The organism is Streptomyces longisporus, assembly GCF_039532765.1.
In the GTDB taxonomy this organism is placed as follows: Bacteria; Actinomycetota; Actinomycetes; order Streptomycetales; family Streptomycetaceae; genus Streptomyces; species Streptomyces longisporus.
In genome coordinates this window covers 227,967-277,409 of sequence record NZ_BAAASG010000015.1, presented here as the reverse complement: position 1 = coordinate 277,409, position 49,443 = coordinate 227,967, and the positions used below count along the sequence as shown (strand labels likewise).

39 protein-coding genes, 1 tRNA gene and 2 pseudogenes (1 of these 42 cut by a window edge) are annotated in these 49,443 nt (G+C 70.2%); 23 read left to right on the top strand and 19 right to left on the bottom strand.

The annotated features are described in order from the left end of the window. Positions 1-71 precede the first annotated feature (71 nt). On the top strand, positions 72-743 hold the full coding sequence (locus tag ABD355_RS31980) for a response regulator (RefSeq protein ID WP_099927643.1): 672 nt from the start codon (positions 72-74) through the stop codon (positions 741-743). A gap of 69 nt (positions 744-812) precedes the next feature. Here the strand turns inward: ABD355_RS31980 and ABD355_RS31975 are convergent, their stop codons facing one another. The 4 genes from ABD355_RS31975 to metH form a co-directional block, all read right to left on the bottom strand. Continuing rightward, positions 813-2,393 (bottom strand): ABC transporter substrate-binding protein, encoded by a 1,581-nt coding sequence (locus ABD355_RS31975; protein WP_344404334.1) that lies wholly within the window; start codon positions 2,391-2,393, stop codon positions 813-815. A gap of 68 nt (positions 2,394-2,461) precedes the next feature. Further along, a complete protein-coding gene (locus ABD355_RS31970; protein WP_344404333.1) occupies positions 2,462-4,066 on the bottom strand; it encodes an ABC transporter substrate-binding protein in 1,605 nt (534 codons plus the stop codon). Between the two features lie 463 nt (positions 4,067-4,529). Then, positions 4,530-5,225, bottom strand: a complete 696-nt coding sequence (locus tag ABD355_RS31965; protein ID WP_344404332.1) for an HAD family hydrolase — start codon at positions 5,223-5,225, stop codon at positions 4,530-4,532. A gap of 207 nt (positions 5,226-5,432) precedes the next feature. Continuing rightward, positions 5,433-8,948 (bottom strand): methionine synthase, encoded by a 3,516-nt coding sequence (metH, locus tag ABD355_RS31960; protein WP_344404331.1) that lies wholly within the window; start codon positions 8,946-8,948, stop codon positions 5,433-5,435. A gap of 294 nt (positions 8,949-9,242) precedes the next feature. Here metH and ABD355_RS31955 point away from each other — a divergent pair, with 294 nt between their 5' ends. The 5 genes from ABD355_RS31955 (at position 9,243) to ABD355_RS31935 (ending at position 15,192) form a co-directional block, all read left to right on the top strand. Beyond that, on the top strand, positions 9,243-10,007 hold the full coding sequence (locus ABD355_RS31955; RefSeq protein ID WP_344404330.1) for an IclR family transcriptional regulator: 765 nt from the start codon (positions 9,243-9,245) through the stop codon (positions 10,005-10,007). A 377-nt stretch (positions 10,008-10,384) separates the two neighbouring features. Beyond that, a complete protein-coding gene (locus ABD355_RS31950) occupies positions 10,385-11,185 on the top strand; it encodes an MIP/aquaporin family protein (RefSeq protein ID WP_344404329.1) in 801 nt (266 codons plus the stop codon). A 78-nt stretch (positions 11,186-11,263) separates the two neighbouring features. After that, the gene (glpK, locus tag ABD355_RS31945; protein WP_344404328.1) at positions 11,264-12,805 is read left to right on the top strand and encodes a glycerol kinase GlpK; all 1,542 of its coding nucleotides are present in this window, start codon (positions 11,264-11,266) and stop codon (positions 12,803-12,805) included. A 52-nt stretch (positions 12,806-12,857) separates the two neighbouring features. Then, complete coding sequence (locus ABD355_RS31940; protein WP_344404327.1) at positions 12,858-14,474, top strand: glycerol-3-phosphate dehydrogenase/oxidase; 1,617 nt, start codon at positions 12,858-12,860, stop codon at positions 14,472-14,474. 157 nt (positions 14,475-14,631) lie between these two features. Continuing rightward, complete coding sequence (locus ABD355_RS31935; RefSeq protein WP_344404326.1) at positions 14,632-15,192, top strand: SMI1/KNR4 family protein; 561 nt, start codon at positions 14,632-14,634, stop codon at positions 15,190-15,192. Here ABD355_RS31935 and ABD355_RS44755 read toward each other — a convergent pair. Beyond that, positions 15,181-15,556, bottom strand: a pseudogene (locus tag ABD355_RS44755) (S-methyl-5-thioribose kinase); the annotation flags it as partial. The gene ABD355_RS31935 and the pseudogene ABD355_RS44755 sit on opposite strands and share 12 nt — an antisense overlap. On the opposite strand from ABD355_RS44755, the pseudogene ABD355_RS31925 reads away from it, so the two are divergent. The 5 genes and pseudogenes from ABD355_RS31925 to ABD355_RS31905 form a co-directional block, all read left to right on the top strand. After that, positions 15,555-16,026: pseudogene (locus ABD355_RS31925) on the top strand (amidohydrolase family protein); the annotation flags it as partial. The pseudogenes ABD355_RS44755 and ABD355_RS31925 sit on opposite strands and share 2 nt — an antisense overlap. Before the next feature lie 93 nt (positions 16,027-16,119). Then, entirely contained in the window at positions 16,120-16,791 is a 672-nt protein-coding gene (locus ABD355_RS31920) for a FadR/GntR family transcriptional regulator (protein ID WP_344404324.1), read from the top strand. Positions 16,792-16,953: 162 nt separating this feature from the next. After that, positions 16,954-17,934: a PAC2 family protein gene (locus tag ABD355_RS31915; RefSeq protein WP_115909161.1), complete on the top strand. Its 981-nt coding sequence runs from the start codon at positions 16,954-16,956 to the stop codon at positions 17,932-17,934. Positions 17,935-18,210: 276 nt separating this feature from the next. Then, on the top strand, positions 18,211-19,932 hold the full coding sequence (locus ABD355_RS31910; RefSeq protein WP_344404322.1) for a S8 family peptidase: 1,722 nt from the start codon (positions 18,211-18,213) through the stop codon (positions 19,930-19,932). A 34-nt stretch (positions 19,933-19,966) separates the two neighbouring features. Further along, positions 19,967-20,518 (top strand): hypothetical protein, encoded by a 552-nt coding sequence (locus ABD355_RS31905; RefSeq protein ID WP_344404321.1) that lies wholly within the window; start codon positions 19,967-19,969, stop codon positions 20,516-20,518. A gap of 83 nt (positions 20,519-20,601) precedes the next feature. On the opposite strand, the gene mshC is transcribed toward ABD355_RS31905, so the two are convergent. The 4 genes from mshC to ABD355_RS31885 form a co-directional block, all read right to left on the bottom strand. Further along, on the bottom strand, positions 20,602-21,831 hold the full coding sequence (gene mshC, locus ABD355_RS31900; RefSeq protein WP_344404319.1) for a cysteine--1-D-myo-inosityl 2-amino-2-deoxy-alpha-D-glucopyranoside ligase: 1,230 nt from the start codon (positions 21,829-21,831) through the stop codon (positions 20,602-20,604). A gap of 94 nt (positions 21,832-21,925) precedes the next feature. Continuing rightward, positions 21,926-22,756, bottom strand: a complete 831-nt coding sequence (locus tag ABD355_RS31895; protein WP_344404318.1) for an SCO1664 family protein — start codon at positions 22,754-22,756, stop codon at positions 21,926-21,928. Next, a complete protein-coding gene (locus tag ABD355_RS31890; RefSeq protein WP_123964039.1) occupies positions 22,720-23,310 on the bottom strand; it encodes a DUF3090 domain-containing protein in 591 nt (196 codons plus the stop codon). Before ABD355_RS31890 ends, ABD355_RS31895 begins: the two co-directional genes overlap by 37 nt. Positions 23,311-23,421: 111 nt before the next feature. After that, positions 23,422-24,108 (bottom strand): histidine phosphatase family protein, encoded by a 687-nt coding sequence (locus ABD355_RS31885; protein ID WP_344404317.1) that lies wholly within the window; start codon positions 24,106-24,108, stop codon positions 23,422-23,424. Positions 24,109-24,170: 62 nt separating this feature from the next. Between ABD355_RS31885 and corA the strand changes: the two genes are divergently transcribed. Further along, positions 24,171-25,169, top strand: coding sequence for a magnesium/cobalt transporter CorA (gene corA, locus ABD355_RS31880; protein WP_344404316.1), 999 nt, complete (start codon positions 24,171-24,173; stop codon positions 25,167-25,169). Position 25,170: 1 nt separating this feature from the next. Here the strand turns inward: corA and ABD355_RS31875 are convergent, their stop codons facing one another. Further along, entirely contained in the window at positions 25,171-25,959 is a 789-nt protein-coding gene (locus tag ABD355_RS31875; protein ID WP_344404315.1) for a ferritin-like domain-containing protein, read from the bottom strand. A gap of 223 nt (positions 25,960-26,182) precedes the next feature. Beyond that, positions 26,183-27,238 (bottom strand): LLM class F420-dependent oxidoreductase, encoded by a 1,056-nt coding sequence (locus ABD355_RS31870; protein ID WP_344404313.1) that lies wholly within the window; start codon positions 27,236-27,238, stop codon positions 26,183-26,185. A 112-nt stretch (positions 27,239-27,350) separates the two neighbouring features. On the opposite strand from ABD355_RS31870, the gene ABD355_RS31865 reads away from it, so the two are divergent. Beyond that, entirely contained in the window at positions 27,351-28,337 is a 987-nt protein-coding gene (locus tag ABD355_RS31865) for an aldo/keto reductase (protein WP_344404311.1), read from the top strand. Continuing rightward, entirely contained in the window at positions 28,334-30,691 is a 2,358-nt protein-coding gene (locus ABD355_RS31860; protein WP_344404310.1) for a helix-hairpin-helix domain-containing protein, read from the top strand. The genes ABD355_RS31865 and ABD355_RS31860 overlap by 4 nt, the downstream gene beginning before the upstream one ends. 78 nt (positions 30,692-30,769) lie before the next feature. On the opposite strand, the gene ABD355_RS31855 is transcribed toward ABD355_RS31860, so the two are convergent. Beyond that, positions 30,770-31,480 (bottom strand): hypothetical protein, encoded by a 711-nt coding sequence (locus ABD355_RS31855; RefSeq protein ID WP_344404309.1) that lies wholly within the window; start codon positions 31,478-31,480, stop codon positions 30,770-30,772. Positions 31,481-31,527: 47 nt separating this feature from the next. Between ABD355_RS31855 and ABD355_RS31850 the strand changes: the two genes are divergently transcribed. Further along, positions 31,528-31,716, top strand: coding sequence for a DUF5703 family protein (locus ABD355_RS31850; RefSeq protein WP_005485166.1), 189 nt, complete (start codon positions 31,528-31,530; stop codon positions 31,714-31,716). 114 nt (positions 31,717-31,830) lie between these two features. Here ABD355_RS31850 and ABD355_RS31845 read toward each other — a convergent pair whose 3' ends face one another. The 3 genes from ABD355_RS31845 to ABD355_RS31835 form a co-directional block, all read right to left on the bottom strand. Further along, on the bottom strand, positions 31,831-32,619 hold the full coding sequence (locus ABD355_RS31845; protein ID WP_344404308.1) for a chaplin family protein: 789 nt from the start codon (positions 32,617-32,619) through the stop codon (positions 31,831-31,833). A gap of 141 nt (positions 32,620-32,760) precedes the next feature. Beyond that, positions 32,761-32,994, bottom strand: coding sequence for a chaplin ChpH (gene chpH, locus ABD355_RS31840; RefSeq protein ID WP_030947654.1), 234 nt, complete (start codon positions 32,992-32,994; stop codon positions 32,761-32,763). A gap of 138 nt (positions 32,995-33,132) precedes the next feature. Continuing rightward, positions 33,133-34,458 (bottom strand): M20/M25/M40 family metallo-hydrolase, encoded by a 1,326-nt coding sequence (locus ABD355_RS31835; protein WP_344404307.1) that lies wholly within the window; start codon positions 34,456-34,458, stop codon positions 33,133-33,135. Between the two features lie 187 nt (positions 34,459-34,645). On the opposite strand from ABD355_RS31835, the gene ABD355_RS31830 reads away from it, so the two are divergent. From ABD355_RS31830 to ABD355_RS31815, 4 genes are all read left to right on the top strand, one after another. Further along, positions 34,646-34,733: transfer RNA gene (locus ABD355_RS31830), tRNA-Leu, on the top strand. A gap of 264 nt (positions 34,734-34,997) precedes the next feature. Then, positions 34,998-37,133, top strand: coding sequence for a glycogen debranching protein GlgX (gene glgX, locus ABD355_RS31825; protein WP_344404306.1), 2,136 nt, complete (start codon positions 34,998-35,000; stop codon positions 37,131-37,133). 4 nt (positions 37,134-37,137) lie between these two features. Further along, entirely contained in the window at positions 37,138-39,285 is a 2,148-nt protein-coding gene (locus ABD355_RS31820) for an AGE family epimerase/isomerase (RefSeq protein WP_344404305.1), read from the top strand. A 27-nt stretch (positions 39,286-39,312) separates the two neighbouring features. Next, positions 39,313-40,566, top strand: coding sequence for an IS701 family transposase (locus ABD355_RS31815; RefSeq protein WP_425585817.1), 1,254 nt, complete (start codon positions 39,313-39,315; stop codon positions 40,564-40,566). Here the strand turns inward: ABD355_RS31815 and ABD355_RS31810 are convergent. Next, positions 40,509-42,221: an ABC transporter family substrate-binding protein gene (locus ABD355_RS31810; RefSeq protein WP_344404302.1), complete on the bottom strand. Its 1,713-nt coding sequence runs from the start codon at positions 42,219-42,221 to the stop codon at positions 40,509-40,511. The two genes, ABD355_RS31815 and ABD355_RS31810, sit on opposite strands and share 58 nt — an antisense overlap. Before the next feature lie 150 nt (positions 42,222-42,371). Between ABD355_RS31810 and ABD355_RS31805 the strand changes: the two genes are divergently transcribed. Genes ABD355_RS31805 through ABD355_RS31795 form a run of 3 tightly spaced genes read left to right on the top strand, consistent with a single transcriptional unit; the run spans position 42,372 to position 46,338 of the window. Continuing rightward, positions 42,372-43,355 carry an ABC transporter permease gene (locus tag ABD355_RS31805; protein ID WP_344404301.1) on the top strand — a complete coding sequence of 328 codons (984 nt, stop codon included), beginning with the start codon at positions 42,372-42,374 and terminating at the stop codon, positions 43,353-43,355. Then, complete coding sequence (locus tag ABD355_RS31800; protein ID WP_344404300.1) at positions 43,352-44,233, top strand: ABC transporter permease; 882 nt, start codon at positions 43,352-43,354, stop codon at positions 44,231-44,233. Before ABD355_RS31805 ends, ABD355_RS31800 begins: the two co-directional genes overlap by 4 nt. Continuing rightward, a complete protein-coding gene (locus ABD355_RS31795) occupies positions 44,230-46,338 on the top strand; it encodes a dipeptide ABC transporter ATP-binding protein (protein ID WP_344404299.1) in 2,109 nt (702 codons plus the stop codon). The genes ABD355_RS31800 and ABD355_RS31795 overlap by 4 nt, the downstream gene beginning before the upstream one ends. A gap of 39 nt (positions 46,339-46,377) precedes the next feature. On the opposite strand, the gene ABD355_RS31790 is transcribed toward ABD355_RS31795, so the two are convergent. Continuing rightward, the gene (locus tag ABD355_RS31790; RefSeq protein ID WP_344404298.1) at positions 46,378-46,527 is read right to left on the bottom strand and encodes a hypothetical protein; all 150 of its coding nucleotides are present in this window, start codon (positions 46,525-46,527) and stop codon (positions 46,378-46,380) included. A 277-nt stretch (positions 46,528-46,804) separates the two neighbouring features. On the opposite strand from ABD355_RS31790, the gene ABD355_RS31785 reads away from it, so the two are divergent. After that, positions 46,805-48,166 carry a helix-turn-helix domain-containing protein gene (locus tag ABD355_RS31785; RefSeq protein WP_344404297.1) on the top strand — a complete coding sequence of 454 codons (1,362 nt, stop codon included), beginning with the start codon at positions 46,805-46,807 and terminating at the stop codon, positions 48,164-48,166. 40 nt (positions 48,167-48,206) lie between these two features. Here ABD355_RS31785 and ABD355_RS31780 read toward each other — a convergent pair whose 3' ends face one another. Then, positions 48,207-48,812 carry a DJ-1/PfpI family protein gene (locus tag ABD355_RS31780; protein ID WP_344404296.1) on the bottom strand — a complete coding sequence of 202 codons (606 nt, stop codon included), beginning with the start codon at positions 48,810-48,812 and terminating at the stop codon, positions 48,207-48,209. A 2-nt stretch (positions 48,813-48,814) separates the two neighbouring features. Then, positions 48,815-49,443 carry the 3' portion of a thiamine pyrophosphate-binding protein gene (locus ABD355_RS31775; RefSeq protein ID WP_344404295.1) on the bottom strand. 1,051 nt of this gene lie beyond the right edge of the window, so only the last 629 of its 1,680 coding nucleotides appear in the window; its start codon lies beyond the right edge, outside the window — the gene reads right to left on this strand; it ends in the stop codon at positions 48,815-48,817.

The following is a 49,443-nucleotide window of genomic DNA, read 5'->3' as shown; positions in this document are numbered from 1 at the left end:
CCCACAATCGAACAACCCACTCCGGCTACGGCCACCGGCCTGAGCTGTTGAAACCCAATTAGGAGACTTACGTGGCCATCCGCGTCCTACTGGTCGACGACCAGCCGCTGCTGCGTACCGGCTTCCGGATGATCCTGGAGGCCGAGCAGGACATCGCGGTCGTCGGCGAGGCCGGAGACGGCCTCCAGGCCCTCGACCAGGTGCGGGCGCTGCAGCCCGACGTGGTCCTGATGGACATCCGTATGCCTCGCATGGACGGTGTGGAGGCGACCCGGCAGATCACCGGGCCCGGGCGGGACGGTCCGGCGAAGGTGCTGGTGCTGACCACGTTCGACCTCGACGAGTACGTGGTGGAGGCGCTGCGGGCGGGGGCCAGCGGCTTTCTGCTGAAGGACGCGCCGGCCAACGAGCTGGTGCAGGCGATCCGGGTGGTGGCCGGCGGCGAGGCCATGCTGGCGCCGAGCATCACCCGGCGGCTGCTGGACAAGTACGCCACGCATCTGCCCTCCGGGGACGAGCCCGTGCCGGACACGCTGCACACGCTGACCGAGCGCGAGGTGGAGGTGCTGAAGCTGGTGGCCCGCGGGCTGTCCAACGCGGAGATCGCCGCCGATCTGTTCGTCAGCGAGACCACCGTCAAGACGCACGTGGGCCATGTGCTGACGAAGCTGGGGCTGCGTGACCGGGTGCAGGCCGCGGTGTATGCGTACGAGAGCGGGCTGGTGCGGCCGGGCGCGCAGTAGCGGCAGCGGTACGACACGAAGGGCGCCCTCTCGCACGGAGGGCGCCCTTCGTCTGCGTACGGCCGTCGCTCAGCCCTTGCTGAGTTCCCAGAAGCGGAAGACGGTCGACGCGTCGAGGCAGTACTCGAGGCCGTAGACGTTCTGGCGGGTGACCGCGTACTGCTTGGCCTGCCAGACCGGGAGGACGGGCAGCTGGTCGGCGACGATGTCCTGCAGCCTGCCGTAGTCGTTGTCGGTCGCGGCGCGGTCGCTCTCGGCGGCGGTGCGCGGGATGAGGGTGCCGGTGATCGTGCTGTTGCTGTAGTTGTTGCTGAGCACGTTGCCCCGGCCGAAGAAGGGCGCCGTGAAGTTGTCGGCGTCCGGGTAGTCGGGCACCCAGCCCTTCACGTACACGCCGTACTTGCCCTTGGCGATGTCCTTCTCGTACTGGTCGAAGGCGACGGACTTGACGTCGGCGTCGAAGAGGCCGCTGGCGTTGAGCTGCCCCGCGATCGCCTTGAGCTCCTGGTCGGTGGCCGGGCCGTAGCGCGAGGGGGTGGACCAGAGGGTCAGCTTGACCTTGCCGGTGATGCCCTCGTTCCGCAGGGCGGCGGCGGCCTTCGCTGGTGAGGGGCTGGCGCCGTAGGTGTCGAAGAAGGCCGTGTTGTGGCCGGCGATGCCCGCCGGGATGATCGAGTACAGGGGGGTGGCCGTGCCCTGGTAGACGTCCTTAATGAGGGCGTCGCGATCGAGCAGATAGGCGATGGCCTTGCGCACGCCGAGCTTTCCGGCGACCGGGTCCTTCATGTTGAAGACCAGGTGCTGGACCTCGGCGCTGCTGCCCTCGACGACCTCGGCCTTGGAGCTGTTGTCGGCGTTCTCGATGTCGGCGATGTCGCCCGCGCTGAGCCCCCGGTAGGCGATGTCGATGCTGCCGTCGAGCAACGCCTTCTTCAGGGCGGAGGGTTTGCCGTGGAAGAACTGCAGCGTCACACCGGAGTTCTTCGTCTTCGCGTTGCCCTTGTAGTTGTCGTTGACCGAGAAGACGGCCTTGTCGGCGCCGAACGAGTCCAGCTTGTACGGGCCGGAGCCGACCGCCTTGCCGTCCTTGCGCAGCTTGGTCCCCTCGTACTGGGTGTGGTCGACGATGGAACCCGCACCGGAGGCGATCTTGCTCGGGAAGGTGGCGTCGGGCACCTTCAGCCGGAAGACGACGGTCCTGGCGTCCGGCGCCTGGACCTTGTCCAGCATGGGGAACATGATGGCCGGACCGGCGGCGTCGTTGATCTTGAGCATCCGGTCGAAGGAGAACTTGACGTCCTCGGAGGTGAGCGGGTCACCGTTGCTGAACTTGAGGCCGTCCTTGAGGGTGCACCGGTAGACCTTGGTGGAGGTGTCGGTGAAGCCGCACGACTCGGCGGCTTCCGGCTCGGGCTCGGTGCCTCCGTCGGGGAAGCTGAGCAGCGACTGGAAGACGTTGTTGAACAACAGCCAGGAACCCGGGTCGTAACCGGATGCGGGGTCGGTCGCCAGGACGTCGTCCGACATTCCCATGACGACGGACGAGCCGGTCCCCCCGGAATCCGAGCCACCCGTTCCACAGCCGGTCAAAAGGCCGGAGGCCAGCCCCGCCACTACGGGCAGGACTGGCCACTGGTTACGCATGTTCACTGCATGTGCCTTCTCGTCGGGTTCGGAACCCCGGGGCCACACTCCCCGGGCCCCGGGGACGAGAGAGATCAGCCGCTCACGCCACGGCCGAGCTCCCACAGCTGAAGGGTCGAGGAGGAGTTGAGCGCGTACGCGGTCCCCGTGACGTCGCCGCGGGCGGCGACGTACTGCTTGCCCTGCCACAGCGGCAGGATCGGGACGTCGTCGGCGACGATGTCCTGGATCTCGGTCAGGTTGGAGGAGGCCGCCATGCGGTCGGCCTCGCGGCGGGACGCCGGGATGAGCGTGTTGATGATCTTGCTGTTGCGGTAGGGCAGCTTGAGGAAGTTGTCCGTGTCGAGGAACGGCGCGAGGTAGTTGTCGGCGTCCGGGAAGTCCGGGAACCAGCCCATGCCCCAGACGTCGTACTTGCCCTTGCGCTCGGCCGGGACGAAGGTCGTCCAGGGCGAGCCCTGGATGTCGACGTTGAACAGCCCGCTGTCGTTGAGCTGCTTCTGAAGGACCTCGAACTCCTTCTTGGTGCCCGAGCCGTAGTGGTCGGTCGTGTAGTGCAGCGTCAGCTTGACCGGGGTGGTGATGTTGGCGGCGGTCAGCAGCGCCTTGGCCTTGGCGGTGCTGGGGTCGCCGTACTTGTTGAAGAACGAGTTGGAGTGGCCGGTGATGCTCGCCGGGACCAGCGAGTACAGCGGCTCGGCCTGGGTGCCGTACACCTTGGCGACGATCTCACCGCGGTTGATCAGCTGGGCCATCGCCTGGCGGACGGCCTTGTTCTTCACGGTGGGCGCGTTGGTGTTGAAGGCGAGGTAGCGGATCTCCAGACCCGACATCTCGACCAGGTCCTCGTTGCTGTCGGTACCGGCGGACAGCTTCTGGATCTGCTCCGGCGCCATGGTGCGGGTCATGACGTCGATGTCACCCTTGTCGAGGGCCTTGCCCATCGCGTCGGCGTCCGCGTAGGAGATCATGTCGACCTTGGAGTTGTTCACCTTCAGCGTCCCCTTGTAGTGGGGGTTCTTGGTGAACGTGGCCTTGACGATCTCGTCGTTCTTGACCTCGGCGGAGAGGGTGTACGGGCCGGATCCGTCGACGTCGAAGCCGTCGCGCAGCTTGTTCTTCTGGTAGTCGACGGGGTTGATGATGCCCGCGACCGGAGTCGACAGCTTGTACGGGAAGGTGGCGTCCGCGGTCTTCAGGTGGAAGATGACCTGGTTGTCGCCCTGCGTCTCGACGGTGTCGATGGTGTTCAGCAGGGCGGAGACCCCGGAGTCGGCCTTGATGGCGCGGGCGCGGTCGATGGAGTACTTCACATCGGCCGCGGTGATCTTGTCTCCGTTGGAGAACTTCAGGCCGTCGCGCAGCGTGCAGGCGTAGCGCTCGTTGCCCGAGTCGGTGAAGCCGCAGCTCTGCGCGGCCTCGGGCACGGGCTCGCCCTCGCCCTTCGGCTGGATCATCAGGGTCTGCACGGTCTGGCGCAGGATGTTCCAGGTGCCGACGTCGTACGCGTACGCCGGATCGAGCGGCGCGGGTGCGTCCTTCGTGGCGGTGAACCGGTCCGTGGTGCCGACGGCGATCGCGTCCCCGCCGCTGCCGCTGCTGTTGGAACTGCCACAGGCGGCGAGCACGGGCGCGAGCAGGCCGACCACGGCCGGCAGCACCAAAGTCTTGCGGTTCATGCTCGTGTTTCTCCAGAGCTGTTCAGGTCCGTGTATCCGGCATGCAGGGGTGTCGCGGCGGATCACGGGGGTAGAGGCGATGGTTCTCGCGACGAGATTAGTCCGCACCAGCACGGCGGTTCGCAGTCACCGGAGTTGAACCCCCATCACGCAGCGAAACCGGTTGCGGACAGACCGAAAACCCGACCGGGGAAGGATTCGTGCAGCGTTCCATCAATCGGGACACAAGGGCACGTCCTCGCACCCCGAAACGGGGCGAAGAGCACAGCCCGCACGACCTGTCGAGGCCCGGGTGAGTGGGGAACCTCACATTCCCAATCGCAGGGATCGGCGCCGGAATTGGACCATCCATCGCGCTTCGAATTCTTTCGTACACCAGCCCTGGGAATTCATGTCCTATCAGCTCTGCACGCTGGGTGAACGCTCAGCGCATTTCCGTCATCGAGGGGCGATCAGTGGGTGATCAGAGCGTGATCAGTCCGCGCAGAAATGCCAGGTCGACGTCTTCGAGGGAGGTGACGACGGTGCGCCGGGCGGCGGGGGCGATGGGGGCGACGGAGGGCACCACGACCACATGGCAGCCGGCGGCCTCGGCCGAGGCGACACCGGTCGCGGTGTCCTCGACGACCGCGCATCTGGCCGGGTCCACGCCGAGTCCGGCGGCCGCGGTCAGATAGGGGTCGGGGTGCGGCTTGGTGCGCGGCACCTCGTCGCCGGCCACCGACAGGGCGAAGTGCTGGGGGCCCAGCGAGGCGAGCACGCGGTCGATGATGCGCCGGTGGGAGGCGGAGACCAGGGCGGTGGGGATCTCGTACTCGGCCAGTTCGGCGAGCAGCCTGGCGGCGCCCGGCATCAGTGGCAGGGCGCGGTCGATGCGGTCCTCGAAGCCCTGGTTGAGCAGCACCGTGAGCTCGGCGAGGGTGATGTCGGCGCCGGTGGCCTCGATCAGGAACCCCGCGCTGCGGGTCATGGGACCGCCGACCACGACATGGCGCCAGGTGTCGTCCAGGGTGTGGCCGAGGCCGGCGAAGACCTCGACCTCGACGTCCCACCAGAAGCCCTCGGTGTCCACGAGGGTTCCGTCCATGTCGAGGAGTACGGCCTGCAGGGCTGAGCCTTCGGCCGTACGGGTTCCGAGCGCGGGGACCGTACTGGTCATCCGGGCGCACCTCCTTGAGGGGCGAGCAGGCCGGTTCCCGCGCGGGGAACCGGCCTGCAGTGGACCGACCAGTGTACGACTGTTGCGGCCGAAGCGCCTCGTTTATCCGGCGTGGTCCGGGGCACACCGTGTATACCGCCGGGGGCCGCCGTGACGTGCGCCGATGTGCCCTCGGGCGGCCTTTTCGCCGGCCTTTTCGACGGGCTTTCAGCGGGCGTTGAAGTACTTCGCCTCGGGGTGGTGGATCACGATCGCGTCCGTGGACTGCTCCGGGTGGAGCTGGAACTCCTCGGAGAGGTGGACGCCGATGCGCTCCGGCTGGAGCAGGTCCGCGATCTTGGCGCGGTCCTCCAGGTCGGGACAGGCGCCGTAGCCGAGGGAGAAGCGGGCGCCCCTGTACTTCAGGGCGAACATGTCCTCCATCTGGCTCGGGTCCTCGCCGGCGAAGCCCAGCTCCGAACGCACCCGCGCGTGCCAGTACTCGGCGAGCGCCTCCGCCAGCTGCACCGACAGGCCGTGCAGTTCGAGGTAGTCGCGGTAGGCGTTGGCCTCGAACATGCGGGCCGTCTCCTCGCCGATCCGCGAGCCCACGGTGACGACCTGAAGGCCGACGACGTCGGTCTCCCCCGCCTCCTCCGGGCGGAAGAAGTCCGCCAGGCACAGCCGGCGGCCGCGGCGCTGCCGCGGGAAGGTGAAGCGGGTGCGCTCGTTGCCCTGCTCGTCCAGGATGATCAGGTCGTCGTCCTTGGAGACGCACGGGAAGTAGCCGTAGACCACGGCCGCTTCCAGCAGGTTGTCGGTCTGCAGCCGGTCCAGCAGACCGCGCAGCCGCGGCCGGCCGTCGGTCTCGACGAGTTCCTCGTACGTCGGTCCCTCACCGGTGCGGGCCTGCTTGAGGCCCCACTGGCCCTTGAACAGGGCGCCCTCGTCGAGCCAGGACGCGTACTCCTTGAGCTGGATGCCCTTGATGACGCGGGTGCCCCAGAACGGCGGGGTGGGGACGGGGTTGTCGGTGGCGACGTCGGAGCGGACGTGCCCCTCTTCCGGGCGCTCCTCCACCTCGACCGCCGGAGTCGCCCGCACCCGGCGCTGCTTGAGCTCGGGCAGCTTGGCGCCGGGCACACCGCGCTTGACGCCGATCAGTGCGTCCATCAGGCGCAGGCCCTCGAAGGCGTCCCGGGCGTAGCGGACTTCGCCCTCGTAGATCTCGTGCAGGTCCTGCTCGACATACGCCCTGGTCAGCGCTGCACCGCCCAGGATGACGGGGAAGTCCGCCGCCAGGCCGCGCTGGTTGAGCTCCTCCAGGTTCTCCTTCATGATCACCGTGGACTTGACCAGGAGCCCGGACATGCCGATGACGTCCGCCTTGTGCTCGGCGGCGGCCTCCAGGATCGCGGAGACCGGCTGCTTGATGCCGAGGTTGACCACGTTGTAGCCGTTGTTGGACAGGATGATGTCGACGAGGTTCTTGCCGATGTCGTGGACGTCGCCGCGCACGGTGGCCAGCACGATGGTGCCCTTGCCCTCCGCGTCCGACTTCTCCATGTGCGGTTCCAGATGGGCGACCGCGGCCTTCATGACCTCCGCGGACTGCAGCACGAACGGCAGCTGCATCTGACCCGAGCCGAACAGCTCACCGACGACCTTCATGCCGTCCAGGAGCGTCTCGTTGACGATGTCCAGGGCGGGGCGCTCCCGCAGGGCCTCGTCGAGGTCCGTCTCCAGGCCGTTGCGCTCGCCGTCGATGATGCGCCGCTTGAGGCGCTCCTCCAGCGGCAGCGCGGCCAGCTCCTCCGCCTTGCCCGCCTTCAGCGACTTCGCCGTGGCGCCCTCGAACAGCGCCATCAGTTTCTGGAGCGGGTCATATCCCTCGCTGCGCCGGTCGTGGATGAGGTCGAGGGCCGTCTGCACCTCTTCCTCGGAGAACCGGGCGATCGGCAGGATCTTCGAGGCGTGCACGATCGCCGAGTCCAGGCCCGCCTTGACGCACTCGTCCAGGAAGACGGAGTTGAGCAGGATCCGCGCGGCCGGGTTGAGACCGAAGGAGATGTTCGACAGGCCCAGCGTGGTCTGCACGTCGGGGTGGCGGCGCTTGAGCTCGCGGATCGCCTCGATGGTGGCGATGCCGTCCTTGCGGGACTCCTCCTGACCGGTGCAGATGGTGAAGGTCAGGGTGTCGATGAGGATGTCCGACTCGTGGATGCCCCAGTTGCCGGTCAGGTCGTCGATGAGCCGTTCGGCGATCTCGACCTTCTTCTCGGGGGTGCGGGCCTGGCCCTCCTCGTCGATGGTCAGCGCGATCAGCGCGGCGCCGTGCTCGCGGGCGAGCTGGGTGACCTTCGCGAAGCGGGATTCGGGGCCGTCGCCGTCCTCGTAGTTGACGGAGTTGATGACCGCGCGCCCGCCGAGCTTCTCCAGGCCGGCCCTGATGACGTCGACCTCGGTGGAGTCCAGCACGATCGGCAGGGTGGAGGCGGTGGCGAAGCGGCCGGCCAGCTCCTCCATGTCCGCAACCCCGTCGCGGCCGACGTAGTCCACGCACAGGTCCAGCATGTGGGCGCCCTCGCGGATCTGGTCGCGGGCCATCTCCACACAGTCGTCCCAGCGGCCGGCCAGCATGGCCTCGCGGAACTTCTTCGAACCGTTGGCGTTGGTGCGCTCACCGATCGCCAGATACGAGGTGTCCTGACGGAACGGCACGCTCTGGTAGAGGGAGGCGGCACCCGGCTCGGGCTGCGGGCTGCGCTCGGTCGGGGCGAGGCCGCGGACCCGCTCGACGACCTGACGCAGATGCTCCGGGGTGGTGCCGCAGCAGCCGCCGACCAGGGACAGACCGTACTCCCGTACGAAGGTCTCCTGGGCGTCGGCGAGCTCCGGCGCCGTGAGGGGGTAGTGGGCGCCGTCCTTGCCGAGGACCGGGAGGCCCGCGTTGGGCATGCAGGACAGCTGGATGCGCGCATGGCGGGCCAGGTAGCGCAGGTGCTCGCTCATCTCGGCCGGGCCGGTCGCGCAGTTCAGACCGATCATGTCGATGCCGAGCGGCTCCAGCGCGGTGAGCGCGGCGCCGATCTCCGAGCCGAGCAGCATGGTGCCGGTCGTCTCCACCGTCACCGACACGATCAGCGGGACCTCATGGCCGGCGGTCTCCATCGCCCGGCGGGCGGCCAGCACGGATGCCTTGGTCTGCAGCAGGTCCTGGGTGGTCTCGACGAGGAGCGCGTCCGCGCCGCCGGCGAGCAGGCCCTCGGCGTTCTGCTGGTAGGCGTCGCGGATGGCGTTGAACGTGGTGTGGCCGAGGGTGGGCAGCTTGGTGCCGGGGCCCATCGAACCCAGCACCCAGCGCTGCCGACCGTCGCGGGCGGCGTACTCGTCCGCCGTCTCGCGGGCGATGCGGGCGCCGGCCTCGGACAGCTCGGCGACGCGCTCGGGGATGTCGTACTCGCCGAGCGCGGTGAGGTTCGCGCCGAAGGTGTTGGTCTCCACGCAGTCGACACCCGCGTCGAAGTACGCGGAGTGCACCGAGCGGACGATGTCGGGGCGGGTGACGTTGAGGACCTCGTTGCAGCCCTCCAGCTGCTGGAAGTCGTCCAGCGTGGGGTCCTGCGCCTGCAGCATGGTGCCCATCGCTCCGTCGGCGACCACCACTCGGGTGGCGAGCGCCTCACGGAGCGCGGACACACGGGTCCGGCTGTCGGCGGAAGGGGTCAGTGGCGACGAGGCCATGAAGGGGCTCCCTTAGGGTGCGACGGCTGTCGGCTTTGCGCGGTCCGTGGAACTCTCCGCGGTGGGCGCACCCCGCCAGAGTAACCGGGACGGCCGGGGATGGTCAGGGGCGTCCACGGGACGGACGAGGATGACGGGCAGGTCACTCCCGGGATACCAGTGACACAACAGAACCCGACGGATACGGACCGACCATTAGCGGGAGGTCGACATCGACCGGTAGTGTTCGACATTGCCGAACAGCGGCAGCGACGTCGCACGTCGACGGTCGAAGGGGACGGAGGCAGTACGGCGATGGCACGGAACATCCAGTCGCTCGAACGGGCGGCCGCGATGCTGCGGCTGCTCGCGGGCGGCGAGCGACGGCTCGGCCTCTCGGACATCGCCTCGTCACTGGGCCTCGCCAAGGGCACCGCCCACGGGATTCTGCGCACCCTCCAGCAGGAGGGTTTCGTCGAGCAGGACGACGCCTCCGGGCGCTATCAGCTGGGCGCCGAGCTGCTGCGCCTGGGCACCACCTATCTCGACGTGCACGAGCTGCGGGCGCGCGCCCTGGTGTGGACGGACGACCTGGCCCGGTCCAGCGGGGAGAGCGTGTATCTCGGTGTCCTGCACCAGCAGGGCGTACTGATCGTGCACCACGTCTTCCGGCCCGACGACAGCCGTCAAGTGCTGGAGATAGGGGCCATGCAGCCCCTGCACTCCACGGCCCTCGGCAAGGTCCTTTCGGCGTACGACCCGGTCGCGCACAGCGAGGCCATGGAGGCCGACCGCAAGCCCTTCACCGACCGGACCGTGTGCGAGCAGGAGGACTTCGAGCACATCCTCGACATCTCGCGGGCGCGTGGCTACGCCGCCGACGTCGAGGAGACCTGGGAGGGCGTCGCCTCGGTGGCCGCACCCATCCACGACCGGCGGCGGATGCCGGTGGGCGCGGTGGGCATCACCGGCGCGGTGGAGCGGCTGTGCCGGGACGGCGAGCTGCGCCCGGAGCTGATCGCCGCGGTGCGGGACTGCGCCCGTGCGGTGTCGCGGGATCTGGGCGCCGGACGGTTCTGAGAGGCGCGGCGGAACGCAGGAGTGGGCCGGGGCGCCACATGGCGCCCCGGCCTTCGTCGTGCCCGGGCAGCGCCCGGCGGACCGCCCGGTCGGTACGCCGGGTGCTTGTTACCCGTCCGTACGCACCTGACCTGCAAGATCGACAGCTCACAGCAATCGATAACGATCGCATTTTCGCCAACACAGGCCCTTGACGGACACCTGACGCCGGAGCAAGACTCCCGTCCATCGGTCGGCATTGTCGAACACCTACCGGCAATACGCGCTAGAGTGTGACAACGCCAAGGGCCGGTATTCGCTCTCACCCCCGAGGGCAGCTCGAACTCCCGGAGGGACCCGGGGTTCGGTCCCCTGGACGAAGGACAAAGGAGTCGCGGGTGTCCAGCTCCGACATCTTCATCGGCGAGACCATCGGTACCGCCATACTCATCCTGCTCGGCGGCGGTGTCTGCGCCGCCGTGACGCTGAAGGCCTCCAAGGCCCGTAACGCCGGCTGGCTGGCCATCACCTTCGGGTGGGGCTTCGCGGTACTCACGGCGGTCTACACCTCGGCGCCGCTGTCCGGCGCCCATCTCAACCCGGCCGTGACGCTCGCACTCGCGCTCAAGAAGAACGGCATCGCCTGGAGCGACGTCCCGGTCTACTGGGGCGGGCAGCTGCTCGGCGCCGCGATCGGTGCGGCTCTGGTCTGGGTCGCCTACTACGGTCAGTTCCACGCGCACCTCACCGACAAGGAGATCGTCGGCGGTCCGGGTGCGCAGGCCACGGCGGCCAAGGCCGTCGAGGCCCAGGAGAAGGGCGCGGGCCCGGTCCTGGGCATCTTCTCCACCGGCCCCGAGGTCCGGGTCGCCTGGCAGAACGTCGCCACGGAGGTCATCGGCACCATCGTGCTGGTGCTCGCCGTCCTCACCCAGGGCCTCAACGACAGCGGCAAGGGCCTGGGTGTCCTGGGCGCCCTGATCACCTCGCTCGTCGTCGTCTCCATCGGTCTGTCCCTCGGCGGTCCGACCGGCTACGCGATCAACCCGGCCCGTGACCTCGGTCCGCGCATCGTGCACGCCCTCCTGCCCCTGCCCAACAAGGGCGGCTCCGACTGGGGCTACGCCTGGGTCCCGGTCGTCGGTCCCCTGATCGGCGCCGCGATCGCTGCAGGCATCTACAACGTCGCTTTTGCTTAAGAGCACCAGCCTTCACCGCACTTAAACAGCACCGCGCCGTACAGACAGCCCCTATCCAAGGAACTTCAGGAGCACACCGTGACCGACGCCCACACCGCCGGCCCCTTCATCGCCGCGATCGACCAGGGCACCACCTCTTCCCGCTGCATCGTCTTCGACCGCGACGGACGTATCGTCTCCGTCGACCAGAAGGAGCACGAGCAGATCTTCCCGAAGCCGGGCTGGGTCGAGCACGACGCCAACGAGATCTGGACCAACGTCCAGGAGGTCGTCGCCGGAGCCATCCAGAAGGCCGGCATCACCCGTGACGACATCAAGGCCATCGGCATCACCAACCAGCGCGAGACCACGCTGCTCTGGGACAAGAACACCGGTGAGCCCGTCCACAACGCCATCGTCTGGCAGGACACCCGCACCGACGCCCTGTGCAAGGAACTCGGCCGCAACGTCGGGCAGGACCGTTTCCGCCGCGAGACCGGTCTCCCCCTCGCCTCCTACTTCGCCGGCCCGAAGGCCCGCTGGCTGCTCGACAACGTCGAGGGGCTGCGGGAGCGCGCCGAGGCGGGCGACATCCTCTTCGGCACCATGGACACCTGGGTCATCTGGAACCTGACCGGTGGTGTCGACGGCGGCAAGCACTACACCGACGTCACCAACGCCTCCCGCACCATGCTGATGAACCTGCACACGCTGGAGTGGGACGAGAAGATCGCCGAGTCCATCGGCGTCCCGCTGGCGATGCTGCCGGAGATCCGCTCCTCCGCCGAGGTCTACGGCGAGATCAAGGGCGGAAAGCTGGGCGATCTGCTCGGCGGCATCCCGGTCGCCTCCGCGCTCGGCGACCAGCAGGCGGCCCTGTTCGGCCAGACCTGTTTCGCGGAGGGCGAGGCCAAGTCGACGTACGGCACCGGCACCTTCATGCTGCTGAACACCGGCGAGAAGATCATCAACTCGTACAGCGGCCTGCTGACCACCGTCGGCTACCGCATCGGCGACGAGAAGCCGGTCTACGCCCTCGAGGGCTCCATCGCCGTCACCGGTTCGCTGGTGCAGTGGATGCGCGACCAGATGGGCCTGATCTCCACCGCCGCAGAGATCGAGACGCTCGCGCTCTCGGTCGAGGACAACGGCGGCGCCTACTTCGTGCCGGCCTTCTCCGGTCTGTTCGCCCCGTACTGGCGCTCCGACGCCCGCGGTGTGATCGCCGGCCTGACCCGGTACGTCACCAAGGCGCACCTCGCGCGCGCCGTCCTGGAGGCCACCGCCTGGCAGACCCGTGAGATCACGGACGCCATGACCAAGGACTCCGGCGTCGAGCTCGCGGCCCTCAAGGTCGACGGCGGCATGACCTCCAACAACCTGCTGATGCAGACCCTCTCGGACTTCCTGGACGCGCCCGTGGTGCGCCCGATGGTCGCCGAGACGACCTGCCTCGGTGCCGCCTACGCCGCCGGTCTCGCCGTCGGCTTCTGGACCAGCACCGACGACCTGCGTGCCAACTGGCGCCGGGCCGCCGAGTGGACCCCCCGCATGGACGCGGAGACCCGCGACCGTGAGTACAAGAGCTGGCTCAAGGCCGTCGAGCGGACGATGGGCTGGCTCGAGGACGAAGAGAGCTGACGAGGGCTCCGCATAGGCCCTCGAAAGCTCTGATGAGGAGTAAGAACCCGAAATGACCAGTCAGTCCACCCTGCAGTCCGTGCCTGCCCTGGGTACGCGCCCGGCCTCCGGCTCCAACCCGAGCCGCGCCGAGACCCGGGAGCAGCTCGCCAAGGCGTCGTACGACCTCCTCGTGATCGGCGGCGGCATCCTGGGCATCTCCACCGCCTGGCACGCCGCGCAGTCCGGCCTCAGGGTGGCGCTGGTCGACGCCGGCGACTTCGCCGGCGCCACCTCTTCCGCCTCCTCCAAGCTGCTCCACGGCGGTCTGCGCTATCTGCAGACCGGCGCGGTGAAGCTGGTGGCGGAGAACCACTTCGAGCGCCGTGCGGTCTCTCGTCAGGTGGCCCCCCACCTGGCGAACCCGCTCACGTTCTACCTCCCCGTGTACAAGGGCGGGCCGCACGGCGCTGCGAAGCTCGGGGCGGGCGTCTTCGCCTACTCCGCGCTCTCCGCGTTCGGTGACGGCGTCGGCCACCTCCTGTCGCCCGCGAAGGCGGCGCAGGACGTGCCCGAGCTGCGCACCGAGAACCTCAAGGCCGTCGCCGTCTACGGCGACGACCAGATGAACGACGCGCGCATGGCGCTGATGACGGTCCGCGCGGCCGTCGAGGCGGGTGCGGTCGTCCTGAACCACGCCGAGGTGACCGGCCTCCGGTTCACCAAGGGCCGGGTGACCGGCGCGGACCTCAAGGACCGTACGACGGGTGACGAGTTCGGTGTCAACGCCCGTCTGGTGCTGAACGCGACCGGTCCGTGGGTCGACCACCTGCGCCGCATGGAGGACCCGAATGCCGCGCCGTCGATCCGGCTGTCGAAGGGCGCGCATCTGGTCCTGAAGCGGACCTCTCCGTGGAAGGCCGCGCTCGCCACCCCCATCGACAAGTACCGCATCACCTTCGCCCTCCCCTGGGAGGACATGCTGCTTCTCGGCACGACCGACGAGGAGTTCGAGGGCGACCCGGCGGACGTCTCGGTCACCGAGAAGGACATATCCCAGATCCTGGACGAGGCCGCGTTCTCCGTCCGGGACCAGCAGCTCAGCCGTGACCTGATCACGTACTCCTTCGCGGGTCTGCGGGTGCTGCCCGGCGGCCCCGGCGACACGGCGAAGGCCAAGCGCGAGACGGTGGTCACGGAGGGCCGCGGCGGGATGCTGTCCGTCGCGGGCGGCAAGTGGACCACCTTCCGGCACATCGGCCGTACGGTGATGCAGAAGCTGGAGGCGCTGCCGGGCGCGCCGCTGGGTGACGACTTCGAGCCCATCTCCTCGCTCCCGAAGAAGCTGCCGCTGCCGGGTGTCGCCAACCCGCGTGCGGTCGCCCACCGGCTGCTGGTGGACAACCCGGCGCCCGGTCCGCGGATGGCCGCCGACACCGCCAAGCACCTGGCCACGCACTACGGTTCGCTGTCCTTCGACATCGCCCGCCTCGCCAATGAGAACCCGGAGCTGGGCGAGCGTGTCCACCCCGACGCTCCGGAGATCTGGGCGCAGGTGGTGTACGCCCGGGACAACGAGTGGGCCGAGACGGCGGACGACGTGCTGCGCCGTCGCACGACGCTGACGATCCGGGGCCTGGCCACGGACGAGGTCCGCGCCAAGGTCCAGGACCTGCTCGACAAGAAGTGACCTCGCGTCGGCCCCTTCCCTGACCAGGGCCGGCACGATCGGGGACCGGTCCCTCTCCCCTAGGGGCCGGATCCGCGAGAGGGGCGACTCCGCGCCGACGGAGCCGCCCTTTTCGCGTGTGCCCGTCGTTGTCAGTGGCGGATGTTTTCATGGGCGCATGAACATCGATCAGGCCACTGCCGAGGATCTCGCCGCGCTCCGTGCGGCGTTCGGCGTGGACGACGGCGGGGAGTCGGCGCTCGGCTGGGAGGCGGTGCGCGCCTTCGAGGCGGAGCACGGGGTGGCGCTGCCGGAGCCCTACCGGACGTTCGTGGCGGAGGTGTTGGACGGATCGTTCCAGGGGCCGCCGGAGTACGGGCTTCTGGGGCTGGCCGAGTTGCCCGACGACTGGGGGGACGACGGGTCGGGCCGGAAACCGGGCGAGCCGTTCCCGCTCACCGCGGCATGGCTCTGGGAGGAGGACGAGGGACCGTACGAGGACCCCGAGGCCGCCATCGAGCGTGTCCTCGGCCACGGGTCGGTCGTGCTGGGGACCGACGGGTGCGCGATGAACTGGCATCTCGTCGTCAGCGGCCCTCAGCGCGGGCACATATGGCACATCACCGATGTGGGCGCGATGCCGTTCGGCTCGGAGTTCGGCTTCACGACCGCCGAGCCCGGCTTTGCCGGCTGGGTGGCGGCCGGCAAGGAGTGGTTCGACGCCCCGTCAGCCCAGTGAGGCGACGAGCTCGCGTACGGCTGCCACGTACGCCAACTCCTCGCGGCGCAGGATCAGTTCGCGTCCCAGCAGCAGGGCACGCCGGAACGCCGGTAGCGGTTCCGCCAGGGTCGTGAGGTCGGTCAGGTGGGCGAAGCCGATGATGCGGCGGATGACTTCCGTGCCGGCGTAGCCCAGTGACTCCGTCCAGATGCGTCGTCGAAGAAGGTGCCACACTCGGGTGGGCCACAGGCGGCGGAACTCCGTCTCGAAGGCCTCCCCAGGAGGGGCTGAGCTTGTCGGCGTGGTCGGACAGGGTGCCCAGCGCGCGTGCCCGTTCCTCCGAGACCAGGGCGTTGGCCCAGTACAGGCTGAGGTCGAAGCCGGTGTGCAACCTGGAACCCGGGTGCGGAATCGCGCCGGTGCCCCGGCTGCTCGGTGCCGGAGTGACCGTCGGGCTCGGCACCGACGGAGCCGTCAGCTCCAGCACGCCGGACGTGCTGGGGGCGGTGCGCCAGGCGGCCCTGGTCCACAAAGCGGGCGGCGACGCCACGGTGGTCGGCACCGAGCAAGCCGTACGCATGGCGACGATCGAGGGGCCGGGGGCGTTGGGGCTCGCCGACCAGCTGGGCTCCCGTCAGGCGGGCAAGCGGGCCGACCTGATCGTCCTCGACCTGGGCGCCCCGCACCTGCGGCTGCTGCACGACGCTTGGTCCACGCTCGCGTATGCGGCACACGTCGACGGACGTACCGGACACCGTCGTGGACGGGCGGGTGCTGATGCGGGACCGTGGCCTGAGGACTCTCGACGAGGGCGCCGTCCTCGCCGACCTGGAGGTTCTCGCCCTGAGCTGAGCATTCGGCACCCCGTTCAGCCCACTGAACCCCCATAATGAGCTGATACATCGGATGTCTGAACGACAGGTCTGAACGACAGGGAGGCCGCCCATGGCAGTCACCGACGAGGCGATCGAGAAGATCAAGGGAATGATCGTCTCCGGCGCGCTGCGCCCCGGCGACCGGCTGCCCAAGGAGAGCGAACTGGCCGCCGAGCTGGGCCTGTCCCGCAACTCCCTGCGGGAGGCCGTGCGGGCCCTGTCGCTGATCCGGATCCTGGACGTGCGGCAGGGCGACGGAACGTATGTGACCAGCCTCGATCCGCAGCTGCTGCTGGAGGCACTGAGCTTCGTCGTCGACTTCCACCGCGACGACACCGTGCTGGAGTTCCTTGCGGTGCGCCGCATCCTGGAGCCGGCCGCCACGGCGATGGCCGCGTCCAGGATCAGCGAGCAGCAACTGGACGCGCTGTCGGCCCAGTTGGAGAAGCTCGGGGACACCCCGTCGGTGGAGGAGCTGGTCGCCTGTGACCTCGACTTCCACCGGGGCATCGTGCAGAGTTCCGGCAACTCGGTGCTCTGCTCGCTGCTGGACGGCCTGTCGGGGCCGACCACCCGGGCCCGCATCTGGCGCGGTCTGACCCAGGAGGACGCGGTCAGCCGCACCCTGCACGAGCACCGGGCGATCCTGGCCGCCCTGCGCGACCGGGACGCGGAGGCCGCGCGGTCCTGGGCGACGGTGCACATCGCGAGCGTGGAGCAGTGGCTCCGCTCGACGCTCTGAGCGGCTTCCCGCACGGGGGCCCGCGACGGCGATCATGGGTGTTCGAGGGCCCCGGACGGGGCAGTGATCCGTTCACTCCCCCGTGCAAGGGGGCTGCTGGCGCCCCCGCGGAACGCCGTAAGGTTGTGTGGTCAAGCGAGGGCACGTCGGAAGGAGGCCTGGGTGATCGAGCTCGAGGGGGTTCCCGAGCTGATCGACCCGGTCATGGTGGCCGCGTTCGAGGGCTGGAACGATGCCGGCGACGCCGCCTCCACCGCGGTCGCGCATCTGGACAGGGAGTGGAAGGGCGAGGTGTTCGCGGCGCTGGACGCCGAGGACTACTACGACTTCCAGGTGAACCGCCCCACGGTGTGGATGGATGCGGGCGTGCGCAAGATCACATGGCCCACGACAAGGTTGTCGGTCGTCCGTGTCGGCGGCGAGAAGCCGCGCGATCTCGTACTCGTCCGAGGTATCGAACCGTCGATGCGGTGGCGCTCGTTCTGCAACGAGCTGCTGGGCTTCGCGCACGAACTGGGTGTGGAGCTGGTGGTGGTGCTCGGCGCCCTGCTGGGCGACACCCCGCACACCCGGCCGGTCCCGATCAGCGGCACCACGTCCGACGCGGACCTGGCGCAGCGCATGGACCTGGAGGAGACCAAGTACGAGGGTCCGACGGGCATCGTCGGCGTCCTCCAGGAGGCCTGTACGCACGCCGGTGTGCCGGCGGTGTCGCTGTGGGCGGCCGTGCCGCACTACGTGTCGCAGCCGCCGAACCCCAAGGCGACGCTGGCCCTGCTGAACCGCCTGGAGGACCTGATCGACGTGCGCATCCCGCTGGGCGAACTGCCCGAGGACGCGCGCGCCTGGCAGGTCGGCGTGGACCAGCTGGCCGCCGAGGACAGCGAGGTCGCGGAGTACGTCCAGACGCTGGAGGAGGCCCGGGACACCGCGGAGCTGCCGGAGGCGTCGGGCGAGGCGATCGCCCGCGAGTTCGAGCGCTATCTGCGGCGCCGGGACGGCTCAGGTCCGTCCAGCGGCGGACACGCGACCGCGGACGGCAGCGACAGCACGTCGTATCTGCGGGACAACCCCAGCGGTCGTACGAAGCCGCCGAAGCCACCGAAGCCGGGGCCGGACGACGAGGAGTCGTCGGAGGACTAGCCGGGTCGACCGAGTTGAGGGCGGTGCGCAGCTTGCGCACCGCCCTCTTTGCGTTCTGTCGCCCCGCGCCATGGCTGTCGCCCCGCCCCACGACTGACAACTCTGCAGTCTTTGGCCGGTTTGCTACGTGACATCTGTTTCAGGACGGATTGCACGCGCTACCCAATTCAACTTGTTTTCAAACCGAGTTGGTGAATACGGTCTGGACGCCTCGCCGAGACCGTGCTTGGTTGTGCACCGATGGCGCACCCGCACGGACCGAAGGGAGCGGTACCGATGAGCGACCAGGTACAGCCGGCGCAAGGGCCGGGAACGTCCGGGCCGGGGCCCGACGGAGCGGGATTCACCTATCGAGGAGCCGAGCGGGAACTGATCGTCGTCGCCCGTCCCGAGGCCCGGCTGCGCGCCCAGGCCGAGGGTGTCCGCTCGGCCGCGGGAGCCGACGTCTCCGCTCTGAACATGTTCCTCGGCGATGAACAGCTGGCGCTGGAGCCGCTGTTCGGCAGCGAGGAGCGGCTGCAGCAGTCCGCCGCCCCGAGCGAGGGCAACGTGCCCGATCTCGCGATGTTCTACCGGGTGCGCGGCGGCGAGAGCCGGGCGGAGGAGCTGCGCTCGCGGATCGCCGCGCTGCCGGGCGTCGACACGGCGTACATCAAGCCCGGCGCCGTACCGGCGTCCCTGGCGGAGGAGAGCGGCCGGCTGAAGGAGGGTTCGCCCGTCACCCCCGACTTCAGCAGCCGGCAGGGCTATCTGCGCCCCGCGCCGGAGGGGATAGACGCCCACTGGGCATGGCAGCGCCCCGGTGGGTCGGGTCAGGGGGTGACGGTCATCGACGTCGAGGGCGCCTGGCAGTTGGGCCATGAGGACCTGGCCGCCAAGCTGGCCGGCGTCGTGGTCGGCACCCCGCTGACCGACCTCGCCTGGCGCAACCACGGCACCGCCGTGATCGGCGTGATCGGCGGCGGCCCCGGCGAGTACGGCGTCAACGGCATCGTGCCCGAGGCGGTGACCGCCGCCGCGTCCGTCCAGGGCATCGGCACGGCGGCCGCGATCCATGCGGCGGCCGACCGGCTCGGCCCCGGCGACGTCGTACTGGTCGAACTGCACCGCCCCGGACCGCGGTTCGAATACGCCGAGCGCGACGACCAGCGCGGCTATGTCGCACTGGAGTGGTGGCCGGACGACTACGCGGCCATCCGGTACGCCACCGCCAAGGGCGTCCTCGTCGTCGAGGCGGCCGGCAACGGCGGGGAGTCGCTGGACGACGCGGTCTACGAGCGCCGCCCGGACGAATTCCCCCAGTGGTGGCGCAACCCGTTCAATCCCTCCAACCAGTCCTCCGGTGCCGTCCTGGTGGGCGCGGGCGCACCGCCGCCCGGCACGCACGGCCGCGATCACGGCCCGGACCGCTCCCGGCTCGCGTTCTCCAACTACGGCGCCCGCCTTGACGCCCAGGGCTGGGGCCGCGAGGTGACGACCACCGGCGGCTTCTGGGACAAGCCCGGCGATCTGCAGGGCGGGCCCGAGGAGATCGCCTGGTACACGGACACGTTCTCCGGTACCTCCGCCGCCTGCCCGTTGGTGGTCGGCGCCCTGGCCGCGCTGCAGGGCATGCTGAAGGCGGCCGCCCAGCAGCCGATGTCCCCGGAGCGTGCGCGGGCCGTGCTGCGGGCCACGGGCTCCCCGCAGCAGGACGCGCCGGGCCGGCCCGCCTCGCAGCGGATCGGCAACCGGCCCGACATCAGGGCGGCGGTCACGCATCTGCTGCCGGAGGCGGTCGGCTCGGGCCAGGCCGAACGGTACTGGGACGAGCTGCTGCCCTACCCCCGTGAACTCCCGCCCAGGCTGAGGCTGTTCGTGGCCGGTGCCTGGCGGAACCTGAACCACCCGTCCCCGGAGATCCGCCAGGCGGTGCACTCCGCCTTCGCGGGGGGACGGCCCGACGTCCGAGTGTGGTTCTCGGACGACGAGATCGTCGGCCTGGTCGTCACGGGCTGACGAATCCCAACCATCAAGGGAAGGTGACACCCGTATGAGCACCACCCCGCAGATGAGCCAACTGGGACAGCAGCAAGGCCAGCAGTTCCCGAGCACGTCGCCCTACCAGCAGTACCAGCAGCAGCCGTTCGGGCAGCAGCAGCAGCCCATGGGTATGGGCGTGGGCATGGGTTCGCTGGAGCAGCTCCAGCAGCTCGGCCAGCAGCAGCCCTTCCAGCAGCTGCTGCAGCAGCTCGGCCAGCACCAGGGCTACGGTCAGCAGCAACAGCAGCAGCACGAGCAGCAGGTGCAGCAGCAGCTCCACCAGATCGCCCAGGTCGCCGTGCAGCACGTTCAGCAGCAGGTCCAGCAGCAGGTGCTCCAGGCGGGCATCGCGGACGGCTACATCGACGTCGTGCAGCCGCTGCCGGGCCAGCCCAGCCTGATCGCACTGCGCATCCAGGGCCAGTTCAGGATCTTCGCCAACCCGAACCCGCAGACCCATGACCAGGTCCAGGAGGCGTTCGCCTTCGGCCACCAGGTGGTCGGCATCTGGGACTCGGGCTCACCGAACGTCCTGCGCAGCATCCAGGTGCGCAGGATCTGACCGGGCCCGATGACACGAGGGGCGCTTCCTCCGCGGAGGAAGCGCCCCTTTCCCGTGCCTTGGTGACCACAAGGCTGTGGTGACTACAGGGCCACGCCCAGCAGAGCGTCCACCGCCCGCGACACGACACCGGGTGCGCCGATGTCCGTACCGCCCTCGGTGTCCTGCAGTGCGGCCCAGCGGTCGACCGCGGCGAGCGCGGCCGGGGCGTCCAGGTCGTTCGCGAGGGCCTCGCGGATCTCCTCGACCAGGGCCTCGGCGGGCGGCCCGTCGGGCCGGGAGACGGCGGCGCGCCAGCGCCCGAGCCGCGCCACGGCGTCCTCAAGGACCTGGTCGGTCCACTCCCAGTCGGAGCGGTAGTGGTGGGCGAGCAGCGCCAGCCGGATCGCGGCCGGGTCCACCCCGTCGCGCCGCAGCTTGGAGACGAAGACCAGGTTCCCCTTGGACTTGGACATCTTCTCGCCGTCGAGGGCGACCATGCCGGCGTGGACGTACGCCTTGGCCATGGGGAACTCGCCGGTCAGCACCTGGGCGTGCGAGGCGCCCATCTCGTGGTGCGGGAAGGCGAGGTCGGAGCCGCCGCCCTGCACGTCGAAGGTCATGCCGAGGTGGTCCAGGGCGATGGCGACGCACTCGATGTGCCAGCCGGGGCGACCGCGGCCGAGCGAGGCGCCGTCCCAGCTGGGCTCGCCCTCGCGGGCGGCCATCCACAGCATCGGGTCGAGGGGGTTCTTCTTGCCCGGACGGTCCGGGTCGCCGCCGCGCTCGGCGGACAGCAGCCGCATGGCCGCCGCGTCCAGGCCCGAGACCTTGCCGAAGTTGGGGTCGGACTCCACGGAGAAGTAGATGTCGCCGTCGAGTTCGTAGGCGGCGCCCGCGTCCCGCAGCCGCTCGACGAGCGGCACGATGCCGGGTATCGCCTCGACCGCGCCTATGTAGTGCTGCGGCGGCAGCATCCGCAGCGCGGTCATGTCCTCGCGGAACAGGGCCGTCTCCTGCTCGGCGAGGGCGACCCAGTCGACGCCGTCGCGGTGCGCCCGCTCCAGCAGCGGATCGTCCACGTCGGTGACGTTCTGGACGTACTGAACCTGCCGCTTGGTGTCGAGCCACACGCGCTGAACGAGGTCGAACGCGTTGTAGGTCGCCGCGTGACCCATGTGGGTCGCGTCGTACGGCGTGATGCCGCAGACGTAGATACGGGCGACGGGACCGGGGTCGAGGGAGACCAGACCGCCGGTCGCGGTGTCGTGGATCCTCAGGTCGCGGCCCTGACCAGGCAGGGCGGGGACCTCGGAAGCGGGCCAGGCATGCATGTCATGAGCCTAACCGGACGGAAGTTCCGTATACGAACCGGACCGGGCCGGATGGCCGGTAAGGCCCTCTTGCGTGACACCCGCCGGTCTGCTTCTATACGGGCGGCCAGGGAATCGCAGGCCACTCGCCGCTCGGCTCGGGATGCTTCCCCGTCTCCAGGAGTACGGCGACACGCGCGCGCGTGGCGTCGAGTTCGGCCTCCGTGATCAGGGCCGCCAGCCGCATGGCCAGGGCTCCCTGCGCGGCCAGGGCCTCCTGGAGGGACTTGAGGACGTCCACCGCCTCCGGGGCCAGCGGCTCCCCCGCCCACCCCCACAGCAGCGTCCTGAGCTTGTTCTCGGTGTTGAAGGTCACGCCGTGGTCGATCGCATACAACCGGCCGTCGGCCGTGGGCAGCAGATGGCCGCCCTTGCGGTCCGCGTTGTTGATCACGGCGTCGAGCACGGCGAGCCGGCGCAGCCGCTCGTCGTCGGCGTGCACCAGCAGCGCCGTCTTCCCCTCGCCGACCTCGGCGAAGCCGATCGCCTTCCAGCCCGGCTCCGGCTCCTCACCGTCGACCAGGGCGAGCAGCTCGGCCTCGGGGCTCACCTCGATCCACAGCTGGACCATCCCCTCGCCGTACGGCCCCTCCCGCAGCACGGTGGGCGGCACGAGGCCCCAGCCGGTCGCCTCGGAGACCTCGTAGGCGGCCACCTCGCGCCGGGCGAGGTTGCCGTCGGGGAAGTCCCACAGCGGCCGCTCGCCGGCCACCGGCTTGTAGATGCAGGCCTCTTCCCGGCCCTCGTGGGAGATCGTGCAGTACAGCGCCGCGTTGGACGCCTCGCGGATCCGGCCGCGCACGGTGAGCTCGCCGTGGGTGAGCAGGTCAGCGAGCGGCTCGTCGGTCGTCACGCTCCGCGGCGGTATCCGTTCTGGCGCGGACATACGTGTCCTTCCGGGTCGAGCGGGAGGCTGCACAGCGGGCACGGCGGCCGCCCGGCGTTGACGACGTCGAGTGCGCGCTTGGCGAAGGCCCGTGCCTGCGCGCCGGTCAGCCGGACCCGCAGCATCGGGGGCCCGTTCTCCTCGTCCTGGAGCAGGCGCTCCTCCGCCTCCGCGAGGTCCTCCTCGGAGTCGGCGTCGAGCTCCACGAGGGCCTGCGCCTCGACGATCATGCGCTGTTCCTCGCCGTCCCAGGCAAGGGCCATGGTGCCGACCCGGAACTCCTCCTCGACGGGGGTGTCCAGTGGATCGGTGTCGGAGATCTCGGTGGAGGCCACGGCCGGGACGGCTGCGCTGCCGCCGCTGCGCCGTACGACCTCGTCGAGCAGTTCGTCCATGCGCTCGGCAAGGGCGGCGACCTGGGTCTTCTCCAGGGCCACGCTGGTCACGCGGGGGCCCGCGGTGGCCTGGAGGAAGAACGTACGGCGTCCGGGCATACCGACCGTACCGGCCACGAAGCGGTCCGGGGGGTCGTAGAGGAACACCTGACGGGACACGTCCTGTCTCCTGGAATTCGTGGATCGACATCGGACCGGATGACCGCACGGCCTGCTGGTGCGGACGGGTGCGGCGCTACTGCGACCGCTTCACCCTACTGCGCCCGACGATCACGGTGCGCCCGCACCGCCCCCGACCGTGGCGTCGCCGGCCGGGGGTTCCTCGCGCGGCGCCAGCGATGCGAAATCGCCGGTGTCACCGAGTCGTACGAGAAACGGCCTCAGACGTGTGTAACGGATCGCGGTGATGGAACACGGTTCAACGGAAATCCTCTGGAAAAGGTCGAGATGAAGTCCGAGTGCCTCCGCGACGAGCGACTTGATGATGTCGCCGTGCGAACACATCAGGTAGACGGCGTCGGCGCCGTGGTCGCGCTCCACGCGCGCGTTCCATTCTCGTACGGCTTCGGCGGCGCGGGTCTGCATCGCGCGCATCGATTCGCCGCCCGGGAACGCGGCGGCCGACGGGTGCGCCTGTACGACCTCCATCAGCGGCTCGTCCTTGAGCTCGGCGAGCTTGCGGCCGGACCAGTCGCCGTAGTGGGCCTCCCCGATGCGCTCGTCGGTGTGCGCGGTCAGCTCGGGGCGGGCGTCGAGGAGCGGCCGGATCGTCTCCTGGCAGCGCTGCAGCGGGCTGCTGACGACCTCGGAGATCGGCAGCCCGGCGAGCCTGCCGGGCAGGGCGGCGGCCTGCGCGGCGCCGCGCTCGTCGAGGGCGATGCCGGGCGTCCAGCCGGCGAGCACCCCCTCGGTGTTGGCGGTGGAACGTCCGTGCCGGACCAGGATGAGCGTGGGCATGCGGCCAAGAGTAGGCATACGACGGGGTGCATCGGCGGGCCCGGGGCGGGAGAATACGCTCCGTGATCGTCGACTGCGCCATCTACCGGGACGGGCGTCGGACGGAGGGGCCCGCGGACTTCTCGCACGCCCTGGCGCAGTGCCGACGCGGGCGGGACGCCTTCGTCTGGATCGGCCTGTACGAGCCGACGGAGAAGGAGTTCGACCGGGTCTCGGAGGAGTTCGGGCTGCATCCGCTGGCCGTCGAGGACGCTCTGAACGCGCATCAGCGGCCCAAGCTGGAGGTGTACGACGACTCGCTGTTCATGGTCCTCAAGCCGGTCGGCTACGAGGCGAAGAGCGACATCGTCACCGCCGGGGAGGTCATGGTCTTCATCGGTGACTCGTTCGTGGTGACGGTGCGGCACGGCGAGGAGGCGCCGCTCGCAGCCGTGCGGCACCGGCTGGAGGAGGAGCCCGAAATGCTTCGGCACGGCCCCACCGCGGTGCTGTACTCGATCGCCGACGCGGTGGTCGACCACTATGTGGAGGTGGCCGGCGAGCTGGGCACCGACCTGGAGGAGCTGGAGACGGAGGTGTTCTCGCCGACCGGCGGGGGCTCGCGGCACACCGCGTCCCGCATCTACGCCTTCAAGCGGCAGATCCTGGAGTTCCGCAGGGCCACGGGCCCGCTGGCGCAGCCGCTGGCCCGGCTGGCGGGCGGAGGCGTCTTCAGCACCCGGGTGCCCTTCGTGCACGAGAAGGCGCAGCCCTTCTTCCGGGACGTGAGCGACCACCTGACGCGCGTGAACGAGTCGGTGGAGGGCCTGGACCGGCTGGTCTCGGACGTGCTGTCGGCACATCTGGCACAGATGAGCGTGCGGCAGAACGACGACATGCGGAAGATCTCCGCGTGGGCGGCCATGGCGGCGGTCCCCACGATGATCGCTGGGATCTACGGCATGAACTTCGACCACATGCCGGAGCTGCACTGGCGGGTGTCGTACCCGGCGGTGATCCTGGCGATGGCCAGCCTGGAGGTGCTGCTGTACCGCCTCTTCAAGCACCGGGGCTGGCTGTAGCTCAGGCGAACTCGGGTGCCGTCCTTGCGGTTCCGCCCAGTGCGTCGCGCCGCTCGGGCATGCTCAGGCTCACCATGCGCCGCCAGCCGGCGAACCGCTCGTAGGCGTAGACGGCGTGGATGCCGGCGGCGAGCAGCGCCGACTTGGCCCTGGGCCAGCCGAGGATGCGCCCCATGTGGTCCATGACGGCGAGGCTGACGTCCCGGTAGATGCGGATCTCCGCGAGCGCGCACTCCCGCAGTGTGCGCTGGATGGCGCGGCCGTGTCCGGCGTGTGCGAGGCGCAGCAACTCCTCGTGGCAGTAGGCCAGGTGGTTGTCCTCGTCGTCGGAGATCATCCGCACCGCGCGGCCGATGTCGGGGTGGTCGGCGAAGTGCCGGCGCAGCAGCTCCATCTGCTCGGAGGCGCGCTGCTCGGTGACCCGGCTGTGGGAGAGGTAGGTGACGATGTCCTGCACGGTGAGCGGTTCGTCGTTCCTGAGCTTGTCGTGGGGGAGCCCGATGCCGTTCTTCTCCAGGAGCATCGTGTAGTCGGTCTCGGGCGGTACGGGGACGGGTTCGAGGCCGCGCTTCTTCATCAGGGCGTTGAAGATCCGCCCGTGCTTGTCCTCGTCCGCGCCGTGCCGGGTGATCTTGGGGGCGAGGTCGCGTTCGCTGTCGGGGACCAGCGCGGCGATCCGCCCGTTCTCCCAGCCGCCCTGGGACTCGCCGCTGGCCGCGATGGAGCAGAACAGGGCGAACGACTCGTCGTCGTCGAGGATCTCCTGGAAAAGACTCCTGGCCGAAAGCATCGTGGGCACCTCTCTGCCGGTCTCGAACGAGTCAAATGCGGCGCTGGAGGTGCTGCAACAGCTGTGTCGGAGGACTCGGCCGAAAGGAGGACGCAAGGGGTCGCATCGGAGGCGTAACCGCGCGCGGCCGGGCGCGTTGTTCTCCGTGACGGCCGTGGCGGGGAAGACCCCCGAGCCCCCACCACGGCCGCAGAGACTTTTCCCCGCCGCCCCGGAGCGTGCGTTACGCCAGTCCGGCGCGCTCCAGGGCCTCGGTGCCGGCGCGGAGCGAGGCGACCCGCTCCTCCAGCGTGAAGCCGGCCGGGTTGAGGCTCAGGGTGGTCACCCCCGCCGCCGCGTACTCCTTCATCCGGTCCGCGATGCGGTCCACGGAACCGAGCAGCGCCGTCTTGTCGATCAGGTCGTGCGGGATCGCGGCCGCGGCGCCCTGCTTGTCGCCGGACAGGTACTTCTCCTGGACCTCGGCGGCCGCCGCCTCGAAGCCCATGCGCTGGGCCAGCTGGTTGTAGAAGTTCTGCTTGGCGCTGCCCATGCCGCCGACGTACAGGGCGGTGTAGGGCCGGAACGCGTCGGCGAGGGTGGCCACGTCCTTGTCCTCGCCGACGGAGAGCGGAAGCGTCGGGCAGACGTCGAAGCCGTCGAGGGTCTTGCCGGCCTTCTCCCGCCCGGCACGCAGGTGTTTGATCGTGGTCTCCTCGAGGTGCTCGGCCGAGGGGAAGATCAGCAGGGCGCCGTCGGCGATCTCACCGGTCTGCTCGAGGTTCTTCGGGCCGATCGCGGCGATGTACAGCGGGATGTGCTCGCGCTCGGGGTGCACGGTCAGCTTGAGCGGCTTGCCCGGCCCGCCGGGCAGCGGCAGCGTCCAGTGCTCGCCCTCGTACGACAGCCGCTCGCGCGTCATCGCCTTGCGGACGATGTCGACGTACTCACGCGTGCGTGCCAGCGGCTTGTCGAACTTGACGCCGTACCAGCCCTCGGAGACCTGCGGGCCGGAGACGCCGAGGCCGAGGCGGAAACGGCCGCCGGACAGCGAGTCGAGGGTGGCGGCGGTCATCGCGGTCATCGCGGGCTGGCGGGCCGGGATCTGGAAGATGGCCGACCCCACGTCGATGCGCTCGGTCTGGGCGGCGACCCAGCTGAGCACGGTGGCCGCGTCCGACCCGTAGGCCTCGGCGGCCCAGCACACGGCGTACCCGAGGCGGTCGGCCTCCTTCGCGACCTCCAGGTTGTCCGCGTCCATTCCGGCACCCCAGTAGCCGAGGTTGATCCCGAGCTGCATGCCGATACCCCTTACCGATCAGTAACGTCCCTGTCGGCCCGACCCTAGCGTGCGGAAACTGGTTGTCCACAGGCCCCCACGCCGAAGGGCCGGGCCAGTAATCTCGGCGTTCATGGAGCAGAGGTATCTCGGCCGGACCGGCCTTCGCGTGTCCCGCATCGGACTCGGCACGCTCACCTGGGGCAGGGACACCGACGAGCACGACGCCGCGGACCTCTTGAAGACGTTCTGGGAGGCGGGCGGGAGCCTGGTCGACACGGCGGACGTGTACGGCGACGGGGAGGCCGAATACCTGCTCGGACGCCTCATAGAAGGCCTGGTTCCGCGGCGGGACCTGGTGATCTCGACCAAGGCGGGCAGTGTGCCGGACCCGGACCGCCGGGTCGACGGCTCGCGCGGGCATCTGCTCTCCGCGCTGGACGCCTCACTGGCCCGGCTCGGCACCGACTATGTCGACGTCTGGCACATCCACGCCTTCGACCCGCACACCCCGCTGGAGGAGACCCTGCAGGCTCTCGACCTTGCGGTCAGCAGCGGCCGGGCGCGGTATGCCGGCGTCTCCAACTTCTGCGGCTGGCAGCTCGCCAAGGCGGCGACGTGGCAGCTGGCGGCGCCCGGGCTGCGGACCCGGTTGGCGGGCACGCAGATGGAGTACTCGCTGCTGCAGCGCGGCGTCGAGCGCGAGGTGCTGCCGGCCGCGCTGGACCTGGGCATCGGCCTGCTGCCGTCCTCGCCGCTGGGCCGCGGGGTCCTGACGGGCAAGTACCGGGGCGAGGCCGTGCCGTCCGACTCGCGCGGCGCCTCCGAGCACCTGGCACCCTTCGTCGCGCCGTACCTCGACGACACCGCGAGCCGCATCGTGGACGCCGTGCAGACCGCGGCGGACGGGCTCGCGGTGACGCCCCTGCAGGTCGCCCTCGCGTGGATCCGCGACCGGCCCGGCGTGGCCGCGCCCATCGTCGGTGCGCGCAACTCCCAGCAGCTCACGGCGGCATTGTCAGTGGAGGCCCTTAGTCTTCCTGACGAGATCTGCCGGGCGCTCGACGACGTGTCGGCGCCCGTGCACCGCTATCCCGATCACGACTGGAGCACGCTGTGAGCACGGAGCCCGAGCCCACCGAGGACGCAGAGAACGCCGAGCCGGGGACGCCGGGCGCCGCGGGGCCGAGCGGCGAGGGCGCGACCGCGGCGGACGGTGACGGCGCATCGGCCACCCAACTGTCCGAAGCCGAGGCCGAGCTGGCGGCCCAGCGGCTGGAGCGGGAGCGGATCGAGCGGCGCAAGGCCGAGAAGGCGGGGCCGGTCGAGAGCGGCGCGAAGCTCAGCGGGAAGGCCGCGGATCTGCTGGCCGCCGTCCGCGCCGTGGAGAGCGGCGCGAAGCCCGTGGCCACCGTGTTCAGTGAGTCCGCTCCGCGCCGTCCCGCCCCCGAGCCGGTACGGCGTCAGCAGCCGACGCCCCCGGCCGCGCCCGCTGCTGCGGCGCCGGAGGCCGTCGACGCGGTACGGCGCGTGCTGAGCGCCGGCGGCGCACCGGAGGCGCTCGCACCGCAGGTCGCCGCCGCTCTCGGCGAGGGTGCGGAGGACGTTCTGCGGGAGGACCCCTGGCTGCTGTTGCGCGTCGGCGGTGTGCGGCCCGAGCAGGCCGACGGCTTCGCGCGGGTGCTGCTGGGCGCGGAGTGCGGTCCGGACGACGAGCGGCGGGGCCGGGCGCTGACGGGGTGGCTGCTGGAGCAGGCGGCCCTCGCCGGGCACACGGCGCTGGAGATGCCTGCGCTCACCGCGGCGCTCACCCAGCGGGGCGTGCCCGACGCCGACGCGGCCGTGCAGAGCGCTGTCGCGGAGGGCGAGGCCCTGGTCTTCCAGGACGCCCTCGACCCGACCGCTCCGGCACCGGAGACGGCCGAGGAGGCCGAGGAGCGTCCGGTACGGATCCTGGTGGGCCTTGAGCGGTACGCGCTCGCGGAGGAGAGCCTCGCCGACGGACTGGCCCGCCTGATCAACTCGGTCCCGAAGGAGGACGGTTCGGCCGAGGCCTGGGAAGAGGCCGCCGCCTCCGCACCGGACACCGCCGCCGAACTCGTCCGCGCGGTCGCAGGCCACGGCCTGGTCCTGCACACCGGCGGCGAGGCCTCCCTGACCGAACCGGCGGCCCTGCTGCAGGCAGCCACCACCCTCGGCCTGCGCGCCTGGGCGGCCACCCACACCCCGACCGGCCGCGACCGCTTCGCAGCACTGTGCGCGGGGCGCCCCGGCTCGGTGCCGGGCGGCAACGCGGCGCGTGGCGCCGCTGGGGAGCCCGCGGTGACGAGCAGTGGCGTGCCCACCAGCAGCACACCGGGCGGGCGAGCGGGGAACGGCCCTGCGGCCGGCGGCAGCGCGGCGAGTGGCGCCGCTGGGGAGCCCGCCGTGACCGGCAGCACACCGGGAGGCCCCGCAGGCAACGAGCCGGTGCCGGGCGGCAGCACGGCGGGCGGAACTGCGCCTGGCACGGGTGCCGCCGGTGTCGCCACCGTCGCCGGGCTGCTCTCGGGTGACGAGGGGCCCGGGCGGGATGCGGACGGGGCGTTGGACCTGGATCTCCTCGTGGTGCTCGACGCGCCCCAACTGGACGTCGAGACGGGGGCCCTGCTCGTCGAGTCGTTGCCCGACGGTGCCCGGCTGGTGCTGGCCGGGGATCCGGGGGTGCTGTGGTCGGCGGGGCCCGGGCGGGTGTTCGCCGATCTGCTGGCGGCGCGGGTCTGCCCCCGGATCGCCTCGCGGCGGCCGGACCTCGGCCCGCTCGGCGAGCTGGTCTCCGGTATCGGCATCGGTGAGCTCAACCAGGTCGAGGCCCCCGGCAAGGAGGTCGTGATCGTCCCGGTGCGGGACGCGGGCGAGGCGGTCCACCGGACCGTGCAGCTCGTCGCCGACTCGGTGCCCCGGGCGATCGGCGTGCCGCCCGAGCAGACCGTGGTGATCACCCCCGGCCACGGCGGCGCGGCCGGCACCCGCGCGCTCAACGCGGCACTGAAGGAACGCCTCAACCCCGGCCCGGGCCGCTTCGCCGGCTTCGACCCCGGCGACCGGATCGCCTACTCCCCCGCAGCGGGCCGTACGACAACGGGCAAGGTCGTGACGGCCGACGCCGCCGGGTTGCATCTGTCGTGTGCGGGCGCCTCCGTCGTCGTACCGAAGGAGCGGGTGGAGCAGTCCGTGCGGCACGGGTGGGCGCTGACCGCGCACCAGGCGGTGGGCAGCAGGTGGCCCGCGGTGGTCGTGGTGCTGCCCGGGGACGCGGCGCAGTCCCTCAGCCGCCCGTGGGTCTACACGGCGTTCGGCAGGGCGGACCGCCACCTCTCCGTGGTCCACGGCGTGGACCAGGCACTCCCCCGTGCCGTGGCCGAGGTCCCGGCAAAGCCCCGCACGACCCGTCTGCCGCTCCTGCTCAGCACCCAGGTACCGGCCACCGGCTGACCGAGGGGCCAGACCAAACGGCGGCGGCGTTCACGGAGGTCATCCGTGAACGCCGCCGCACAACGGTCCGGCCCCGCGCTAGCGGTCCGCGTCCAGTGGTTCCAGGTCCTCGTCGCCGTCCAGGTCGGTGTCGAGTTCGTCCTCGAGGTCGTCGTCGGTCACGCCGGCGAGGCGGCCGTCGTCGATCTCGTCGTCGAAGACCGCGCTGACGTCGAAGCGGCAGACCACCCGCTGCGGATCGATCTGCTCGAACGGCGCCTCCAGCCAGTCCCCCGGCTCGGCGGGTTCGTCCGCGGCCGTCACCCACAGCGTGGAGTCGCCCTCCTCGAGACCGAACTCCTTGTGCCGCGAGGCGATCTCGTCCGGTTCGAACTCGCCGAACAGCACGCCCAGCGCCCCGTGCACGGTCGCGGAGGTCTCCGCCCCCCGACCGTCGTCGTCCGCCGCCTCCACCCGCTGCGCCTGCGCCAGCAGCCGATGCTGATCCGCCACGGCATAGTCGCGGCGGATCAGCACACTCAGCGCGTTCGGCTCCTCGGGGCCCGTGTACGGCGGCAGCGTGTCCTCCGCACCGGGGATCTCGAAGGGCGTGACCTCGTCGTAGCGGTCGTAGAGCAACTCGTCGTACGTCTCGGCGGCCGCGGCGAGCTCGTTGAACGCCTCGTAGACGGCCTGGTCGTCCTCCCCGGACCTGCGTTCGACCGCGGCCAAGTGACGGTCGAGCGCGGTCTTGACCGCCTCGGCAGCGGCTCGTACCTCGGCAGCGGTGGGCTGCGCAGCATCAGACATAGTGCAGACGCTATCCGTACCGGGCCCCAGCCCGCACAATAGATGCGATGCCGGAATACGAATTTGTCGACGTGTACGTACCGCGCGGGGTCTCCCGCAAGGACGCCACACGCCTGCTGACGGACCATGCCGAGTACGGACACTGGGAGTTGGACCGTCTGAGCCTGCTGCGCGACGGCAGCCGCAGGGTGCGGTTGCGCCGGCGGATCATCCGCCAGGTGCGGGCCACGTGGTGAGCTGAGGCGAGGACGGAGACGACGGAAACGGAGCGGGCCCCGCCAGCACGGGGCCCGCTCCGTTCTGCGCACCGTAGGGGAAGTTTGCGGTGCTCGGCGTGGAGATGCGCCGGTTCAGACCGAAGCGCGCGCCTTGCGGTACATGACCGCACCCGCCAGCAGCGCCCCGGCGCCCACCGGGAGCACGACGCCGATCGGCAGGTCACTGCCGGTGTGCGCGAGCTGTGCGCCGCCCAGCGGCTGGGTCACCGTCTGGGTGCCCGGGTGGTTGGTGTGCGAGGAGCCGCCCGGCGTGCTCGGGTTGCCGGGGTGACCGGGGTGGTTCGGGTTGCCCGGGTGGCCAGGAGTGCCCGGGTGGCCGGGAGTGCCCGGGTGACCGGGGTGACTCGGGTGTCCCGGATTACCGGGGTGTCCGGGGTTGCCGGGGTTGCCGGGTTGCCCCGGGTTCCCGGGCGGAGGCGTCTGGTGGCCGCCGCCCGAACCGCCGTTGGTGCACTCGTTGTCCTCGGCGGCGTTGCCGATGCCGACGATGTTGACGCTGTTGCCGCAGACATTGACCGGCACGTCGACCGGCGCCTGGACGGTGTTGCCCGAGCCGATGCCGGGCGAGTCACTGGAATGTCCGCCGGCCTGGGCCCCGCCGCCGGAACCGCCGTGCCCGCCCTCATTGCTGCACTCGTTGCCCCGCGCCGGGTTGAGCAGTCCGACGACGTTGACCGTGTTGCCGCAGACGTTCACCGGCACATGTACCGGCGCCTGCACCGTGTTGCCGGACAGTACGCCGGGCGAGTCCGAGGCGGAGCCGTTCGCGCCCGAGTCGGCGTGGGCGTAACCGCCCGCCGCTGCGAGCACGCCGGTCGCCGCCATCACGGTCATCAGGCCCTTGCGGGTGACCTGTCGCATTGCTGAATTCTCCCTGCCTTCATTCCTGACCTGGAATCCCGCGAAATCCCACGCGGAAATTCGCGAAACGGCCGGTCGGCTCCGGAGCGCATGGCCGCACTCCGGAGCCGACGGGCGTGAACGACCCTCAGCGGGTCGACATCACTTGTTGATGCAGGTGTTGCCGAAGGCGGGGTTCAGCAGCCCGATCACGGAGATCGTGTTGCCGCAGACGTTCACGGGGACGTGCACGGGCACCTGAACGACGTTGCCGGAAGCGATACCCGGGGAGTGCACCGCGGCACCCTGAGCACCGGCGTCGGCGACGGCCAGGCCCGCACCCGCGAGAACCAGACCACCAGTGGCAGCCGCAGCAGCGACGACCTTCTTGAGCATTATTCCTCCTTGTTGGCAAAAGCGATCTCGTGTTGCTGATCGCATTACCTGTAACGAGGAGGAAGTAATGGAGCTACGAGCTGATGGTCGCATTCACCCTTCTCGGGCCCGTTCCGTACGCGCGGCCGATTACGAAGGTCACGAGGCGTCGATGAAGCGGTCCAGCACGCGCACTCCGAACTTCAGGCCGTCGACCGGCACCCGCTCGTCGACGCCGTGGAACATGCCGGCGAAGTCCAGCTCCGGGGGCAGCTTGAGCGGTGCGAAGCCGAAGCCGCGGATGCCCAGCTCGTCGAAGGACTTGGCGTCCGTGCCGCCGGAGAGCATGTACGGGATCGCCTTGGCGGCCGGATCCTCGGCCACCAGCGCGGACTGCATGGCATCCACCAGCGCCCCGTCGAAGGTGGTCTCGACGGCCTTGTCGGCGTGCACGTCCTCGCGCCGCACCTTCGGCCCGAGGATCTTGTCCAGGTCGGCGAGGAACTCCTCCTCGAACCCGGGCAGGAAACGCCCGTCGACGTGCGCCGTGGCCTCGCCCGGGATGACGTTGACCTTGTAACCGGCGCCGAGCTGCGTGGGGTTGGCGGTGTTGCTGAGGGTCGCGCCGATGAGCTTGGCGATGCCGCCGAGCCTGGCCAGGGTCCCCTCCATGTCCTCGGGGTCCAGCTCGGTGCCGAGCGCGTCGCCGAGTTCGTCGAGGAAGGCCCGGGTGGTCTTCGTCACCCGTACCGGGAACTTGTGCCGTCCGAGCCGTGCGACGGCCTCCGACAGTTCGGTGATGGCGTTGTCCCGGTGGATCATCGACCCGTGCCCGGCGGTGCCGGCCACGGTCAGCTTCATCCAGTGCATGCCCTTCTCGGCCGTCTGGATGAGATAGAGCCGCCGCTGCTCGTTGACTGTGAAGGAGAAGCCGCCGACCTCGCTGATCGCCTCGGTGACGCCCTCGAAGAGGTCGGGGTGCTTGTCGACCAGGTGCCGGGCGCCGAACGTGCCGCCCGCCTCCTCGTCGGCGAGGAAGGCGAGGACGATGTCGCGCGGGGGCCGGCGCCCGCTGCGCAGCCGGTCGCGCACGACCGCCAGGGTCATCGCGTCCATGTCCTTCATGTCGACGGCCCCGCGGCCCCACACGCAGCCGTCGGTGACCTCGCCGGAGAACGGGTGGTGGGTCCAGTCGTCGGCGTTGGCCGGTACGACGTCCAGGTGGCCGTGGATGAGGAGCGCGGGCCGTGACGGGTCCTCGCCCTCGATCCGGGCGACCGTGGAGGCCCGGCCCGGGTACGACTCGAAGATCTTCGAGTCGAGACCCACCTCGGCGAGCTTCTCGGCGACGTACTCGGCCGCCTCCCGCTCACCCGGCCCGGAGTGGTCGCCGTAGTTGCTGGTGTCGATCTGGATCAGCTCGCGGCAGAGGTCCACGACCTCGTCCTCGCCGGTGACGCCCCTGGCCGTGTCCGTGTCGCTCACGCTGCTTCCTCCCGCTGTCACTGCTGGTGGTTCCCCTCATCCTCCCCCTGAGTCCGGCCGCTCCCCAAGACCGGACCCCGCCCGTCACACGCCGTTCACGCCGGACGGGGGGTGAGGGGGGACCTCTCGAAAGCCTGGTAATGTTTCCTTCGTCGCCGCGGGGGAAACCCCGCACGACAGACACCTTGTCCGGGTGGCGGAATGGCAGACGCGCTAGCTTGAGGTGCTAGTGCCCTTTATCGGGCGTGGGGGTTCAAGTCCCCCCTCGGACACCAGCCGAAGCCCCCGGCCGCTCAGCGGCCGGGGGCTTCGTCGTACCTTCACGGCTGATCCGGCCGTCACCCGTCGCCCGGCGTCGTCCCCGCGCGGATTCCGCAAGATTCCCCGAGGTCGGGCGAAGTCCCAGCTCCCCCCGTGCGCTCCGGCGCGCGCCTGGCTCCGTGGCGCCCTCCGGATTTACAATTTACTTGACTCGACCTTACAGGGCTTGTTGACTGGTTCGGAGCCAGTGACTCCCAGGTGACAAGAGGTGAAGCTCTGTGAAGACCCAGGGAAGCCTGACGATGGAGCGTCGGCCGGAGGCCGTCCCGAGAGTCACACCGGGGCGCCCCCAGCCCCTGGGCGCCACCGTCGACGCCGACGGCGTGAACTTCTCGCTCTTCTCCGAGCATGCGACGCGCGTCGACCTCCTGCTGTTCGACCGCTGTGACGCGCCCCTGCCGTCCCGGGTCGTGCGCCTGCACCCCGAGCGGCACCGCAGTTTCCACTTCTGGCACTGCCATGTGGCCGGGATCGGCCCGGGGCAGGTGTACGCGTACCGGATCGACGGCCCCCGCAACACCCACCACTCGGGGGCCCGCTTCAATCACCGCAAGGTGCTCCTCGACCCCTATGCGCGGGCCAACATCAACAGCTGCTGGGACCGCACGCACGCCATCGGCGGCGGGGACAACGTGGAGCACTGCATGCGCAGCCTGGTCGTCGACCTCGACGACTACGACTGGGAGGGCGACCGTCCGTTACGGACACCGATGACGGACACGGTCATCTACGAGATGCACGTAAGGGGCCTGACCGCCTCGCCCACCTCGCGCGCCGCCCACCCCGGCACCTTCTCCGCGGTCGTGGAGAAGATCCCGGAGCTGAAGCGGCTCGGCATCACCGCCGTGGAGCTGCTGCCCGTCTTCGACTTCGACGAGACGCAGATCCTGCGCACCGGCCCGGACGGCACACGGCTGCACAACTACTGGGGCTACGACCCGTACGGCTTCTTCGCCCCGCACACCGGCTACTGCGCCGAGCCCCATCTCGCCGGGCACATCACCGAGTTCCGGGACATGGTCAAGGCGCTGCACCGGGCGGGCATCGAGGTCATCCTCGACGTGGTCTTCAACCACACCAGCGAGGGAAACGAGTACGGGCCGACGATCAGCTTCCGCGGCCTGGCCAACGAGGCGTACTACCACCTCTGGCCGCAGGACCGCAGTCGCTACATGGACTTCACGGGCTGCGGGAACGCCGTCAACGCCAACCATCCGATGGTCACCAAGTTCATCCTGGAGTGCCTGGAGTACTGGGTGACCGAGCACCATGTCGACGGCTTCCGCTTCGACCTGGCCTCGGAGATGTCCCGTGGGCCCATGGGGTACGAGATGGCCGTACCACCGGCCCTCTGGGCGATCGAGCTGTCGCAGGTGCTCGCCGAGACGAAGATCATCGCGGAGCCGTGGGACGGCGGCGGGCTGTACCAGGTCGGCCGGTTCCCGGGGAAGCGCTGGGCGCAGTGGAACGGGCCGTTCCGGGACGACGTACGGCGTTTTGTGCGCGGGGACGCCGGCCTGGTCGGGGAGATCGCCTCCCGGCTCGGGGGTTCGGCGGACCTGTTCTTCCCGCAGCAGGTGCTGCCGACCAACAGCATCAACTTCGTGACCTGCCACGACGGGTTCACCCTGAACGACCTGGTCTCGTACCAGCACAAGCACAACCACGCCAACGGCGAGTCGAACGCCGACGGTGCGCACGAGAACTTCAGCTGGAACTGCGGGGTGGAGGGCCCGACGGACTCCGAGGAGGTGGAGCGGCTCAGGGTGCGGCAGATCAAGAACTTCCTGTCGATCCTGATGCTCAGCCGGGGCGTGCCGATGCTGCTCGCCGGGGACGAGTTCCGCAACAGCCAGCAGGGCAACAACAACGCCTACTGCCAGGACAACGAGACCTCCTGGCTGGACTGGGACCAGGCGGAGAAGGAAACGGAGATACGTTCCTTCACCGAACGGGTCATCGGGCTGCGGAAGCGTTTTGGGACCTTCCGCGAGGCCCGCTTCTTCACCGAGCGCCGCAACGAGCGGGGTCAGGCCGACGTCACCTGGCACGGCACCAAGCTGCTGTGCCCCGGCTGGGACCACGCGGACGCCCGGGTGCTGGCGGCCACGCTCGGCGGCTTCGACGGCGACCCCGACCTGCATCTGATCCTGAACATGTACCACCTGGGCCTGGACTTCGAACTGCCGCCCGTCGAGGGCCACCGCTGGTTCCGGGTCCTGGACACGGCCTGCTCCGGGCCGCACGACCTGCTGCCCGCCGGCGCGGAGGAACCGGTCGACGGGGCCGTCTTCCACGCCCACGGCCGCAGTGTCGTCCTCCTTGTGGCGCTACCCGACGAGAAGGGCACGTGACGAGATGAGTGCCACCACCGACCGCCGTATCTTCTCCGACACCCTCGCGGGATATGTGACGTACCACAGCCCCACCCAGCACCGTTTCGGGCTGCGCACCTCCGACGGCCGCGAGTTCACCGTGCACCTGGCCCGCAACGTCGTCTCCCGCATCGTCCGCAACCTGGGCGACCCCTACCACGACACCACCTCGCGCACCCGGGACATGCTGGGCACCGGGCGCTTCCTGTTCGCGTACGGGATCTTCTACGAGTGGGAGGGCGGCGCGCGCTTCGAGGCGAAGGAGATCACCTTCCCCGAGGAGAGCCGCGGCCACTACGTCTTCGAGCATCCCAACTGGTGGGTGCAGCAAGCCGCGGCGATCGCCGACTTCTATCTGCGCGGCCAGTTCCCCGACGGCAAGTTCGACTGGCGCAACTACCGCACCCACCTCACCCTCGACGGGGCGCACCTGCCCGAGCACGCGGGTGCGAACGTGCGGCAGGAGACCGACACCATCTCCCGGCTGGTCTACGGCCTTTCGACCGCGTATCTGCTGACCGGCGAGGACCGGTTCCTGGACGCGGCCGAGAGCGGGACCGAGTACTTACGGCAGTACATGCGCGTCGACGACAAGCAGGACGGGATCGTCTACTGGTACCACGGCATGGACATCACTCCGACCGGGCGGCGCAAGGTGTACGCCTCGGAGTTCGGGGACGACTTCGACGCCATCCCGATGTACGAGCAGATCTATGCGCTGGCCGGGCCGACCCAGACGTACCGGGTGACCGGCGATCCGCGGATCCTCGAGGACATCGACCGGACGGTCGCCCTGTTCCAGCGGTACTTCCGTGATGAGGAGCGCGGGGGCTTCTTCTCGCACATCGACCCGATCAACCTCTCCCCCTGCGACGACGCGCTGGGCCGCAACCGTTCCCGCAAGAACTGGAACTCGGTCGGCGACCACGCCCCGGCGTATCTGATCAACGCCTATCTGGCCACCGGCCGGGAGGACTTCGCCGAGCTCCTGGAGGAGACCGCGGACACCATCGTGGCGCGCTTCCCGGACGAGCCCGACAGCCCCTTCGTGCAGGAGCGCTTCCACGAGGACTGGAGTCCGGACCGCACCTGGGGCTGGCAGCAGGACCGGGCGGTGGTCGGGCACAACCTGAAGATCGCCTGGAACCTGACCCGGATCCGGGCCCTGCACGACAAACAGGAGTACGCCGAGACCGCCCGGCGGATCGGCGAGATCATGCCGCCGGTCGGCAGCGACCAGCAGCGCGGCGGCTGGTACGACGTGGTGGAGCGGCGGGCGGACGCGGACAGCGGCATCCACCGGATGGTGTGGCACGACCGCAAGGCCTGGTGGCAGCAGGAGCAGGCGATCCTCGCGTATCTGATCCTGGCGGGAACGGCGGACGACCCCGAGTCGCTCAGGCTCGCCAGGGAGGCCGCCTCCTTCTACAACGCCTTCTTCCTGGACCACCAGGACGGCGGGGTCTACTTCAATGTGCTGGCCGACGGGATCCCGTATCTGGTGGGCACCGAGCGGCTCAAGGGCTCGCACGCCATGGCCGGCTACCACTCGCTGGAGCTGTGCTACCTGGCGGCCGCCTACACCGGTCTGCTGATCAGCCACGAGCCGCTCACCCTGTACTTCCGGCCGCGCCCCGACGACCTGCCGGAGCGTGAACTGCGGGTGGCGCCCGACCTGCTGCCGCCCGGCTCGGTGGAGCTGACCCGGGTGTGGGTCGACGGGCGCGAGCACCATCACTTCGACGCCAAGCAGCTGACCGTGAAGCTCCCCGAGAGCGACGGGCCGGTGCGGGTGCGGGTGGAGCTGGAGCCCGTTCAGATGCGCCTGCGGATGCGCAGCGAGTTCGACGGCGGCACCGCGCACGTCCGCTGCGGCGGCGCGGTCGACGCAGGTGAACTGGACAAGTTCCGCCGGGTCCTCGGTGAGGTGATGGCCGCTGGTCCCCGGCGGGTGGAGTTCCATCTGTCCGAGGTCAGCGAGATGTGCCGGCCCGCGGTCAACGAACTGCTCGTGCAGCGCACCAAGGCAGGGCTCGACGTCGACTTCGTCGTCGTGGGCGCGGTCCTGCCCGAGGTCCGCGAAGCCCTGATGGCCACTGACGCCTTCCTGCTAGAGGGCGAGGAGGACTGAACCGTGACCACCACCCTGCCCCCCGGAATCCTTGCCGCGGAGCCGGACTTCGGCCCGCCCTACGAGGTGCCCGTAGAGCCGGTGGACCTCTCGGCCTACTGCCAGGACCTCTTCGGCACCCTGAGCCGCTCCGACCAGCGGCGCTGGGGCGAGGTCTATGTCCGTGGACTGCTCGGCGTGCCCGGCCGCAAGACCCCGGCCCGCATCTCCGAGCAGGTGCTGGGCCGCCGGGCGGTCCAGCAGATCCAGCAGTTCGTCAACCAGAGCCCGTGGCCGTGCGGTCCGGTGCGCAGGCGGCTCGCCGCAGCGCTGAGCCGGGCCTTGCGCTCGGAGGCCTGGTGCGTCGACGAGGTCGTCTTCGCGAAGAACGGCGACCGCTCGGTGGGTGTGGCCCGGCAGTACGCGCCCTCGCTGGAGCGCACCGTCAACTGCCAGCTGGCGCTGGCCACTTCGCTGGTCGGCCGGCACGGCGGGGTCCCGGTCAGCTGGCGGCTGATGCTGCCGGCCCGCTGGGACCGCGACGAGCGGCTGCGCACCCAGGCGCATCTGCCGCCCCAGGAGCGCTCCCGGCCACGCTGGCGGTACATCCTGGAGGCCGTCGACGAGATGCTGGAGGAGTGGTATCTGGAGCCGCTTCCGGTGCTGGTGGACTGGCGCGGTGAGGCCGATGTGGCGCCGCTGCTGCGTGGGCTCGAGGCGCGCGGGCTGGCGTATCTGGTCGAGGCCTCGCCCAGCACCGCGGTCACCCTGCCCAGGCCGTGCGCCGGATCCCCGTACGGCAGTGGGACGTTGACGGAGCTCGCCGTGCACGCCGTCCAGCACCGCAAGCGGATGCCGATCGCATGGCAGGACCGGACGACGGCCCGGATGCGGCAGTCCCAGGTCCTGTCCGCGCCGGCCCTGTTGCTGACCGAGGCGCCCCACGGCGGGGGTGCGGGCGCCCGGTCCGCGGGGGCGCAGCCGCCGCAGCGGCCGAGGCATCTGGTCACCGACTGGCCGTACGGCCGGCCCACCCCGCGCACGTACTGGCTGACCAATCTGCCCGGGCGCAGGCTGTCGGACGTGTTGCCGCTGGCGCAGCTGCGGGCGCTGTCGGGCGAGAGCCTCGCCCGGCTCCAGCAGGACTTCGGGCTCGCCGACTTCGAGGGCCGGTCCTTCCGCGGCTGGCACCATCACGTCACGCTCGCCTCGGTGGCGATGGGCTACGACACGCTGAACCGGCCCTACCGCTGCCAGCCGACCGCGGTGAAGTCGATGTCGCCGAGGCCGGGCACGCCGTAGTTGGCGAGGCCCTTCCTGACCGCGAGCACCTGCGGGCGCTGGTAGAGCAGGACGTCGTGGCCCAGCTGCCAGATCAGGCGGTCGGCCTGGTTGTAGAGCTGGTCGCGGCGTCCTGCGTCCAGGGTGTGCACGGCGCGGCCGAGCAGGGCGTCGATCTCGGGGCTGGAAATCCTGCCGTAGTTCTCGTAGAACCGGCCGTCGCTCGGCCGCCGGTAGACGGGGTACAGGGTGCTGGGATACGTCAGGCCTGTGAATCGGAAGATCGCCAGGTCGAAATTCCCGCGGTTCAGGTACTTGGGGAGGTAGTCGTCGGCCGGGACTTTCTGGATCTCCACCGCAATTCCCACGCGCTGGAGCATCTGCTGGATCAGCTGGGAGAGGTCGAGACCAAGTCGGTTGGTGGACTGGCTGAGGACGAAACGCAGACGCAACTCCTGCCCGTTCTTGTTGCGGGTGCCGCCTGCGCCCGTGCGGTGCCATCCCTGCTGATCGAGAATTCGCTCGGCGGCCATCGGGTCGTAGGTGCCGAGGGAAGCGGAATTGTCGGCGTATCCGGGCTGGTTGGTCATGAAGAAGTGGTTGCCGAGCAGGGGCACCCCGACCGGCAGGCCGGTGCCCGCCACCTCGGCGAGGGCATGGCGGTCGATGGCCCGCAGCAGGGCCCGGCGCACCTGGACGTCCGCGAGGGGGCCCGCGGCGCCGTTCAGGGCGACCTGGACGTCGTCCCAGGCGGAGCCGGTGCGGATGTCCGTGTCGCCGGCGTGCTTGAGCCGGTCGTAGACGTCGGCGGAGGCGGCGTTGACGGCGTCGATCTCGCCGTTGAGGAAGGCCTGGACGGCGGTCGTGGGGTCGAGGGTGCGGAGGACGACCCGGTCGAGGCGGGGGCGGGTTCCCCACCAGGCGGGGTCGGGTACGAGGGTGAGGGTCTGGCCGGTGTCGTCCAGCGAACCGATCCTGAAGGCTCCGGCGGTGATCGGCGCCTTGCCCTGCCAACCGGTGTTGAACTCCGCCGGGTTGCCGAAGCCGGCGGCCGGGTACAGCGGCGTGAACAGCCGCTGCCATTCGGCGAAGGGTCGCTTGAAGGTGACCTTCACCTCGTGCGCGTCCGCCCCCTGACGTACCGAGGCGATGTCCTCGTAGCCGCTCGGATCGGCGATCCGGTACCGCGCGTCGCCTCTGCCCAGCGCACGCCACTGGGCCGCGAAGTCCCGCCAGCCAAGGGGCTTTCCGTCGGACCACTTCGCTTCCGGGTTGAGGCGGTAGGTGACCGTCTGGGGGGTCGTGGAGTTGACGGAGGCGGAGCGCAGGTAGTCGGGCACGCGCTGGGGAGCGCCTTCGGCGTCGCGGGTGAACAGGCGCGGTTCGAGCATGCTGACCACCGTGAAGACGTCGTCCAGGGTGCCGTCCGCCTGGTAGTAGTTGAACTGCGTCAGCCACTGGTAGATCGGCAGGGTCAGGGTGCCGCCCTGTTTGAGTTCGCTCGCCGGGCGGGGGTTGACGTCGGTGCGGCCGTAGGCGGGAACCGCCGCGCTGGAGCTGCTGGTGCCGGAGGCGGCGCGGCCGTGGGCCCCGGTGCAGCCGCCCAGCACCGCACAGAGCGCGATCCAGACCAGCGCGGGCCACCACCGTCTGCCGCGTATGCGGAATCCCGTCATTGCGATGCCCTCTCCCCCATGTGAAGTTACCTTCGGCGAGCAGTCTGCCGTAAGAAAGCGCAAACACGTCTTCAGGGGGCGGCGGCGAGCTTAACATTGGCCCATGTCAAGCACATGAAGCCGACGGGTTGCCGAGGAGTCCGACACCCGATGCTCGCATTGTTGGCAAAACGTCTGACGAACTGCCTGATATTGCTTCTTGCTTCAACGTTTCTCTGCTATTTGATTTCCTCCGCGGCGCTCGATCCGCGGTCCTACTTCGAGGACCGGACGCCCCGGCCGCCGGCCGCCGTGGTCGATGCGCGGCTCGCCGAAATCGGGCTCGACGGCGGCACTCCGGTCACCGACCGGTTCGGCCACTGGGCGTGGCGGGCTCTGCACGGGGATCTCGGCCGCACGCTCGACGGCACGTCGGTGGACGCCGAGTTCGGCCGGCGGGCGGGGGTCACCGCGCGGCTGCTGATCGTCGGGACGGTCGTGGGCACGGTGCTGGGGGTGCTGGCCGGGGTGTGGGCGGCGGTGCGGCGGGGACGGCTGCCCGACAGGGCGCTGACGCTGTTCTCCTTCGCGGTGCTGTCGGTGCCGCCGTTCGTGCTGGGGCTGCTGCTGCAGGCGGGTGCGCTCACGCTCAATGACGCGGCGGGCCGCACGGTGATCCGGTACACCGGCGAGCGGACGCCCGCTCTGCAGGGCGGCGCGGCAGCCCAACTCCGCGATGCCGCAGTGCACTTGGCGCTGCCGACCATCTCTGTCGCCTTGGGGGCGATCGCCGCGTACAGCCGCTATCAGCGGGGGGCCACGCTGGACGTCCTCGCCTCGGACCATCTGCGCACCGCCCGGGCCAAGGGGCTCACCCCCGGGCGCGCGCTGCTCCGGCACGGCCTGCGGACCTCGCTGATCCCTCTGACGGCGTTCTTCTCCTTCGGATTCCTGACCCTGTTCACGGGCGCCGTCTTCACGGAGAAGATCTACGGCTGGCACGGCATGGGCAGTTGGTTCATCGAGTCCGTGCAGAGGGGCGATGTGAACGCGGCCATGGCGGTCGAGGTGTTCAGCGGCGCGCTCGTCCTGCTGGCCGGCCTGGTCGCCGATCTGCTGCACAGCGCGCTCGATCCGCGGGTGCGGTACGCGTGAGATCCGCGCGGGGGGCGGCGGTACGGCGGCGGCTGGTCCGCTCGCCGGGCGCGGTGGCGGGTGGGGCCCTCCTGCTCGGTCTGTTCCTGTTCGCCTTCGCCGGACCGCATCTGTCCGGGTGGGGTTACGCCGACATCGACTACTCGGCGCTGCACCGGCCGCCGGACGCCCGGCACTGGCTCGGCACCAACCGGATCGGTCAGGACGTCTATGCGCAGTGCGCCCGGGGTCTGCAGAAGTCGCTGCTCATCGGGGCGCTGGCGGCGGGCTTCTCGACGGGGCTCGCCGCGGTCGTGGGGGTCTGCGCGGGGTACTTCGGGGGCTGGGCGGACCGGGCGCTGATGCTTCTGGTGGACCTGATGCTGGTGGTGCCGGCGTTCCTGGTCCTGGTGGTGGTGGCGCCGCGGCTGCGGGCCCTCGGCTGGCTCGCGTACGCCGGGCTGATCGCCGCGTTCGGCTGGATGGTCACGGCGCGGGCGGTGCGGGCCATGACCCGTTCTCTGAAGGAGCGTCAGTTCGTGCTGGTGGCCCGGCACATGGGGGTCGGGCCGGCCATGGTCATCCGGCGGCACATCCTCCCCCACATGGCGTCCTTCCTCGTCACCGACGCGACGGTTGCGGTGGCCGGGGCCGTCATCAGCGAGACCGGACTGTCCTACTTCGGCTTCGGGGTGCAGCCGCCCGACGTGTCCCTCGGCACGCTGATCGCGGATGCCGCGGATGTCCCGACGACGTATCCGTGGATGTTCTCCTTCCCGGCGGGGCTGCTGGTGCTGCTCGTGCTGGCGTTCCACCTCATCGGGGATGCGTTGCGGGCTGCGCTGGATCCCGAGGCGGATGCGGTGGTGGTGGGCGGGGAAACGGGGAGCCGGGTGTGACGGGCGAGGTGGTGCTCGACGTGCGGGGGCTGCGGGTCGGGCGGGCGGGGGGCCGCCGGTCGGCCGGGGTGCCGCTGGTGCACGGTGTGGATCTCCGGTTGTGCCGGGGGGAGGTCCTCGGACTGGTCGGCGAGTCGGGGGCGGGGAAGAGCCTCACCGCGCTGGCGCTGCTCGGTCTGTGCCCGCCCGGGGTGGAGGTGAGCGGTTCGGTGCGGCTGCTCGGGCGGGAACTGGTCGGGCTGCCCGTGCGCGAACTCGCCCGGGTGCGGGGGCGGCACATCGCCATGGTGTTCCAGGACGCCCTGAGCGCGTTCACCCCCGTGCAGCGGGTGGGCGACCAGATCGGCGAGGTGCTGCGCATCCATCAACGCCCCCGCCCGGGGCGGGAGTCGGCGCTGCGGGCCGCGACCGAGCTCCTGGAGGCGCTCGGGGTGCCGGAGCCGGACCGGGCCGCCCGCTCCTACCCGCACCAGTTGTCGGGCGGGATGCGGCAGCGGGCCATGATCGCCATGGCGATGGCGGGGCGCCCCGAGGTGATCGTGGCCGACGAACCCACCAGTGCCCTGGACGTCACCGTGCGGGCCCAGGTGCTCGAGGCACTGACGACGGCACGGCGGGCCACGGGCGCGGCACTGCTGCTGGTCAGCCACGACCTGGGGGTGGTGGCGGGGACGGCGGACCGGGTCGCGGTGATGTACGCCGGGCGGATCGTGGAGAGCGCCGGCGTCGACGCGCTCTTCGCGCAGCCCCGGATGCCGTACACCAAGGGACTGATCGGGTCCGTGCCCCGCGTCGACGGGGGGACTCCGCCCACCCCCGTGCCGGGCGAGCCGCCGGCCGCGGGTGGCAGCGGACCGGGCTGCGCCTTCGCCCCGCGGTGTCCGCTCGTCGAGCACGAGTGCCGGGAGCGGATGCCCGAACTCACGGGAGAGGCCAGGCATATGGCCGCCTGCCACCGGGGCGACGAGGCGGTGAAGCGCAGCTCCGTCGAGCTGTTTCCGCCGTCGATGTACCGGAGGAGGCCCGCGGGAGGGCCCGCGCCGGAGCCGGTTCTGAGGATCACCGGGCTCGCCAAGTCCTATCCCGTGCCCGGCGCATTCGGGCCATGGAACCCGTCGAGCCCCTGGTCCCTGCGGCGGGGGCGACGGACGGCGGCCGAACGTGTCGTGCGCGCCGTGGAGTCGGTCGATCTGGAGGTGCGCCGGGGCGAGACCGTGGGGCTCGTGGGAGAGTCCGGGGCCGGGAAGTCCACCACGCTGCTCGAAGTGGTCTCCCTGGCGGTTCCGCAGAGCGGGACGATCGAGATTCTCGGGCAGGACACCTCGTCGTTGTCGCGCGAGGCGGCCCGGCGGCTGCGCAGTGCGGTGCAGATCGTGCCCCAGGACCCGATGTCGAGCCTGGATCCGCGGATGCCCGTGGGTGACATCGTCGCCGAGCCGCTGTGGGTGCAACGGTTGCCGGCCGACCGAGTGGCCGCGCGGGTGGCGGAGGTGCTGCGGCTCGTCGGGCTCGGCCCTCAGGACCTGTCCGCCTGTCCGCACCGGTTCTCCGGCGGCCAGCGGCAGCGGATCGCCATCGCGCGGGCCCTGGCCGCCCGGCCGCGGCTACTGCTGCTGGACGAGCCGCTGTCCGCGCTCGACGTGTCCGTGGGGGCGGGGATCCTCGATCTGCTGCGCAGGCTGAGGGAGGATCCCGGCCCGTCCTGTCTGTTCGTCTCGCACGACCTGGCCGTGGTGCGACAACTGGCCGACCGGGTCGCGGTCATGCACGCCGGTCGCGTCGTCGAGACCGGCGAGGTCCAGGAGGTGTTCGAGCGGCCTGCCCACCCGTACACCAGGGCGCTGCTCGACGCGGTGCCGGTGCCTGATCCCGCGTTGCAGCGGACACGTACGGCCGTTGTCCTACGGGGTGATCCGTCGACGGTCGACGCGTACGCGGCGGGATGCCGGTTCCGGACACGCTGCCCCGTGTTCGCTTCACTTCGACGGGAGGAACAGCACAGGTGTGAACGGGAAATCCCGGCGACCCTGAAGACGGCTGTGGGGGGTGGCCGTTCAGTCGCCTGTCATTTTCCGCTCACGGACCCTCGGGGCGTATCCGGGTAGGGCTCCCATTACGCAGCCGGACGGGGTGCGCCGGCCGGTTCAGCAGCAGCCGCCGCCCGCCGGGCCGTTTTCCTTTGCGGGCACGACCGTCTGCACGGACGCCCCTCCTTCTGCGAGGAAGGTCCCACCGCCGACCAGTCCGGCGACGAACAGCACAGCCACAATTATTGCGGCGAGTTTGTGAATCACTCCTTTTCTCCATTCCCCCTAGAGGTTTTTATTTACGATGAGAGTCAATCGAACATTACATCGGCAGTCAAGTGCATTTCAGCAAAATGGGGATTGTATTGGCATTTTTGGAATCGGAATTTCCGTGTCCTGTTCGCACACACGACAACCACAAGCGGAGCAGGGTGTTTTCGGCCGCTCCAGGCCACAGCCGGGTCAAGCCCATTGGCGTGGCCCAGTCATGCTGGTATTGTGATCTATGACATCTCAAGTCATGTGCTCACCCCTGGGAAGCCAAATGGATCAAACAGAAAGCGCATCTCCGGTCGAGTTGGGCAGGCGCATCCGGACCCTCCGCGTCAAACTCGGGCTGAAGCAGCAGGATCTGGCCTCCTCGGATATCTCGGCGAGCTACATCTCCCTCATCGAATCAGGGAAAAGGGCTCCCTCGGATGCGGTGCTCTCCGCTCTCGCCACGAAACTGGGGTGCTCGCCGGACCATCTGCGCACCGGTCGCGACGACCACGCCCTGGAGGACACCAGGCTGAAGCTCTCTTTCGCCGAAATGGCGCTGCGGAACGGCGACAACGGCGAGGCCCTGCAGGCCTTCGGTGAACTCCTCGCCAAACCGGCCCTGCTGGACCCGCACATGCGGCTGCGCGCCCGCATCGGCCAGGCGACCTCGCTGGAGAAGCTCGACCGGATCGAGGCGGCCATCCCCGTGCTGGAGGAGCTGAGCAAGGACCCGTCTCTCGCGGCCGGCTCCGACGAGTGGTGCCGTGTGCAGGTCGCCCTCAGCCGCTGCTACCGCAACATGGGCGACATCACCCTCGGCATCGAGATCGGCGAGCGGGCCATGGCCAGGCTGGACGCGCTCGGTCTGGACGTCACCGTGGACCACATCCAGGTCGGTGCGACGCTCATCGGGTCGTACCTCATGCGCGGTGACATCACCCGCGCCCACCTTCTCGCCCAGAAGCTCGTCCCGGTGGCGGAGGACCACGGCGGACGCGCCGGCCGTGGCGCGGTGTACTGGAACGCGGGGCTGGTCGCCCTCTCCCGGCGGCAGCTTCCCGAGGCTCTCGCGCTGACCGAGCGGGCCCTGGCGATGATGGCCGACGACGACAACCTGCGGCATGTGGCGATGCTCAAGATGACGGTGGCCTGGCTGGAGCTGCAGTCCGAGGTGCCCGACCCCGCCCGGGCGCTGGAACTCCTTCAGGACGCGGGCCAGACGCTCGCGGAGCTCGGCACCGCCGTGGAGCAGGCCAGGTGCGAGATCTGTCTGATCGACGCGAACACCCAGCTCGGCCGGTGGGACGAGGCCGTCTCCCACGCCCGGCGCGCCCTCGGACTGCTCAGCTCGGGCCCGCGCGTCGAGGCGGTCGGGGCACGCGTCAGGATCGCCGAGATCCATCTGCTGCGCGGGGAGACGGAGGAGGGCCTGCAGGGCCTGCACGCGGCGACCCGCCAGCTCAGGCATTTCGCGGCGTCCTACGAGACCGCGCAGGAATGGCGCCACCTCGGTGACGTGTGGAAGCGCCAGGGCCGCGCGAAGGAGGCCCTGGACGCCTACGACCAGGCGCTGCAGGCCTCCGGGATGCCCACGACCTACGATCCCGCACAGGCCCTGACCGGCCAGCAGCAGCACCAGAGCTGACCGGCCTGCTCGGCGCGTTCCCCCGTGAGTGTTCATCAGCTCACCGCGCCCACAAGCCGGTGCCGGCGCTTCTCGTACCGTGTGCGGCGAGCAGGTCGATGATGGTGCGGGCGAACAGATGGCAGTGCTCGCCGGTGCGGGCGGTGACGAGGTCGTCGTCGACGACGACGTCCTGGTCGACGTAGCTGCCGCCCATGTTGCGCAGATCGCCCAGCAGGTTGTTGTGGACCACGGCGCGCCGGCCGCGGACCAGTCCCGGCACCGGGGCCGCGAGCCACATGCCGTGGCAGATGACGCCCTTGAGGATGGCGGGGTCGGCGAACGCGCGGCGCAGAAACGTTGCGGCGGGCGGGAGCCGGTCCGGGTCCTCGGTGTAGCGCAGCCGGTCGGCGACCATGCCGGAGGGGACGATGACCGCGCTGAACTCCTTCAGCGCGAACTCGTCGACGTCCTCGAAGGATTCGGTGACCGTGAACGGCATCCGGTGCTCGTGTCCCTGGAAGGTCATCTCCTTCTCGCCCCACAGCCGGGACAGGAAGTGGACCTCGGCACCCTCCTCGGGGAAGCGGCGCGCGTAGTAGAGGATCTCGGGTTCGTAGAAGTCGCTCTCCATCAGTACGGCGATCTTGTGACCCGTCAGTCCCACCGTTACCGTCCCCTCCCCCGTTCGGTGACCAGGTCGATCAGGAACGGGCCGCGGTGCGACAGCGCCTCGTCGACTGCCGCCGCCACCTGGCCCGGCTTCTCCACGCGCAGCGCGGGCACGCCCAGGGACCTCGACAGGGCGACGAAGTCGATGGCCGGCCGGGAGAGGTCGAAGATCCCCGGGTGCGCGTGCTCCGGGATCCCCTGTTCCTTCCAGTACTGGTCGATGTTGAGTTCGAGCAGCCGGTAGCTGCTGTTGTTGCAGACAACGAACTTGGCGCCGATGTCGTGCCGGGCCGCCGTCCACAGCGCCTGGAAGGTGTACATGCTGCCGCCGTCGCCGGTGAAGCCGACCACCGTGGCCTCGGGGCGGGCGAGCTGGGCGCCGAGCGCGCCGGGGATGCCGACGCCGAGGGAGCCGCCGCGGGTCTGGTGCCAGCGGCCGGGCCCGTCCGCCGGGAGCGGCCCGAAGAGGTCCGGGGATGCGGTGAGGGACTCGTCGAACAGGACGACGTCCTCCGGGAGCCGGGCCGCCAGCTCCTCGGCGAAGGCGATGTGCGGGAGCTCCACCGCGTCGGCGCGCTCACGGGCGCCGCGGGCGGCGGCCGTCCGGGCCTCGGCCCGCTCGGCGG

Bases quoted from the DNA above. Each gene is read 5' to 3' on its own strand.
- ABD355_RS31970 (WP_344404333.1), bottom strand. From the start codon at position 4,066: ATGAACCGCAAGACTTTGGTGCTGCCGGCCGTGGTCGGCCTGCTCGCG.
- ABD355_RS31965 (WP_344404332.1), bottom strand. From the start codon at position 5,225: ATGACCAGTACGGTCCCCGCGCTCGGAACCCGTACGGCCGAAGGCTCA.
- metH (WP_344404331.1), bottom strand. From the start codon at position 8,948: ATGGCCTCGTCGCCACTGACCCCTTCCGCCGACAGCCGGACCCGTGTG.
- ABD355_RS31955 (WP_344404330.1), top strand. From the start codon at position 9,243: ATGGCACGGAACATCCAGTCGCTCGAACGGGCGGCCGCGATGCTGCGG.
- ABD355_RS31940 (WP_344404327.1), top strand. From the start codon at position 12,858: ATGACCAGTCAGTCCACCCTGCAGTCCGTGCCTGCCCTGGGTACGCGC.
- ABD355_RS31935 (WP_344404326.1), top strand. From the start codon at position 14,632: ATGAACATCGATCAGGCCACTGCCGAGGATCTCGCCGCGCTCCGTGCG.
- ABD355_RS31920 (WP_344404324.1), top strand. From the start codon at position 16,120: ATGGCAGTCACCGACGAGGCGATCGAGAAGATCAAGGGAATGATCGTC.
- ABD355_RS31910 (WP_344404322.1), top strand. From the start codon at position 18,211: ATGAGCGACCAGGTACAGCCGGCGCAAGGGCCGGGAACGTCCGGGCCG.
- ABD355_RS31905 (WP_344404321.1), top strand. From the start codon at position 19,967: ATGAGCACCACCCCGCAGATGAGCCAACTGGGACAGCAGCAAGGCCAG.
- mshC (WP_344404319.1), bottom strand. From the start codon at position 21,831: ATGCATGCCTGGCCCGCTTCCGAGGTCCCCGCCCTGCCTGGTCAGGGC.
- ABD355_RS31895 (WP_344404318.1), bottom strand. From the start codon at position 22,756: ATGTCCGCGCCAGAACGGATACCGCCGCGGAGCGTGACGACCGACGAG.
- ABD355_RS31885 (WP_344404317.1), bottom strand. From the start codon at position 24,108: ATGCCCACGCTCATCCTGGTCCGGCACGGACGTTCCACCGCCAACACC.
- ABD355_RS31875 (WP_344404315.1), bottom strand. From the start codon at position 25,959: ATGCTTTCGGCCAGGAGTCTTTTCCAGGAGATCCTCGACGACGACGAG.
- ABD355_RS31870 (WP_344404313.1), bottom strand. From the start codon at position 27,238: ATGCAGCTCGGGATCAACCTCGGCTACTGGGGTGCCGGAATGGACGCG.
- ABD355_RS31865 (WP_344404311.1), top strand. From the start codon at position 27,351: ATGGAGCAGAGGTATCTCGGCCGGACCGGCCTTCGCGTGTCCCGCATC.
- ABD355_RS31855 (WP_344404309.1), bottom strand. From the start codon at position 31,480: ATGTCTGATGCTGCGCAGCCCACCGCTGCCGAGGTACGAGCCGCTGCC.
- ABD355_RS31850 (WP_005485166.1), top strand. From the start codon at position 31,528: ATGCCGGAATACGAATTTGTCGACGTGTACGTACCGCGCGGGGTCTCC.
- ABD355_RS31845 (WP_344404308.1), bottom strand. From the start codon at position 32,619: ATGCGACAGGTCACCCGCAAGGGCCTGATGACCGTGATGGCGGCGACC.
- chpH (WP_030947654.1), bottom strand. From the start codon at position 32,994: ATGCTCAAGAAGGTCGTCGCTGCTGCGGCTGCCACTGGTGGTCTGGTT.
- ABD355_RS31820 (WP_344404305.1), top strand. From the start codon at position 37,138: ATGAGTGCCACCACCGACCGCCGTATCTTCTCCGACACCCTCGCGGGA.
- ABD355_RS31810 (WP_344404302.1), bottom strand. From the start codon at position 42,221: ATGACGGGATTCCGCATACGCGGCAGACGGTGGTGGCCCGCGCTGGTC.
- ABD355_RS31805 (WP_344404301.1), top strand. From the start codon at position 42,372: ATGCTCGCATTGTTGGCAAAACGTCTGACGAACTGCCTGATATTGCTT.
- ABD355_RS31785 (WP_344404297.1), top strand. From the start codon at position 46,805: ATGGATCAAACAGAAAGCGCATCTCCGGTCGAGTTGGGCAGGCGCATC.